Genomic DNA, 57671 nt, shown 5'->3' with positions numbered 1-57671 from the left:
AGCCATGTGGGCCTGCAGGCCCGGCTGATGTCGCAGGCGCTGCGGAAGCTCACCGGAGCGCTCGCGAACTCCGGCACCACTGCCATCTTCATCAACCAGCTCCGCGAGAAGATCGGCGTCATGTTCGGGTCACCGGAGACGACCACCGGTGGAAAGGCGCTGAAGTTCTACGCCTCGGTCCGGCTCGATGTACGTCGCATCGAGACGCTGAAGGACGGAACCGAGGCGGTCGGTAACCGCACCCGGGTCAAGGTGGTCAAGAACAAGATGGCCCCGCCGTTCCGGACAGCAGAGTTCGACATCGTCTACGGCGGCGGTATCAGCCGTGAGGGCTCCCTGATCGACATGGGCGTCGAGCACGGCATCATCCGCAAGTCTGGTGCCTGGTACACCTGCGATGGTGACCAGCTCGGTCAGGGCAAGGAGAACGCGCGGTCGTTCCTCCGCGACAATCCGGATCTGGCCAACGAGATCGAGAAGCGAATCAAGGAGAAGCTCGGCCTCTCCCCGGCGCTGGACGCCGTGGCTCCGCCGCTGGTCTCCTGACGCGGGATCAGTGCAGGTTGCCTACGGCGATGACCCGGCGTTCGTCGGTGAACTGGCTGTACTCGGCGACGGTGGGCGCAGGTGGTAGTTCCAGGCCGGGAGGGGCGTCGGGGGCGAACACCGTCTCCGCGGTCAGCGGTGTCCCGTCGTCGGCGACGAGAAGGTAGCCCGTGCTTGTGCGGGAGCCGTCCGTGCCGGCCAGCCGGATTCCGACGGAGCGGGCTGGTCGTCCCGCCCGGTCGGTGACCGGGCCGGTGGCGAAGACGGCGGGGTCACGGGCGAACAGCTCGTACAGCGCGGCGTTCTGCTGCGGGCTGGTGCCGCCGTCTTTCAGATGGGAGTAGGCCAGCCGGGTGATGTCTGTGGGGGTGGCGGTGGCGCCCTGGTTCGTCCGGTAGGAGGAGAGCAGGTGAGCGTAGAGCTGGTCGGGGTCGGTGGGAAGTAGCGCGACTTCGACCCCGGCCTCCGCGGGGGGTGCCTCGATGCGCCGGTACCCGGGTTCCTCTGGTGGTGTGGGGCCGCCGACGGCCCGCCCGGCGCGGTCCACGCCCTGGAGGGACTGTTCGGTCAGGCGGGAGCCGTCCGGTCGGCGCCACATCTGGATGATGCGTGTGACGATGACCGTCGTCGCCCTGGACCGGGCGACGCTGGTCTGGAGGCCGTAGGACTGCAGGCGTGTGAAGTGGACCCGCCCCGTCCCGGGCACGGTCATCTCTCGCTGCCGCTGTGCCGCGTCCAGGAGGATCCCCACCGCCGTCTCGTGGTCGCCGGTGGTCGCGGTCAGCAGCGGCGCGGGTAGCAGAGGCGCGGCGACGGCGCTTCCTCCACCACCGACCACGGCGGCAGTGACCAGGAGCACCGCCATGACGGTGACTGCGGCCGCCGATGCGAGCAGTGCCCGTGCTCGCGTGCTTCGCCGGCGAGGTCGGCGCGATCGGCCGCGCCTGCCATCCGGCAGCACCTGACCTGGATGGGTAAGGAAGGCCTGGACCAGCCGCTGTGCCTGTCGGTGTTCCTCCTCCGTTGCCTCCGTCCGGGGCGACGGGTTCGTTCCGGCGAGCAGCGCACGGGCGATGCGCAGGTCCTCGCCGGACAGGTCGGCGGCGTCCGGTGTCATGGGCGCCTTCCCGGGGTGGAGGACGGGGCGGGAACCAGCGGGGGCGCGGCGATGAGGTCCTGGAGATGGCGGCGGGCGCGGTGCAGACGCACTCTCGCCGCGGCCGGGGAGATCCCGAGTGTGGTGGCGAGGCCGGGCAGATCAAGCTCCTCCCAGACGGCGAGGGTGAGGATCTCCCGGTCGCGGTTCGAGAGCTGGTCCAGAGCCCACCGGGCATGGTCCCGGGCAACCGCCTCCTGCGCCACGACATCGGTGGCGGGTGCCAGCCCGGCGGCGGCGGATCCCGTGGCTGAGAGCCGCGCCGTGAGTCGTCGCACGCGAACGTCCGAACGGTGACGGTTACGTACCGCGTTGCCGGCGATCGCGTACAGCCACGGCAGGGTCTCGCTGGAGTCCATCGGCCGGCTTTCCCACGACCGCCACACCGTCAGGAACGTCTCTGACACCACGTCCCACGCGGCAGCGTCATCCGACAGACGCCGTTGCGCGAACCGCAGGACTGCCAGCTGGTGAGCTCGGAACAACGCCTCGAAGGGTTGTTCGCGGGAGCGTGGGGGCACAGGGAGCAGTCCTTCCTCGACCGTCCTCCCTTAGGTCCGGCACGCAGCCGAAAGTTACAGGCCCCTCGCCATGGACATCGGTTCTGGTGACACGACCCCCGCTGCGTCTCGATCGCTCATGTCAGAGGTCTCCCTCTCGACGGCCTCTCTCGCAGCACCGGCTTCCCGATCAACACGGCCGTGGGTGTCCCTGCTGCGGAGCATGCGCACCCGTCTCCCCCGAGGGCCGGTACCGGCAATCCGGTCGTGATCGGACAGTGCAGAGTAGTTGCCTCACGGGCATCGCAAAATCTGTTCCCATCGGGGTAGACATCTGGGTGCCGTCCTGGGTAGAGTTTCTGGTGTACCGAGAGAGTCCATGGTCGCGGCAGACAGGAACTGGCGCGAGGATGACGGCGGCCGGACGGGCCGCCGAGCACCACCACAGAAGGTGGGCAAGTACCCGACCAGGCGATGAGGAGAGGAGTAGACCCCCTCAGGATCGCCCGAGCGATGGTCTTCGACTCGCCCGGCCATCCGCAGGCCCCGGATTGGAAGGTGGTTCCCGGTCACGCATAGCGATCTCCGCACCTGCCCCGCCGGGGCTGGCCACGCGGACGCAGAAAACCTGACGTAGCTCGCCAAACGACGATCAACCCTCGGGGCCCTGGTGGCAGGTATGACACCAGGGCCCTTTGGGTGTGCCGGCTCGGGTGCGACACCGACTGCCTGCCCGCGAGGGCGATCTGGGGACCGGCCTGCCTGGCTGTTCGCGGTACCTGCCAGGAACAGCGGCTGGCCGAGAACCGCGATGACCAGCCCTTCGGCGCGACCCGCTCGCGTCGTGTGTACGACGTCCCGCAGGTTCCGCCCGCGTCGGGCCACGGCGGCCCGTCGGGCGGACGGGGTACCTGGCTCCTCGGCCGCGCAAAATCTATCTCCGCTGCAGTAGACATCCAGGCGCCACCGCAGGTAGAGTTCCTATCGTAGCCATGGGAGTCCACGGTCGCGGCAGATACGAACTGGCGCGAGCAGGGCGGCGGCCAGGGCAGGCCGCCGAGCATCATCGACGGAAGTTCGGCAGTACCCGGCAGGTGATCTATGAGGAGAGGGGAGTGGACGCCATCAGGATCGCCCGAGCGATGGTCTAGCCCGCTCGGATACCGCGCAGGCCCCGGATTGAAGGTGGTCCCCGGTCACGCATACGCGATCCCCGCAGTCCCACCATTCTGGGTGGTCGAGCGGGTTCCGTGATCCGGCGCATTCTGGCCGGTAGGTAGATGGTGTTCAACCCTCGGGGCCCTGGTGCCGTATGGCGCCAGGGCCCCTCGATGTGTCATGAGAGGCGCGATGACCCCTGAAAACGCGATAACCCCTGAGAACACGCACAAGCCAACACACAGTCTCGACGACGATGACTACCCCGCTTACACCATGGGTCGCGCGGCCGAGATGATCGGTACGACGCCCGCCTTCCTGCGGGCCCTGGGCGAGGCTCGACTGATCACGCCGCTGCGCTCCGAGGGCGGCCACCGCCGTTTCTCCCGGTACCAGCTGCGGATCGCCTCCCGCGTCCGCGAACTCGTTGATCAGGGCACCGCGATCGACGCCGCCTGTCGCATCGTCATCCTCGAAGACCAGCTCGCCGAAGCCCAGCGGCTCAACCAGCAGCTACGCCAACCGGCAACCGACCCACCGCCGCCCGCCGAGACGCCCTGACAACCTGACAGCCAGGCACAGATCGTCGGCCAACCACTTCGCCGCACCGGCGCCGTGGAGTCAGTCGAGTTCGACCCAGACGCGTTTGCCGTCGCCGTGTGTCTCGACGCCCCACCGGGCGGTGAGCTGGTCAACGATGTGCATCCCACGGCCCCGCTCGTCGGAATCGACGATCTCTCGCGCCATCGGCTGTACCGACGACCCGTCAGCGAGTTCCAGCCGCAGTACCTCACCGGTGACCCGGAGGGCCAGCCGCAGCTGGCCCCGTTCACCGGCGTGCTGCACAGCGTTCGTCACCAGCTCCGACACCACCAGCACGGCGTCGTCGGTCTGCCGATCATGCCCCCAGGCGAGAAGCAACCCTCGCAGCACCTCGCGGGCAGCGCCCGCAGCCCGCGCATCAAAGGGTAGATCCACATTGGCCGACCAGCCCCTGTCGCGCACCGCAAGCTACCCCTCACCCCGTCGATCGTGCCCATGGTGCGCGTCCTCCCCATCCGAAGACGCAACGAACAGGCGCCATCAGATGGTCCTGTCACGCTTCCCGAAAGCCGGATCTGTCCCTGATCCCCTGTGAGCGGTCTGCTGGAGAATGGCAACTTTAGCCCGAGAGCCGGTGCTGTGACGGGGCGCAGTCCGGTCAGGGCTGGGCAGGAAGCGGGCCGCCCGCGACCGGTTCGGTGCTGACAGAGGTCTTCGAGGGCGCGGTCGTGGCATGGCCAGAGGACGGGCGGCCGGACCGGCGGAGCAGCGCGGCGCCGAGGGCAAAGGGCAGCAGGGTGGTCATGAACGGCGCCGTGAGGATGTAGGCCGCGGTGGCCCCCGCCTCGCTCGCCGCGCCCAGCACGGGCACGTCGAACGCGCCGGTGACGCCGAGGGTCGCCGCCGTCGTCGTGAGGCCGACGAGCAGCGCTCCGCCGAGGAGGACACGATCGGCGGCTCGCGCCGAGATCAGTGTGGCGCGGCGCAGGCCGATCACCAGCGCGATGACGGCGAGGTGCGTCAGCATCACGTACGTCAGCTGCAGCAGATCCAGCCAGACGAGCATGACTGCCATCGGCTCCGGATCACCGGGCAGACCCCGCAGGTAGGCGTTCGCCTGCCAGGCGGTCTTCTCGACGGCTACCTGGGCCGGCGACGCCCCGGAAAGGACCACCGCGGCTCTGGCCACCAGGTTCGCGAGGTAGCCCGCACTGCCGAGTCCGAGCGCGGTGAGCGCGAGTGCGGCGGGCGCTCGGCCGGGCCCGTCCCACAGCCTGGCCGTGATCAGGACCGTGGTGGCGAGCAGGACTCCACCGACGATGAGCAGGACGGCGGTGTTGGCAAGCATCGCGCCTGGATGTTCCGCGGTGGGGATGCCGGTCAGCGACGCGAGGGCGAACACGAACACGGCGGAGGCGATCAGAGGGACGGCCAGGGCCGCGTCGTGGGCGGTGGCGGCTCTCGCCCGTCGGGTCACGAACACCGCCGCCGCGACGTAGACCGCGTCGATGACCAGAAAGATCGGGGTGGGGAACAGCGCACCACCGGCCTGCATCCCGGCCAGGGCCACACCCGCCACCCACAGCAGACCGATCCGGTAGGCGCCGGTCTTCGTGGACCCTGCCTTCCGGACGGTGCTCATCACGCCTCGTCTCGCCGCTGTGCGGCCCGGGTGGCGAGGAAGGCTGAGAGCACCTGCGGTCGGGCGAGGTAGATCTCGTGGTCGTCGGCGTCGGGAACCTGCACGAGAGGCAGACCGTGCTGGATGTTCAGGCACTCGGCGATCTGCTGGTGCAGCGGGTTGACACCCGCGCCGAGGGCGACGACGGCCTTGTCGGCCGGCAGCTCGCCGGGAGCGAAGACGTGCCTGGTGATCAGGTGCGCGTCGTCCCGCACGACGGCCTCGGCGTTCGTCGACATCCGGGCGACTTCGGGGCCGTCGAGGTCTGCCTGCCCGCCGGACAGGACGACGAGGGTGGTTCTGAACGCGCCGACCCAGTCCTGTGGGTGATCGGCGAGGTACCGCTCCCCGGTGGCGTTGATCGCGGCGTGGGTCTCGGCTCCGCCGGGCAGCACGCCGAGGGTGGCCGGCTCCCAGGCGATCACTTCGTGCACCAGGTCGGGATGGCGAGCCGCCAGCGCCAGTGCGACGACCCCACCGGAGCTGAACCCGAGCACGGTCGCCGGGCGCTCGGGGGCTGCGCCGAGTACGCGCAGCAGGTCGGCGGCGTCGTCGGCGTGCTGGTCGGCGCCCTTCCCCGGCCAGTCGTCGCGGGTGCTCGAACCGGTGCCGCGCCGGTCGTAGGCGACGGCCCGCCAGCCGCTCGCCGCCAGCGCCGCGGCCTGCGGCGCAAGCATGCCGGCGTCCTCGGCGCCGCCGTGGATCAGAAGGATTGTCGGGCCTTCCCCGAACACGTCGTAGGCCAGGTTCATCGCTGGCTCCTTTCGTCTTACTCAAGCTATATCCAATAGAGGTTAGGGTAAGGCAATGACGTCGAGCCGACAGCCGCGCCGCCGCTACGACGCCACCGGGCGGCAGGCGCAGGCACGGGAGAACCGGGTTCGGGTGATCGCCACGGCGACCCGGCTGTTCGTCGAGCAGGGGTATGCGTCGACCTCGATCGCCCAGGTGGCGGTGGCCGCGAGGGTGTCGGCGCCGACGGTGTTCGCCCACTTCGCGTCCAAGGCCAACCTGCTGAAGGTCGCTGTTGACGTCGCGATCGCGGGAGATGACGAGCAGGTGCCGCTGCACCAGCGGCCGGCGATGCTGCGCGTGCACCAGGCGACGACCGCCGATCAGGTGCTCGAGCGGTTCGCCGCGGCCGGGTCCGAGGTGGCCGCGCGGGTGAATCCGCTGCTCGAGGTCGTCCGTGCCGCGGCGGACGCCGACCCCGAGATCGCGGCGCTGGCCGAGGAGCTGGACCGGCAGCGGTTGGTCGGGACGGGGATCATCGCGGCCGCGTTCGCCGAGCGACTCGGTGTTCGGGACGACCTCCGGGCGGTCGAACGCATCCGGGACACCATCTGGACGATGTTCTCGCCGCAGGTCTACGGCCTCCTGGTCATCCAGCGCGGCTGGTCCTCCGAGGACTACCGCGCCTGGGTGGTGCGGGCCGCGTCCGCGGCCGCAGGCCACCCGGCGGTCTGACGGGGGAGTCGCCGGCGGGGAGTAGCGGCTGGCGGGGAGCGGCTGGCCGCGGACGGTCCTGGGTGGACCCAGATCTCAGATGGTGCTAATAATGCTAGCACCATGAGATGGAAGATCGATCATTCGTCGCGAGAGCTGCTGCAGCACCAGATCGCCAGGTGTGTCCGCCAGGGCGTGGCTTCGGGAGAGCTGCCGGTCGGGGAGCAGCTTCCGCCGGCGGCCGAGCTGGCGGCGGCCCTGTCGGTTGACCGCAACACGGTCCTCGCCGCCTACCGGCAGCTGCGGGACGAGGGCGTGCTGGAGTTCCGCCGGGGCCGCGGTGCGCGGGTCGCGTCCGCCGTCACGAAGCCGACCCCGGTCACCGAGGCAGCTCAGGCGCTGGTGGCCGTAGCCCGCCAGTACGGGCTCGGGCGCAGCGAACTGATCCGCCTCATCGAGGACCTGACGTGACCCACCGAAAGGACGGTGTCCCATGACGGCATCCGCGTTTCCAGGTCGGGGGCAGTACTCGATCTACACCGGGCGGGCCACGAACTGGCCTCTGGTCACCCTCAGCGCCGTGCTGGCGGTGCCGCTCCTGGTCATGGGCTGGTCGTCGGACGGAAGCAGGCGCGGCCTGGTCGTGCCGTTTCTCGTGGTCATCGTCGCCGTGCTCGTGAACGTGCTGACCGGGTCGAGTGTCAGGACGACGGCGGGGCCAGGCGGGGTCTCGATCCGGTTCGGGCTGCTCGGGTGGCCGCGCTGCACCTACGGTCTCGACCAGATCGAGCGTGCCGAGGTGATCGACCTCCACTCCTGGTATGTGGTCTACGGGTTCTGGTGGACCGGTCGCCGTACCTGCTGCACAGTCCGCTCCGGGCCGACCCTGCGGTTGACCCTCCGCACCGGCCGCACGGTAACCGTCACCGTGCCCGATCCCGGGGCGGCTGTCGCCGTCATCCGCGAGGCCATGCCCGCCTGACGAGACGGGGCCCGGCAGGCACTCTGCCCGCCTGTGGGCCTGCGGTCAGTTCTGGATCCTGACGAAGTCCCCGGGCCTGTGGCCGCGATCGAGGATCAACCCGGGGGCCGGATATTCCTTGTGGGCGTTCCCTTTTTCGCCCAGTTACTTTTCCTGGGGATCCGGCCTCCACGTCGCTGGAATGCGGTCGGTGTGCACCGCTGAGTGACCGCGCGATACGCGCTGAACACCGGTCGCCGGGCACCGGACAACACCCGCCGTATCCCGACCGAGGGGCGGTGGCCTTCCCACCGCGGGATGAATCCGGGGGTGCATGATGGACTGCATGGTTGCTGACGGGCCGGCGCGGAGCGCATGGTCGCGAGTGGACACGAGCGTTCCGCACTCCGCTCGGGTCTGGAACTACTGGCTCGGTGGGAAGGACAACTTTCCTGCCGACCGGGAGCTGGGCGACAAGGTCTACGAGGTCTACCCGGACATCGTGCGGGTCGCCCGCGCGCAGCGGGAGTTCCTCGTCCGGACCGTCACCTTCCTCGCCGGCGAGATGGGCATCCGTCAGTTCCTGGACATTGGCACCGGCCTGCCGACCGCCGACAACACCCATGAGGTCGCGCAGCGGATCGCCCCGGAATCCCGCATCGTCTACGTCGACAACGATCCGCTGGTGCTGGTGCACGCCCGGGCGTTGCTGACCAGCGCACGCGGTGGTGCCACCGCCTATGTCGACGCCGACGTGCGCGATCCCGACAGGATCCTCGCGGAGGCTGCCAAGCTCCTGGACTTCTCCGAGCCGGTCGCTCTCGTCATGTTCGGCATCATGGGGAACGTCGCCGACAACGCCGAGGCGAGTGGCATCATGAAGCGGCTGATCGACGCGGTGCGGCCGGGCAGTTGTCTCGCGCTCAACGACGGCACGCACGGCGAGGACGTGGACAAGGCCATCGAGATCACCCAGGCGGACGGGCACCCCTACAACCTGCGTACCCCCGAGCAGGTCGCGTCCTTCTTCGACGGCCTCGAACTCGTCGAGCCGGGTGTGGTCACGACACCGCTCTGGCGCCCGGCCGCCGGGTCGGAGCCGCAGCCGCTGCACATCTTCGGCGGGGTCGGCCGCAAGCCGTAACCGTCTTCAACCGTCTTCGCTCGTCCTCGGCGGGTCGGTAAGCCGAACGGACGTTCGTCGCGCTGTTGCCGGCGGGGCCGTGCCGCTGTCGCTGGCCGGATGCGGCTCCGCCGAGGAGGGGGCTCCGGGTCTCCAGAAGGCCCGAGTGCCGGAGCCGGCGCGTTCGAGACGTCTGCGCGGCGGGACGAGGCATGGCTGTCATCGCCGGGCTCAGTGAGACCCTCGGCGGGCTCGGTCTCATCCTCGGAGTCCTCACTCCGCTGGCCGCCGCCGCGGTGATCGGCACGATGATCAATGCGGCGGCGGTGAAGTGGGATGGTGGGTTCTTCGCGCCCGAGGGCGTCGAGTACGAGCTGTTCCTCGCCGTCGCCGGTGCCGCCGTCGCCCTCATCGGGGCCGGTGGTTACGCGGCGGACCGGTTCCTGCCCGTCCTGCGCTCGCACCGCCTCGTCCACGGCACCGGCGCCGTGGCGCTGGGAGTGGTCACAGCCCTGATCGTCCTGCTGATCCGCGGGTAGCCGCCCCAGGCCGCGATGGGTCGGTGGAGACCTGGCGGTGACGAACCGGGCCGAGGTCTCGATGGTCCGGCGTGGCGAGGTACTCGACCGTGGCGTCGAGGGCGGGCTGTCCCCGCAGCAGCCACGCGTCGCCCTTCCGGGTGCGGCCGTCGGCCCCTGGCCAGCCCCGCCATCCGCGTGCCTGCCAGGCCCGGAACAGGTCGTTGATCCTTTCGCCGTGCGTGCACAGGACGCTGCCGTCCGTCTCGTCGGACGCGAGCAGGTCCAGCAGCGCCTCGGTGGAACCGTTGACGCCGAGCATCGCGCTCCGGCGCAGCGGCAGCCCGCGCGCATCCGCCAGCGGCGCGACGGTCTGCTCGCACCGCAGGGTCGGGCTGGTCAGCACCTGCCGGACCGCGAGATCGCGGGTGATGACGGTGGCGAAGGCGGCGGCCTGACGGATCCCGCGGGCGGTGAGCGGGCGGGCAACGTCCTCACCCGTCCAGGTCTTCTTCGGTAGCGCCAGGGCATGTCGGACGATCACCACGGTGTGGGATGTCGCCGCACCGCGCCCGGTGGCGGTGGCGGTGTCGACATCGGCCTCGTGGCGCGTGGGTGTGCTGGTGCTGGTGCTGGTGCTGTCCGGCATCCTGCTCCTGTCCGGGGAGGCGGCTGACTGGTTCGGTGGGCGACCGCTACAGAGGTGGGCGCGGGTCCGCGCGAGAACCCCGGCCCGCGGTGGGCGACTTCCCCGCGCGCTCCGCCTGGTTGTCCCTGTCCGCGGACCGGTTGTCCCTGTCCGCGGACCGGTTGTCCCTGCGGGCGGACGGGCCGGGGCCGCCGTGGACGATCACCGAGCCGGCGCCGGGCCGGATCGGGACGAGCTCCTCGCCGGCGGGGCCGGCAGGACCTTCGGCGAGATCGGAGCTGATGTCACCGGCCCGGGGAGCGTTGCGCAGGGCCAGCCACAGCGCTGCGACCAGGGCCAGCAGCACGACGGTGACCAGGCCAGCGGCCAGCGGCTGGAGCGGGATCTGGGTGAGTGCGTACATGCCCGCCGCGCAGCCGGCAGCGAACGGGATGGTGACGATCCAGGCGACGATCAGCCGGGAGAACACCGTCCAGTTCACCGGTGCGGCTCCGTTGGCTGTACCCACCCCGGTGATGGCGCCGGCGACGGTGTGGGTGGTCGAGACCGGGGCGCCCGCGGCCGTCGACGCGAAGATGGCCGCCGCTGCCGAGGTCTCCGCGGCGAACCCGCTCACCGGGCGTAGCTCGGTGATGCTCATGCCCATCGTGCGGACCAGCCGCCAGCCGCCGGACATCGTCCCGGCGGCGATCGCGACGTGCGCCGCCAGCACCACCCACAGCGGAATGTCGATCTTGTCGCCACCCTCGAGATGCCCGGTCGTCACGAGGAGGGCGGCGATCACGCCCATGGTCTTCTGCGCGTCGTTGCCTCCGTGCCCGAGCGAGACCGCCGCCGAGGATGCCAGCTGCGCGATCCGGAAGCCTCGCTCGGTCCGTTCGACGTCACGGCGGGCGAGCAGCAGCCGCAGCACCGCCATCATGATCATACCCACCAGCAGGCCGGCGATCGGGGAGACGACCACGAACAGCAGGGTCTTCTGCACGCTGGACGCCTTGATCGCGTCGGTGCCCGCGGCCGCCAGGCCCGCTCCGACCAGCCCGCCGACCAGTGCGTGCGACGACGACGTGGGTATGCCCAGATGCCAGGACAGATAGTTCCAGGTGATCGCTCCGAGCAGCGCCGCGAAGATCACCGCCAGGCTGACGAACTCCTCCTTCACCGTCGCCGCCACCGTGTTCGCGACCAGCGTGCCGAACACCGCGAACGCGACCAGGTTGAAGAAGGCCGCCCAGGCGACAGCCCAGCGCGGGCGCAGTACCCGGGTCGCCACCACCGTGGAGATCGCGTTCGCGGCGTCGTGGAAGCCGTTCGTGTAGTCGAACAGCAGCGCGAGCGCGACGAGCCCGACCAGCGAGACGGTCGTGAGGTCCATGACGCACGGCTACCCGGTTGCAGGTCATCTACCTCTCCCGAGCGTCGGAACAACAGGACCTGTGCCGGCTGCCCGGCGGGCACGGTTCGTCCGCATGACGCGACGGCGCCTGTGTCCCCGCGATCAGCGGGCCCCGTGGTCAGCGCCGGAAGGGGCCGGTGACCTCGAAGGTGACGCCTGCCAGCAGGGAGTTCGAGGTACCGCGCTGGGAGGAGAAGTACAGCCGGTCGCCGGCTGGGGTGAACGCCGGGCCGGTGATCTCCGAGCCGCTGTGCCCGTCGACCCGGAGGAAGGGGGCGACGACTCCGCCCGGCGTGATGATGTCGATCTCCATGTTGCCGCCGTCCTCGGCGACGAACAGATCACCGGTCACCGATCCGGTGATGTTGTCGACGCCGCTCAGTGGTGCGTTCGCGCCGGCCTGCGCGGCGTCGTAGACGAGCGACAGGGACTGTGCCGCCGCGTCGTAGGCCCAGACCCGGTTGTCGCCCTTCGTGGTGAAGTAGCAGACACCGTTTGCGTAGTAGCAGCCTTCCCCGCCGTTGAAGTGCGCCGCAGCGGAGACCTGGTTGCGGGTCGCCCAGAACAGGCCGTCGGTGTAGGGGATCCGGGCCCAGCCGACGGGGCCGGTCGCGCCGGTCGTCCCGGTGAGTACCTCCAGGGTTCCTGACGACAGGTCACCCCAGGTCCTCGGGCGGAACCGGTAGAAGCACCCGTCGGTCTCGTCCTCGGTCAGGTAGACGACCCCGCGGACGGGGTCGCAGGCCGCGGCCTCGTGCTTGAAGCGGCCCATCGCCGCGCGGCCGACCGCGGACGTCCCGCCCTGCGGATAGGTCTCGAAGACGCGCCCGAGCGGGATCTCCTCGCAGGACAGCCAGGTCCCCCAGGGCGTCGGGCCGCCCGCGCAGTTCGAGCTGGAGCCGGAAAGGATCGACCCCGCCGAGGCGATCGAGCCGTCCGCGTTGAACCGCAGCGCCGAGACCCCGCCGACCAGCGGGATCTCCGAGTTGGAGACATAGGTCCAGCCGGAGCCGTTCGGGAAGCACGCACCGCCGTCCGGAGCGGCGTGCCACCGGTACGCGGTGCCGGCCACGGTCTGTCCGGAGCGGGCGACGACACGGCTGGTGAATCCGCTGGGCAGGGCCACCCCGTTCGCGTCCGCGGCGCCGAGCGCGCCGTACGGGCTCGGGCCGGGCTGGGCCGGAGCCGCGAGCGCCGTCTCCCGGATCGCCCCCGAGAACACCGCGGTGCCTGCTCCGGCGGCCGCGAGACGCAGGAGTGTGCGACGGTCCATAGCCCGCTCTCCGTTCAGCCGAGACGTCCCGAAAGGGTGCCCTTGCTCTCCGCTGCCGGAATCTACTGGCGGTCACGGGGTGGGCACGACCACGTACAGATGAACGTTCGCGGTCGGCCAGGAGAGGGTCAGCAGGTCAGCACGACCTTGCCCCGCCCGTGGCCGGTGCCGACATCGCGGTGGGCCGCGGCGGCCTGCTCGAGGGGGTAGGACTGTCGGAGATCGATCCTGAGCTTCCCCTGCCGGTACAGGGTGACCAGGTCGGAGAGCCGGGCGGCGGAACGTTGGCTGCCAAGCCAGCGGACGCCGAGCTCCCGGTAGAGGTCGAAGGCCACGATCGTGCCGATGCGGTGCCGGTCCGCGACGAGCTCGACGGCGGCCCGCAGGCCGTCGGCCCCGGCGGCGTCCAGGCTCGCCGTGACCCCGTGCGGCGCCACGGCACGGACGCGGTCGACCAGGCCGTCCCCGTAGGCGACGGGGATCACGCCGAGGGACCGCAGGTAGTCGTGGTTGGCGGGGCTGGCGGTGCCGATCACGGTGGCGCCGTCGAGCCGCGCGAGCTGGACGGCCACGGTGCCCACGGCGCCGGCGGCGGCGTGGACGAGGAAGGTGTCGTCCGGGCCGACCTTGAGTTCCTCGACCGCCGTGTGGGCGGTCTGCCCGGCGCCGGAAAGACCGCCGGCGATCCGCGCGGGCAGCGACGGGGGCCGGGCGACGACCTGGTCGGCCGGGACCACCAGGTACTCCGCGTAGCAGCCCAGCGTGCGGTAGCCGAGGACCTCGTCGCCGGGGGAGAGGCCGGTGACGCCGGGGCCGGGAAGGTCCACCGTCCCGGCGAACTCGTTGCCGAGGATCTGGGGATAGCTCACCTCGATGCCGGGAGGCCCCCAGCCCTGGCGGACGGCGAGGTCGGCCGGCTGCACGCCGGCGGCGCGCACCCGCACCCGGATCTCGCCGGGACCGGGTTCGGGCCTGGGCAGCTCGATCAGCTGGAGGACGTCGGGTGAGCCGGGGGCGAAGAACGCGGCTGCCTTCATGGGTCACGATCTCCTGTTCGTTGCGACCGGCCGAGTGTGCAACCTCAACCTCTGTTGAGGTCAACGGCGCCGCGTCAGGACTTCGCCGGCGACATCCTTGACCTCAACCCGGCTTTAGCTTCTAGCGTCCGGAACGGCGTTCGAGAAGAGCGGGTTCACCGGCCTGCGAAACAAGGAGACATCCATGCTGGACCAGCCCGTCAACGTGGCGGTAATTGTCGGAAGCACCAGGGTGGGGCGCTTCGCCCCGGTCGTCGCCCAGTGGTTCACCAAGCAGGTCGCCGCCCACGATGCGGTCGTCACGAGCATCATCGACCTCGACGACGTCAGGCTGCCGGAGCGCCTGGGCACCGCCGGCGGCCCGGAGGTCGACGAACTGGCGGACGTCACCCGGCAGCTCGCCGCGGCCGACGCCTTCGTCGTGATCACACCGGAGTACAACCACAGCTACCCGGCTGTGCTGAAGACCTTCATCGACTGGCATTTCAACGAATGGCAGGCGAAGCCGGTGGGGTTCGTCTCCTACGGCGGTCAGTCGGGCGGGCTGCGCGCGGTGGAGCACCTGCGCCAGGTGTTCGCCGAGCTGCACGCCGTCACCGTCCGCGACACGGTCAGCTTCCACGGCGCCTGGAGCCGGTTCCACCCCGACGGCACGCCGAAGGATCCCGACGGCTGCAACGGCGCCGCCCAGAAGATGATCGCGCAGTTGGCATGGTGGGCGGTCGCGCTCGCCGAGGCCAGGAACAAGCGCCCCTACGCGGCGTGAGTGAGGTGCGCGGCCCGGTGAGGTGAGTGGCGGCCCGTCGGGCGTTCCCACGGCGGCCTCGAACGAGACTCACATCTTTCTCGGATGATATGGATGCCGGACCGACGCTCACCTGCCAGCGATGGGGCGCGGCGGTCGGGATGATCCGCGCGGGGTCAGGCCACCGGATCGGAGGGCGCCGGGAACATGGGCGAAGTCGCCGGGAACGTGTATGGGGACGCGCGTGCGCCGCGGCTGCTCGTGGTCGACGACGAGCCGAACATCCTGGACATGCTGGGGATGGCACTGCGCTTCCATGGCTTCGGCGTGACCCTGGCCCGCTGCGGCCGCGAGGCCACGGCGGCCGTGGCGGCGGACTGCCCGGACCTGCTGGTCCTCGACGTCATGCTCCCGGACTGTGACGGCCTCGACCTGTGCCGCCGCTGGCGCGACCAGGGCATTGACGTCCCCGTGGTGTTCCTCACCGCGCGGGACCGCCACAGTGACAAGGTCGCCGGGCTGACCTACGGCGGGGACGACTACATCACGAAGCCGTTCTCGATCGACGAGCTCGTCGCGCGGGTCCGGGCGGTGCTGCGCCGCAGCCGGCGCCCGGAGCTGGCCGGGCCCGTGACCGCGACCGCGCTGACCTTCGCCGATGTCGTGCTGGACGAGGCGGAACACCGAGTCACCCGTGCCGGCCACCCGGTCGAGCTGGCGCCGACCGAGTTCAGGCTGCTGCGCTACCTGCTGGTGAACCCGAACCGGGTGCTCTCCCGGGAGCAGATCCTCGACGCCGTGTGGAGCCAGGACTACCGCGGCGGGGCGACCGTCGTCGACCAGTACGTGAGCTACCTGCGCCGCAAGCTCGGGGCCTTCGGCCCGCCGCTGATCCACACCCACCGCGGCTTCGGCTACGCCCTGCGAACGGCCGGCCCTGCCGGCCCCGCCGGCCCGGGCCCGGGGTGAGGGCACGGGCGCAGCTGGACGCCGCCGCCGGAGGGTCGCCGTGACGTTGCGGGTCCGCCTGATCGCCGGCCTGCTGGCGTTGCTGGCGGCCTGTCTGGCGATCGTGGGAACGGCAAGCGTGCTGGCCCTGCGCTCGCACCTGGTCAGCCAGACGGACACCCGGCTGCACAGCGCGCAGAGCCTGCTCGGCGCCCGGGGCCTGACCGCGCTCACCCGGCTCGCGCCTCTGCTCGGCGCCGCCGGCCTGGAGCGGGCGGTGGCCCCGACGGACTTCGTGATCGAGCTGCGCCAAACCGACGGTTCGGTGCTCGCGCTGGCCGGCGGGGACGGCCTGTTGCCCCAGGTCGACGACGTCGACGCCCGGATCGCGTCCGGCGGGCCGTTCACTCTGGAGACCTCCCGGGGGCCGTACCGGGTCGTCGTCGGCGCGCTGCCGGGCGGCATCGTCGACCTCGTCGCACTTCCGCTGGGACCAGTGCGGGACACCACGAGCCAGCTGATCCTCATCGAGGTCGTGGCCGGGTCGGCTGTGCTGGCGCTCGGCGGCGGCTGCGCCTGGTTCCTGCTCGGCCGCGGCCTGCGCCCGCTGCGGGACGTCACCCGCACGGCGGTCGCCATCGCGGATGGCGACCTCGCCCGGCGGGTGCCGCACGGCCCGGGCCGGACCGAGACCGACCGGCTCGCCACCGCGCTCAACGTCATGCTGGCGCAGATCCAGCGTGCCTTCGAGGAGCGGGCACGCTCGCAGGACCGGCTGCGGCGGTTCGTCGCCGATGCGTCCCACGAGCTGCGGACCCCGCTCACGTCGGTCCGCGGGTACGTCGACCTGCTGCGGCAGGGGGTCGTCCCGCCGGCCGGCAGGGACGACGCGCTGCGGCGGGTCCAGGACGAGACCCGGCGCATGGGCACGCTCGTCGACGACCTGCTCTACCTTGCGCACCTGGATGAGGAGCGGCAGCCCGAACACCGCACCGTCGACCTGGCCGCGCTCGTGCGGGACGCCGCGGCCGACGCGGCGGCGGTCGAGCCGGACCGCCCGCTGGCGGTGCACACCCCGCCGGAGTGCCAGGTCCGCGGCGACCCGGACGGGCTTCGGCAGGTCGTCGGCAACCTGCTGACCAACATCCGCGTGCACACCCCGCCGGGAACGCCGGGCGAGGTCAGCCTGGACGTCTCCGCCGGACGGGTACGGCTCCAGGTGCGTGACGAGGGGCCAGGACTGGAGCCCGCGGACCTGGAACGAATCTTCGACCGCTTCTACCGCTCGTCCGCCGGCCGGGACCGCGGCCGGGGCGGCAGCGGCCTCGGGATGTCCATCGTCGCAGCGGTGGCTGCCGCCCACGGCGGCACCGCCGAGGCGACCGGCTCCCCCGGCCAGGGCCTGACTGTGCGGATCACCCTCCCCGCGGATCCGACTGGCGCCGACGGTGCCCCGATCAGCTGGAGCAGGACCAGATGATCGACCCGGTGAGGGAGCGTCCGGCAGCGGTGGCCGCGCTGAAGTCGACGGACCCGCCGGTCTGGGTGATCTGCACCGTCGCGGGTACCGCGTCGACGGCGTACCGTTGGGAATCGGCTGCCAGCACGGACACGGTGACCAGCGCCGGGTAGCTGCCCGGCCCCTGGTAGGTAGCGACGCGAACGCTCTGCGTGACAGTTGCCCCGCTGATGGCACCGGTGGCGGACTCGATGTAGCGGCGTCCGCCATCCTGGCAGCTGACCGCAGTGTTCACGTGTCCCGCGATGGTGACCGGACTGGTGATGCTGATGGTCAGGGAACCCACGCCACCGGTTCCCGCGCCACCGGAAGCCGCCTCGGGCGTCGCGGTGGACCCGGCTGACGCCGGCGAGGCGACGGCGGGTGAAGTTGCGCCGGCTGATGGCAGCGGGTCGGCGGTGGCGCCGCCCACCTGCGCGCGGCAGCCCGCCGAGGCGAGGAGCAGGCCGCCGGCGAACACCGCCACACCGGCACGGACTCGTCGCTGCTGATGCATGGCACTCTCCTGAACTGGGTGAGCCCGTTGACCGGTGCGGCGGCCTGCTCGGTGCCTGCCCGGTGCCGGGGGTGCCGGCCTGGTCAGCGCACCAGCCACGCCTCTGAAACTCGTCCGAGGAGTGTGTACGTCACGTGTGCTCCTCACACGTTTCACACATCCGGGCCGCATTCCCCGTACATGACCACAGGGTGGGGTGGTCGTATGTGGAAACAGACACCGAGCAGTGATCCACAGGCAGCACTCTCCCTGTTCCGCACCCGGACGGGAGACCGGTGATGGCGCGGCACCGCCGTCTCGGCCGGCGGGCCCGTATCGGCGCCGCGGGCCTGGCGAGCTGCGTCGCGCTGACGGCGCTGGCCGCGCTGAGCGCCGCCGCCGCGTCCGGCGGGGCAGCGGAGGCCGGGGCCACCAGGCTGGCGGCGGCAGACACGGCGGTCGCTGGGGCGGCTGACGGCGAACGGCCCAACTTCGTGCTGATCCTCGCCGACGACCTCGACCAGACGACCTCGCCGTACTGGGAGGCGATGCCGCGGACCGCCGCCCTGATCAGGGACTCCGGGCTGACCTTCACGGACGGGTTCGCGCCGACCCCGATCTGCTGCCCGGCCCGCGGCACCATCCTGACCGGGAAGTACGGCCACAACACCGGAGTGCTCACGAACGCCGGCGACGTCGGTGGCTGGGCGACGTTCGCCCGCAACGGCAACGAGGACCACACGTTCGCCCGGTATCTCGAGGACGCCGGCTACCGGACCGGCCTGGCCGGAAAGTACATGAACGGCATCGAGGACGACCCGACGCACATTCCGCCGGGCTGGTCGGAGTGGTACGGCAGTGTTGACAACAACTTCTACACCGGCTATGATTACGCGCTGAACGAGAACGGCACACTTGTGCGGTACGGGGACGAGAGCGACCCGACAGCCTATTCCACCGACGTGGTGGCCGCGAAGTCCACCGACTTCATTCGCCGGGCGGCCGCCGACGACACCCCGTTCTTCTGGTACGCGGCCTCGACCGCGCCGCACCTGCCGCTGCCCCCCGCGCCGCGGCACGCGGACAACCCCTTCGCTGACGCCAGCGCCCCGCGCACCCCGAACTACGACGAGGCCGACGTCTCCGACAAGCCGTGGTGGCTGCAGGAAAGCGCGCAGTCCCGATCGGCCCGGGTGGCGGCGGTCAACGACCGGGACTACCAGGACAGGATGGGCTCGCTGTACGCGCTCGACGAGATGGTCGAGGGGATCGTGCGGACGCTGCGCGACACCGGCGAACTCGACAACACCTATCTGGTGTTCACCTCGGACAACGGCTACAACCTCGGCTCCCACCGGCTGACCCAGAAGATGGCCCCGTACGAGGAGTCCATGCGGATCCCGCTGGTGGTCGCGGGGCCGGGAGTGAGCCCCGGCACGGACGAGCACATGGTCGCGCTCATCGACCTCGCCCCCACCTTCCTCGAGCTGGCGGGTGTTCCCGTTCCCGCCGACATCGACGGCCAGTCGCTGGCTCCGCTCCTGCGCGGTGAGGCGCCGCAGTCCTGGCGCACCGATCTCCTCGGCCAGTACGCCGGCCCGGGTGTCGACGGCCAGGACGGGGTTGTCCAGGAGCAGGTGGAGAACGTCACCGGCGTGTTCCTGGATCTGCCCCCGTGGAGCGGTCTTCGGACCGAGGATCACCTCTATGTCCGTTGGTACGACGCCGACCGGGCTCCCCGCGTCCACGAGCGGGAGCTCTACGACCTGACCGCCGACCCCTACCAGCTCGTCAACCTGTTGGCGACGCCGCAGGGCCGGCACGAGAACGCCGCCCTCGTCGCCCAGCTCGACGCGCGCCTCGACAGGCTGGCCACCTGCTCCGGGGCATCCTGCCGGAGCTGATCGCAGGAATCAGTCGGGATCCCAGGAATCAGTCGGGGCTGACCTGGTCGGGCACGGGGGGAACGGCCGGGGGCTGGTCGGGGCCTGGCAGGCCGGGCACCGGGGGGGTGGTGCCCGGCGGCCGGCCGCGGACCGCCTCGACCAGCAGCCCGATAGCCCAGGTGACGGTGCTGGTCGCCTGGGCGGCGTCCAGCTTCCAGCCGGTGATCAGGCGCTCGAAGGTCGGCAGGTTCCAGAGCACGTCGATGGCGGCGGCGGCTTCCAGGCGCTGCTCCTGGGACCAGGAGGACGGCGCCGCCTCGGCCACGGCCCGCAGCAGCGCGGCGCGGCGGCGCTCGTCCTCGGCCACGAACGGGGGCTGCGGGTAGGCGGCCACGCCGCGCCAGACCTCGAACGTCGACAGTGACGCCAGGACACGGTCGGCCAGGGCCGGGAGGTCGTCCAGCCGCAACTGGTCGTAGGAGAGGCCCACCTCCTCCTCCAGCCGCCCCATCACCGCGTCGTGCAGCTGCCGCTCCGTCGCGAAGTGCCGGTAGACGGTCCGTTCGCTGACGCCGGCCCGGTCCGCGACGGCGCGGAAGGTCAGGCTGCTCCAGTCCCAGGTCGGAAAGCCGTGGACCAGCGCCGACCCGGCCGCGACGATGCGTTCGCGGGTCTCGGCGGCACGCCTGCGCCGCAGCGGGCTGTCGTACCGGCGCCGGTCCGGGGAAGCGCCGTCCTCTTCGCTCTCGCCCTCGGCGCGGTCGTCATCGTCACCGCCGAGGGCGCCGGCACTGTCGTCGCCGGTCGCGTGGGTGGAGGTGGAGGTGCCGGTGCCGGCGGTGTGCGTGATGCCGGCGGTGTGCGTGATGCCGGCGGTGTCATCGTCAGGGTGTGCCGACGCGGCCATGTGGAGGCAGTCTACTGACGGGATCTCCGTAGGGGTGTCTACGGACGTCGGGCCCCCGGCGCGCTCCGGGGTCGCGGGCCGCGCCTGCTTTCGTGTCAGGCGAGCGCCGCCCATGCGCACCCGCCGTGCGCCCGTGGCTGCCTGCCTGCGCGGGGAGCCGGCGCCGCGGGCCCAGGGAGTCCGACCGTGCGGCCGGGATGCGGATAGGTTGACGCGAGCAATTTCGCGTCAGTACTGTGACGCACAAGTTTCTGGTCTCGCTGCTGCGGATGTTCGCGTGCCGGGCGAGGGCAGCAAAGGCGCAGGTTTGCCCGCCGGTATCCCGACTCCGGGGAACGGTCCGACGCGGGCTCCGGGACAGAAAGGTCCGACCGGTGGCTGATGTGTACTGGGACCCGTTCGACAAGGTCATCGACGTCGACCCGTATCCGGTCTGGCGCCGGCTGCGCGACGAGCACCCGCTGTACCGCAACGACAGGTACGACTTCTTCGCGGTCTCGCGGCACGCCGACGTCGACGCCGTCCACCTGGACCCGAAGACGTACAGCTCGGCCTACGGCACCATCCTGGAGATCATGGGTGAGGAGCCGATTCCGCCCGGCTTCCTGATCTTCTCCGACCCCCCGGTGCACAACACGCTGCGGACGCTGGTCTCCCGCGCATTCACGCCCCGGCGCATCGCCGCGCTGGAGGGGCAGGTCCGCTCGGTGTGCGCCGAACTGCTCGACCCGCAGGTGGGCGGAGGCGGATTCGACTACATCCAGGACTTCGCCGCGGTGCTCCCGTCCATGGTGATCTCCGCGTTCATCGGTGTCGATCCCTCCGACCGGGAGGAGGTCCGCCGGATGATCGACACGACCTTCCACATCGAGGAGGGCGCCGGGATGATCAACGAGGTCTCCATGGCGGCCACCAGGCGGCTGCGGGAGTTCTTCGCCGCGCAGATCGAGGACCGCCGCGCCTCCCCTCGTGACGACATGATCACCGCGCTCGTCCAGGCCGAGGTGAAGGACGGTGACGGTACCCGCAGCCTCACCACCTCCGAGGCGGCGACCATCACCAACGAGATGGTCAGCGCCGGCACCGAGACCGTCGCCCGGCTGCTCGGCTGGGCCTGCGTCCTGCTCGCCGCCCATCCCGACCAGCGGGCCGATCTGGCCGCCGACTCGGCGCTGATCCCGAACGCCGTCGAGGAGACGCTGCGGTACGAGGCGCCCTCCCCGGTGCAGGCGCGCAAGGTCATGCGGGATGTCGAGCTGTACGGGACGACCGTGCCCGCCGGCTCCCGGATCCTGATGCTGACCGCCTCGGCCGGGCGGGACGAGCGCAAGTACGCCGACCCCGACCGCTACGACGTCCGCCGGAACTTCGACAGTCACGTCTCGTTCGGCCACGGCGTCCACTTCTGCCTCGGTGCCGCACTGGCCCGGCTGGAGGGGCGGATCGCGATCGAGGAGACCCTGCGCCGCTTCCCGAACTGGGCCGTCGACCACGACAACGCGGTGCGGCTGCACACCAGCACCGTGCGCGGTTACGAGAAGCTGCCGATCGCGGTCTGAGCGCGCCGTCCGCCGGCTGTCGGGCCGGTCGACCTGACCGTTGGTGTGGTCGGGTCGACCGGCCGTCTGCGTTCGAGGCCCCGTACCGGGCCGCGTCCGGGCCACTGCTGCGCCCGCCTGCCCGGGCCAGAGAGCGGGTCCGCGGTCTTGTCCTCCGGTATCCGGGTGGTGGCGTTCGAGGACCGTGACGGGTGCTCTCGGTAGCTCTTCGGCTAGCTACATCGAGCTATCGGCGCTCCCGGGACATCCTCAGTTCGGGCTGGCCCCGAGGCGCGGTGACTACGGACTGTGCGTGGCTGCCGGTCGGCTTCCCCGCGTCGTCCGGCGGAGGAACCGAAGCGGTGGTGTCAGCGCACTGGAATGTCGCGCCGAAATATTCGACAGGAACGGCAAACACCTCCAGCAATGCCACGGCGGCGGCACCCGCAGGAGAGAAGATTGCCGGGAGACGGCGCCGTGCCCAGGGCGTCGGTGATCTGTCGGCAGCCGGCTGGCGGCCGTATCGCCGGAGGCCGGCGTCCGGATGCGTGACGAGGTTCCTCACCCGGTGTGCCCGGAACAGGAAAAGGGCTGGACCAGGGCGGACCATCATCTCGAACCAGCCCTTGATTGGTTATCGGAAGTTCTTGCCGCGCCCGGGGGAGGTGCGGGAAGCTCACACCGCGCCGGACGGCGCTTGTTCAACGCGGCCGAGCTGACGCCCCGTACCGTGCGCGTTCTGCCGGCGATGCATGTCCGGCGATGTATGTCATGAAACACATCGGGGGATTTTGTCGTCGGCATGTCCGCCGCCCTGTCATGGCCGTTCCGTGGGCCTGTAATGCCGTGGGAACGGGTAACCATAACAGTTTTTTCGTCGTGTACAGACGTGAGAGACAGATGGGTGATGCACGCCATGACCGAGCCTGTGAACGTCACCACCGGAACCGATCTCGCTGATCAGCTGAGCCTGAGCACCGCGGCCGCGCGGAATCTCGCCACGACCACCAAATCCGTGCCGCAGATGCAGGAGATCACCTCCCGCTGGCTGCTGCGGGTACTGCCGTGGGTCCACACGGCCGGTGGTGTCTACCGCGTCAACCGGCGTCTCTCCTACATCGCCGGCGACGGTCTGGTCTCCTTCACGAACACCGGATCCGACATTCGCGTCGTCCCGGGGGAGCTCACCGAGCTGCCGCTGCTGCGGGGCTTCGACGGCGGTGAGCTCACGACGCTCGCCGACAGCTTCGTCCAGCGGGAGTACTCCGCCGGGGACGTCGTCGTCGAGGCCGGCAACGCCGCGGATGAGGTCATCCTCGTCGCCTACGGCAAGGTGGGCCGGTTCGGCCCCGGTGCCTACGACGAGGAGCGGTCGCTGGGCATCCTCAGCGCCGGCGAGTACTTCGGCGAGCAGGCGCTGACCGAGCCGGATGCGACCTGGGACCACACGGTCCGTGCCCTCACGGGGACGACCGTGCTCGTGCTTCCCCGCCAGCGGTTCCAGGAGATCCTCGACGCGTCCGAAACGCTGCGGGCCTGGGTGGACGACTACCGAAGCCGCCCCGTACCCGCACAGAACCGGCACGGCGAGGCGGAGATCTCGATCTCGTCCGGCCATGTCGGCGAGGAGGTCCTGCCGGGGACGTTCGTCGACTACGAGCTGGCTCCCCGGGAGTACGAGCTCAGCGTCGCGCAGACCGTGCTGAGGGTCCACAGCCGGGTCGCCGACCTGTACAACGAGCCGATCAACCAGCTGGAGCAGCAGCTGCGGCTCACCGTCGAGGCGCTGCGCGAGCGCCAGGAGCACGAGCTGGTGAACAACCGTGACTTCGGCCTGCTGCACAACGCCGACCTGCGCCAGCGCGTCCATACCCGGACCGGCCCGCCCACCCCGGACGACCTCGACGAGCTGCTGAGCCGCCGCCGCAGCACCCACGTTCTGCTCGCGCACCCGCGGGCCATCGCCGCGTTCGGGCGGGAGTGCACCGCGCGCGGCATCTACCCGGCCACCGCACTGTTCCACGACCAGCACGTACCGGCCTGGCGCGGCGTCCCGCTGCTGCCGGTGAACAAGATTCCGGTCAGCGCGGCGGGGAGCACGTCGATTCTCGCGCTGCGCACCGGCGAGGAGAACCAGGGCGTGATCGGGCTGAACCACGTCGGCCTGCCCGACGAGCTGGAGCCGGGACTTTCCGTGCGGTTCATGGGTATCAACGAGAAGGCGATCATCTCCTATCTCGTGACGACCTACTACTCCGCCGCCGTTCTCGTCCCGGACGCGCTCGGGGTGCTGGAGAACGTGGAGATCGGTCGCTAGGGCATGCAGCCCTTCACGCTGCCGCGTTTCTACGTACCCTATCCGGCCCGGTGCAGCCCGCATCTCGCGTCGGCCCGCGCCCACAGCCGGGAGTGGGCCGCCGAGATGGGAATGATCGGAGCCCCCGGCGACGGAGTGGTGGTCTGGAGCGAGGACGACTTCGACGCGCACGACTACGCCCTGCTGTGCGCCTACACCCATCCGGACGCGTCTCCCGCGCGACTGGACCTGATCACCGACTGGTACGTCTGGGTCTTCTATTTCGACGACCACTTCCTCGAACTTTTCAAGAGGACCGGCGACATGGCCGGCGCGCGCGGCTACCTCGATCGGCTTCGTGCCTTCATGCCCCTCGACGGGGCGATCGACGCGACACCGGAGAACCCGGTCGAAAAGGGCCTGGGTGATCTGTGGGCACGAACGGTGCCGGATCGGACGGCGGCCTGGCGACACCGTTTCGTACAGAGCACCCGCAACCTGCTGGATGAATCGCTGTGGGAACTCGCCAACATCAACGAGAACCGGGTGGCGAATCCGGTCGAGTACATCGAGATGCGGCGCAAGGTCGGCGGCGCGCCCTGGTCGGCGAACCTCGTCGAACACGCCGCGGATGCCGAGGTACCGGCCGGGATCGCCGGCCTGCGGCCGATGCGGGTGCTGCGTGACACGTTCGCCGACGCGATCCACCTGCGCAACGACCTGTTCTCCTACCAGCGGGAGGTTGAGTCCGAAGGCGAGCTGAGCAACGGCGTGCTGGTCACCGAGCGGTTCCTCGGCTGCCCTACGCAGACCGCGGCCGACCTCGTCAACGACCTGCTCACCTCCCGGCTGCACCAGTTCGAGCACACGGCGCTGAGCGAGGTCCCGCCGATGCTCGAGGAACGCGGGGTCGACCCGGCCGGCCGCGCGGCCGTGCTCGCCTACGTGAAGGGCCTGCAGGACTGGCAGTCGGGGGGACACGAGTGGCACCTGCGCTCCAGCCGCTACATGAACGAGGGCGCGGCCGGAACAGTGGCCCTCCCGGCCGGGGCGGGGGTGTTCCCGGCCGGGCCGGAGGGGCTCGGGACGTCCGCCGCCCGAGTACTGGAATCGATCGTGGTGACGGCGCCGCAGCGGCTGCGAGCGTTCAGCCACGTGCCCTTCGAGGTCGTCGGCAAGGTGCGCGCACCGGACCCGTACATGCCCTTCTCCGTCGGCGAGAACCGGCATCTGGCCGGCGCTCGCCGGGAGACCGTCCGCTGGTCCCGCGCGATGGGCCTGCTTGACCCGGTGCCCGGCATCTGGGACGAGCACAAGCTCACCTCCTACGACTTCCCGCTCTGCTCCGCGGGAATCGCTCCGGCGGCGGGCCGGGAAGAGCTGGATCTCTCCGCCCACTGGCTCACCTGGGGCACCTACGCCGACGACTACTACCCGGTGGTCTTCGGGCGGACGCGGGACCTCGCCGGTGCGAAGGTGTGCACCGAGCGGCTGAAGGAGTTCCTGCCGGTGGAGTTCGAGGCGGTGACCGACGCGATGCCGCCGCCGGTCATTCCGCTGGAACGGGCGCTGGCCGATCTGTGGGTACGCACCGCGTCGCCGCTGAGCCCGCGCGGGCGCCGTGTCTTCCGGGCCGCGGTCGAGACAATGATCGACAGCTGGCTCTGGGAGCTGGACAACCACACCGCGAACCGGATACCCGACCCGATCGACTATCTGGAGATGCGGCGCGCGACCTTCGGCTCGGACCTCACCATGAGCCTGGCCCGGCTGAGCCTCGCCCGCGTGGGCCAGGCGGGGTCGGGCCAGACCGGGTCGGACGAGGAGCCGGCCGTGCCGGCCGAGGTGTTCGCGGCGCGGCCGGTCCGAGCGCTGGAGAACTCCGCCGCGGACTACGCCGCGCTGCTCAACGACATCTTCTCCCTGCAGAAGGAGATCCAGTTCGAGGGGGAGCTCAACAACGGCGTGCTGGTGATGCGTACCTTTCTCGACTGCTCGACGGAACGTGCCGTGGCGGTTGTCAACGACCTCATGACGGCACGTATGCGCCAGTTCGAGCACATTGTCGATCGTGAGCTTCCGGCCCTGTTCGCCGCGTACGGCCTGACCGACCAGGCCCGGGACGGGCTGCTGCGGTATGTCGCCGACCTGAAGAACTGGCTGGCCGCGGTACTGCGGTGGCATCAGCGCACCCGTCGGTACGACGAGGGCGAGCTCCGGGCGCATCCGGCGGCCGGCGTTCCGCCCTTCGGCTCCCCGACCGGGCTGGGCACCTCCGCCGCCCGTCTCGCCAGCACGGCCCGCCTCACCACCCGCGCGGGCTTCTGAGCACGCTCCTCGAGCCAACCCCTGCCTCTTCGTTACCCAGGGGCACCACCTCGACGCTGTCTGTCGACAGATTCTTTCGGTGTCGGGTCGACAGCATGCTCTGGAATGGTGTCACCGGGTAATGGAAGAGCGTGGCTTGGCAGTGGACGGGCGCAGGCCCGGGAACGGGAAACGGCCCTCGCGGCCGCAACCGCGACAACGGCCAAGGCGTTCGCCCGGGGCGGAGCGCGCCGGACGAACCCCCGCCGAAGGGGGGCGGCACCGCGCCGAGGGCAAGGGCCGGCGGGGCGCTCCGCGACGTGCTCGCCGGTGACCGCGGCTTCTTTCTCATGCCACCGCTGATCGGCAGTGTGTTCCTGCTGGTGCTGCTGGTCGTTCCCGGCTCGCCGGGCTATCTGTGCCCGCCCCTCGCCGTGGCGGCCGGGCTGGGCGGGGCGACGGTGGCCGCGACCGTCGCCGTTCCCGGCGAGAACCTGCGGGTGTTCCGTGCCCTCGCCCTTGCCTCGTCGGTGACGATGACGGCTGCCATCGCGTTCACGCTGCTCCGGGAGGGCTCCGCGGAGCTGGCGTTGACCCTGCTGTTCTGGTTTCCCTGGGTGGGCGGCCAGATCGGGCTGGTCTGGTCCCGGCTCAGCGTCGCCCTGGCACACGCGGCGCTGGTGGCGGTCGTCGTGCTGGGCGCTCTCAGCGGCTACGGGCGGCTGGCCGCGTTCCCGCTCGCGAAGGCCGCCTGTGGCCTGAGCGTCCTCGCCGCCGCCTACTTCACCTACACGTTGTTCCAACGGGGGCGCGGACGTTCCTTCACCGACCCGCTGACCGCGCTGTCGAGCCGGGCAGGGCTGATCCAGGCGGGTGATCCCGTCGTCGCCGAGATCCTGGTGACCGGGCGGCGGGCCGTGCTGATGGTCGTCGACCTCGACCACTTCAAGGAGATCAACACCGCGTTCGGGTACGAGGCGGGCGACGAGGTGCTCCGAGGGTTCGCCCGCTGTCTGCGGCTGGTGAAACCAGCCCCGCTGGTCGCCGCCCGGCTCGGCGGAGACAAGTTCGCGCTGCTGCTGCCCGGAGGGCCGATGGAGAACGGCGGGGCGTGCCCCCCGGCGACAGCGGACCCCGCTCTCACCGCCTTCGGCCGCGGCATCCTCGAGCAGCTCGACGGGCGGCTGCGAATCGGCGGCGTGGACGTCGAGGTGGAGGCCACCATCGGTGTCACCGCCGCGCCAGCCTGCGGGGACCGGATCACCTCGCTGTTGTCCTGCGCCGACGCCGCGCTGGCCGACGCCAGGCGCGGTGGCGAGCGGGTCGGCGTGTGGACGACGGGAATGGCCGCCGTCCAGCCCTGGGAACTCGCCCTGCACGCACAGCTGCGGTCCGCGATCAACGAGGGCGAGCTGGAGCTGTTCTACCAGCCGATGCGGGAGACGGCGACCGGGCGGCTGGTCGGTGTCGAGGCGCTGATGCGCTGGCGGCACCCCGTTCGCGGGCTGCTGCCGCCAGGCTCGTTCCTTCCAATGGCCGAACGCTCCTCGCTGATCGTCGAACTGACCTGGTGGGAGCTGGACGAGGCGTTGCGCCAGTGTGCCCGCTGGCGAGCGCAGGGCATCCGGGTGGATGTCTCGGCGAACCTTTCGCCGCGCATGCTCGTCGTGGACGAGCTCCCCGCCGTCGTCGCGGAGCGGCTGGCGGCCTATGATCTCCCGCCCGACATCCTCACCCTCGAGATCACCGAGAACGCGCTCGTCTCCCAGCCGGCGCGGGCCGCGTCGATGCTCGGCGAGCTGCGGATCTCCGGGGTCAAACTGTCCATGGACGACTTCGGGACCGGCTACAACTCCATGGAGATCCTCAAGGCGCTGACCTTCGACGAGATCAAGATTGACAGGAGCTTCGTCGCGGACGCCCAGGGCAGCCTGCCGGACATCGCGATCGTGCGTTCGGTCGTCGACCTGGGGCACCGCCTCGGGCTGCGTGTCGTCGGCGAGGGGATCGAGGACGAGCCCAGCGAACGGATCCTGACCGAGCTCGGCTGTGACCTCCTCCAGGGCGACGCCCTGTCGCCTCCGCTGCCGGCGCGGGACCTCGCCCCGCTGCTCGCCGGACCACAGCGCGACACCCGCCACGGGTCACCCATCGCCGGCTACGCGCCAGCGGCCTGCCGGAGCCGGCCCGAGCGGCCGACCACGGACCGACCGACCACCACGGACCGACCGACCACCACGGACCGACCGACCACCACGGACCGGCCGACCACCACGGACCGGCCGACCGTGGCGCGGGAGGCTGCCGAGGCACGAAGCGGCGTCGCGGGTACAGCGCTGCCCCCCGCGGCGGAGGCAGGGACACCGACCGCGTCATGGTCAGCCGCGGCGCAGGAGGACGAGCGGGCGGACGTCGAGGTCACCGGGCGGACCAAGCGGTGCTGGACCGAGGGCGGCCTGGCCGCGCCCCTCCCCGCGGACGAGGACGCCCGGCTGGCCGCGCTGCACAGCCAGCGGCTGCTCGGCACCCCGCCGGAGATCGAGTTCGACCAGATGGCGACCCTCGCAGCCCAGATCGCCGAATGCACCTACGCCCACGTCGTGCTCGTCGACACCGACCGGGAGTGGTTCAAGTCCTGGCACGGCCTGAAGATCGATGCTCTGGTCGGCCGGGTGGGCGTGGCCTCCCACGCGGTCTCGTCGGGTGACTATCTCGAGGTCGCGGACGCCAGGAAGGACATGCGTTTCGCCCACGTCGTCCAGGGCGACCCGGATGTCCCGGTGCGTTTCTTCGCCGGGGCGCCACTGCGGACGTCCGAAGGGCACATCCTGGGCGCGCTGTGCGTGTCTGACCGGATGCCGCGCAGGCTTGCTCCAGGCCAGCGCCGCGCGCTGCACCGCCTCGCGGACCAGACGGTGCGGCTGTGCGACGCACGCCGCGAACGTCTGATGGGGGAGGAGATCACCGAGGCGCTGCACCGCCTTGACCAGTTGTGGCATCCGGAGGACCTGCCCGCCGCGGCCACTCTGATCGCGGATGTCGTGCGCTCGCTGAGCGGCGCGGACGCCGTCGGGGTGATGCTCGCGAAACTGCCGGGCGCGACGGTGTTCGAGGCCGCCGGTTCGTCCGTGTCGCCGGGAACCGAGCCGCTGACGCGGGTGGGCGCCCGGGTGAACCCCGACGACGACGCCGCCCTGCGCGCGTTGTCCCAGCTGCGGGATCCGCTGTTCATCGCGGATCCGACCGGGACGCCGCTCATCCCGGCTGAGCGGGTCGAGAAGCTGAAGATCGGCTCCGCGCTGGTGATCCCGTTTCCCGGCGAGGGCGGTCTGCTCGGTTTCGTCGCTGTCCGGTGGACGTATCCGTTGAAACGGGTGGAGCCCTCGGTCATGCGTGCGGTGACCCTGTTCACCACGTCCGCGCGGTACACCCTGCACCGCCTGTGGGTGACACAGTACGGCAAAGGGGCATGAAAAGAAAGGCCGAAAGGCGTATGAAGCCCGCTCGCCGGCAGGCTTCGTTCGAAAATTCCATGTCCGGCGGCTACCGATTCCGATGCAGTGCTGCGGGCTGCGGGTGAACATGCCGATGCCGCTGCTCGTTTAGCGCTCCCCGAACCCCCTGGGGTAGCGTTCGCCTCGCGTCTTCACCACCTCCTGAAACATTCATGGTGAAAGGAATCACTAAATGACCCAGCAGCAGGAGCAGCAGCGTCAGCAGGTGGAGCAGCAGCTTCGTCAGAACTGGCGTCAGCTGCGCTACCGCCTCCTCGACCAGTTCGGTCAGGTCAGCACGGCGGACCTGGACGCTGCCACCGGCATCAACGACCTTGTCGCGCGGATCGCGGACAAGACGCACCACAGCGAGCGGTACGTCGAGAACCGCCTGCGCGAGCTGGTCGGCGTCGGCGGCGCCCAGGGCGGGCTCTCCGGCGAGCGTTTCGGCGGCGGTGACCAGGGCCAGCAGGGCCAGCAGAACCAGCCGTTCGGCAACCAGTAGTCAGCTCTTGCGTAGTTAGCACTTCCACCGGGCAGGCGCGGCGAGGAACACGACTCCACCCGCCGCGCCAGCCCGGTCCCGCCCGGCCCGGGCAGCACTCAGCCCGGGCCGGGCATCCTGTGCGCGTCTGATTCCGCGCTACTACGGGCCGGCGACCGTCTCGACGCGACGCTCCGCGAGCAGCGACCGGAACTCAAGCAGGTCGTCGATCAGCGCCTGGTTGTCATTCGTGCGGGGAAGTCGGCGCAGCTCGTCGAGCATAGCGTCGGTTTCCGTCATGGTGGGAACACCGTCGATCGAGGCAGCTATCGTGACGATATCGGCCATGGGAACACCGCCTGTCAGAGCTCTCGGCCACGTCACCTGGTCCGTCCAGGCGCGCTGAACTTTTCCAGAATTACACTCGGCTATGTACCCGGTGTTAAGCCGGGCCACCTTCCGCGTTACGGCGGCAGTTGCTCCTGATGCGTTGCGTGACTTTTCGTCCCGGTTCGGTGGGTCGGTCTGCCACGGTGGCCCGCGCCGCCTCCGTCCCCGCGATCCCGGCGGTCCCAGTGATCCCGGCATGGGTGTGTATGCGGTTTCGGTGCGGGTTCGTGATACTAGTTCGGACCTCGAACCAGTTGCTAGTGTCGAACCGTGTTGTCTGACGTCCCCGTCCCTGTCGACGCGGTCCGGGCTGTGGTGCGGCTGTCCCGTCTGTTCGAGCGGTCGCTGGACGGCCTGAGCCTGGCCCAGTACCGGGTGCTCGCCCAGATCGCGGCGGGTGACGAGCGGGCGTCCCGGATCGCCCGCCGGCTCGCGCTCGGCAAGCCGGCTGTGAGCGCGACCGTCGAGTCGCTGCGCCAGCGAGGCCTGCTGGTCCGGGGTGGCCTCGACGAGGACAGGCGGGTCACGCCGCTGAGCCTGACGCCGCAGGGCCGCTCCGTCCTCGACGCCGCCGAGCGGGTGATGGCCGAGGCGCTGGGCGAGGTTCTCGCCCACACCCCCGACTCCGATGCCGCCGGCACCGTGCTCCTGCAGCTTGGTGACGCCCTCGAGCAGATCCTGAGCGCACGCGCCAGGCGGCAGGACCGATGAGCGCCTCCACTCCCCCGCCCGCACCCGCACCCGCACCCGCACTCGTGCCCGTGCCCGCGCAGGCCGGCTGGCTGCGTGGGCTGTGGCATTACCTGATGCGCCATCGCCGCGATCTCGTCCTGGCGCTGCTGGCGGCGCTGCTCGGCAGTGCCTGTCAGGCGGTGGTCCCGCTGATCGCGCGCCACATCGTCGACGAGGTGATCGTGCGGCGGGCATCCCCGCTGTGGCCGTGGCTGCTCGTGCTGTTCCTCGCCGCGGCCGGCGCGTTCGGCTTCGCCTACGTGCGCCGGTACCGCGGCGGACGGGTGGCGCTCGGCGTGCAGTTCGACCTGCGCAACGCGATGCACGAGCATCTGCAGACCCTGGACCAGGACAGCCTGTCCCGGATGCCCACCGGGCAGCTGGTGGCGAGGGCGAACTCGGACTCGGCGCTCGTGCAGGGCCTGCTCAGCCTGCTACCGATCATGATGGGCAACGTCATCATGATGATCACCGCGCTGATCGTCATGATTGTTCTCTCGCCGCCCCTCGCGCTCATCAGCCTCGTCGTCATCCCGGTGCTGTTCGCGCTCTCCTACCGGCTGCGGTCGCGGGTCTTTCCGGCGACCTGGGACGGCCAGCAGCGTGAAGGCGCCGTCGCCCAGATCGTCGACGAGGACGTCAACGGCGTGCGGGTGGTCAAGGCGTTCGGCCAGGAGGATCGCGAGGTGGGTCGCGTCGTCGAGGCGGCCGCCGACCTCTACGGGTCCCGGATGCGGGCGGTGCGGCTGCGGGCCCGCTACCAGCCGCTGCTGGAATCCGTCCCCGCGCTGGCCCAGGTGGCGATCCTGGCCGTGGGCGGCTGGATGGCCCTGAACGGTCAGCTGACGATCGGCACCTTCCTTGTCTTCTCCACCTATGTCGGGCAGTTCGCGGCCCCGACCCGCCAACTGGCCGGAGTGCTCACGGTCGGGCAGCAGGCCAGGGCGGGCGTCGAACGGATCTTCCAGCTGCTGCGCCTCGCCCCAGCCATCGCTGACGGCCCCGAAGCTGTGGAGCTCCCGCCGACGCGCGGCGAGATCCGCTTCGAGGGGGTGGAGTTCGCCTACCCGGACGGCCCGCCGGTGCTGCGCGGTTTCGACCTCCACATCGCAGCCGGGGAGCGGGTGGCACTCATCGGGGCCAGCGGCAGCGGCAAGTCCACGGTGGCCGCGCTGCTGAGTCGCTTCCACGATCCCGATGCCGGCCGGGTGACGATCGACGGCCAGGACCTGCGGTCCGTCCGGCTGCGGTCGCTGCGCTCGCAGGTCGGCGTGGCCTTCGAGGAGAGCTTCCTGTTCTCCGACTCGGTGCGGGCCAACATCGCGTACGGCCGGCCCGACGCCACTGACGAGCAGGTCGAGACGGCGGCGCGGGCGGCGGCCGCGCACGAGTTCGTCCTCGCCCTGCCCCGCGGCTACGACACGATCGTCGGCGAGCGCGGCCTGTCGCTGTCCGGCGGGCAGCGTCAGCGGATAGCACTGGCCCGGGCGCTGCTCACCGACCCCCGCATTCTCGTCCTGGACGACGCGACGAGTGCCGTGGACGCCCACACCGAGGAACACATCCACACCGCGCTGCGGGAGCTCCTGCCCGGGCGCACCACGATCCTCATCGCCCACCGGGTCTCGACACTGCACCTGGCCGACCGGATCGTCGTGGTCGAGAACGGACAGGTCATCGATGTGGGGGCCCACGAGGAACTGACGAGGCGCAGCGCCGCCTACCGGACACTCCTCGCCGGCCTCGACTCCGATCCGGCGGACGGCCCGGCCGACCAGGGGGAAGCGCTGGCTGCCCGGACCTCCGAGACCGCCGAGCGGGACCGGGGGGCCGGACCGAGCCCGGTGTCCTCCACAGCTTCAGCGGCGGCGCCCGGACCCGGTTCGGCGCCGCGGCGCGGGCATGGTGGCGCCGGGGTCGGCGCCCCGAGCCTCGGCGCCGGTCTCGGTGGCGGGGGCAGCTGGCGGCTGAACCTGGCGCCGACGCCGGAGCTGCTGGCCCGGGTCGCGGCCCTGCCGCCGGTGCGGGACGTCGCCGACATCGACGTCGCGGTCGAGAGCCGGCCGGACCCCCAGTTCAGCCTCCTGAGGGTGCTACGCCGGTTCCGCCGCCCGCTGCTGCTCGGGCTGCTGCTGGTGATCGGCGACGCGGCGGCCAGCCTGGCCGGGCCGGTGCTGGTGAAGACGGGTGTCGACAACGGCGTCGCACGCGGCTCCTCGGGCGTGCTGTGGGCGGCGTCCGCCGCGTTCCTGGTGGTGACGCTCGCCGACCTGCTCGACCAGATCGGCGAGACCTTCGTGACGGGCCGCGCCGCCGAAAGGATCATGCTCTCGCTGCGGATCAGGATCTTCGCGCAGCTGCAGCGCCTCTCCCTGGACTACTACGAGCGCGAGATGTCCGGCCGGATCATGACCCGGATGACCACCGACATCGACCAGTTCGAGTCGCTGATCGAGAACGGGCTGCTGGCGGCCCTGGTCTCGTTCGTCACGTTCGCCGGAGTCGGCGTTGCCCTGCTGACCATCAACCCGGAGCTCGGCGGTCTGACACTGCTGGTCATCGTCCCGCTGGCCGCCGCGACCGTGGTCTTCCGGCGCCGGGCCGCCGGGTACTACGACCTCTCCCGGGAACGCATCGCGATCGTCAACGCCGACTTCCAGGAGAGCCTGTCCGGCATCCGCGAGGCGCAGGCGTTCGTGCACGAGGCGGCGACTGTCGAGCACTTCCGCGGGCTGGGGCGTGACTACCTGAGCTCGCGGCTCGCGGCACAGCGGCTCGTCGCCATCTACTTCCCGTTCGTCCAGTTCCTCTCCGCGGTGGCCGACGCGATCGTGCTCGGCGTCGGGTCCGCGCTCGTCGTGCACGGGCAGCTGAGCGTCGGCGTGCTGATCGCCTTCATCCTCTATATCGATCTGTTCTTCTCGCCGATCCAGCAGCTGTCCCAGGTCTTCGACGCCTGGCAGCAGACCCGGGTATCGGTGGCGCGCATCGCCGAGCTGATGCGGTTGCGGACCCTCACCCCACCGGCGGAGAACCCGCTGGTACCCGGGCGGCCGCGTGGCGAGCTGGTGCTGGACGGGGTGCGCTTCGCCTACCCGGCCACGCCCGCGGCGCTGCAGGATCGGCCGCTGCAGGCCACGCCGCCGCAACGTTCCGCCGGCGGCGGCCTCGCCACCGGCGCCGGCACCCGTGCGGTCGGGCCCGCCGACCCCCGTTTCGCCCGGTTGGAGACCGCCGCCGCGGCCCGGGTCCCCGAGGCGCTGCGCGGCGTCGACCTGCGCGTCGCCGCCGGGGAGACCGTGGCGCTCGTGGGCGAGACCGGCGCCGGCAAGTCGACGGTGATGAAGCTGATCGCCCGTTTCTACGACCCGGACGACGGCGCCGTCCGCCTCGACGGGTGGGATCTGCGGACCCTCGACCTCCGCACCTTCCGCAGCTGGCTCGGCTATGTGCCGCAGGAGGCGTTCCTGTTCAGCGGGGCGATCCGGGACAACATCGCCTACGGGCGGCCCGAGGCCACCGATGCCGAGGTGGAGGCGGCCGCCCGCGCGGTCGGCGCGCACGAGTTCATCGCCGCGCTGCCCGGGGGCTACCAGCACGAGGTCGCCGAGCGGGGCCGCTCGCTGTCAGCGGGGCAGCGCCAGCTCATCGCGCTCGCCCGGGCCGAGCTCGTCGATCCGGTGCTGCTCCTGCTCGACGAGGCGACCTCCAACCTGGACCTGGCGACCGAGCGCCGGGTCGCCGCCGCCACGGCGCGTCTCGCCCGGCGGCGGACGACGATCGTGATCGCGCACCGGCTGCAGACAGCCCGCACCGCCGACCGGATCGTCGTCCTCGACGGCGGTACCGTCGCCGAGATCGGCTCGCATGACGAACTGATCGCCGCCGACGGACACTACGCCTCGATGTGGCGCGCCTTCGAGCTCGTCGGCTCACCCGCCACCTGAGCACCCCCGCGCCTGCATCGGCCGGCTCCTGCGGGCGGCGGTCGCGGCACCGCCCGCCGGTCCGCTCCTACGACGTCATGCCGATGGCGTCAAGGGTCACGGGGTGCTGCCGGAGGCTCCGGTCATGGCCGTGGTGACGGCCTTCTCGGCCTCGGCGGACGGACTGGTGTCGTCGACGTCGATCGGCTCCTCGGCCGTGGGTGTCTCCGGTGTGGAAGAGGATGCGTCCGACTCGGAAGACGTGGCCGCCACCGCTACCGGCTCGGCTTCCGCCACCGGCCCCAGCTCGGGCTCCGCCACCGGTTCCGGCTCGAGTTTCGCTACCGCCACGGGTTCCGCCACCGGTTCCGGCTCGGCTACCGGTTCCGCCACCGCCACCGGTTCCGCTGCCGGCTCGGCTACCGGTTCCGGCTCGGCTACCGCCACCGCCACCGCCACCGGTTCCGCTGCCGGCTCGGGCTCGGGCTCCGCCACCGGCTCGGGTTCCGCCACCGGCTCCGGCTCGGCCGTCGCGGCCGGTTCCGCCACCGCCGCCGCCGCCGCGCCCGCCGCCGCCGCCGGCGCGGCCACTGCCACCGGCTCCTTCGCCAGCAGTGGCTCCTGTACCGCGGGTGGAACCTGTGCCGCGGGTGGAACCTGTGCCGGCGACGAGTTCTGCGCCGGGGCGGCACCGCCACCGGCGGCCGCGGCGGCCGCGGCGGCCGCGGCGGGCCGGCGGGGCAGGAACAGGCCGGCGAGCAGGCCGGCCGCGGTCAGCCCGACCACCCACCAGAACGTCGCGCCGAACGCGCTGCCGATCTCGTCGGCGACCGCCGGCGGCAGCTCGGTCTGCCGGGCGGCCTCCAGCCCGCCGCCGCCCGCACCCGGCACGCGGGTGGAGATGGCGTGCTGCAGCTCGACGGCGACCAGGGCCGTCGCCAGCGACCCGCCGACCCGCTGCAGGATGTTGAGCGTCGTCGTGGCCCGGGGCACCGCCGCCGGGGAGAGGGTCTGGTAGGCCGCGCTCATCGCGGGCATCATCGAGGCGCCGAATCCGAGCCCGCGTACGAACAGGAAGGCCGCGAGCGCCACCTCGTTGGTGTGGGCGTCGATCTGGGTGAGGGCGAGGGTGCCCAGCAGGCTGACGGCCATGCCGATCGGAACGACGTACCCGGCGCCGCGCCGGTCGGCCAGCCGGCCTGCCAGTGGCATCGCGACCATCGCACCGAGCCCCTGGGGGACGAGGGACAGGCCGGCGGCCAGCGCGCTCTGGCCTCGTGCGATCTGGAAGTAGAGCGGGAGCAGGAACATCGCGCCGAACAGGGTGGCGCCCACCATGAAGGTGGCGACACCGGCGAAGCTGAAGGTGCGGTCGCGGAACAGTCGCAGATCGAGCAGGGCGTCGGCCCGCCGCAGGGCGTGCACGACGAAGCCGACCAGCGCGACCACGCCGACGGCGACGCTGACCTGGACCTCCACCGATCCGAAACCGCCGTCGGAGCCCGCCTGGGAGAGACCGTAGACGAGTGCGGCGAGGCCGGGGGAGATCAGCAGCAGGCCGGGGACGTCGAGCCGGTGGTGCGCCTGCCCGTGATCGTCCCGCGGGAGCACCCGCCAGGCGGCTACCAGCGCGACCGCGCCGAGCGGCAGGTTGACGAAGAAGATCCAGCGCCAGTCGAGGTTGTCGACGATCAGCCCGCCGATGACCGGACCGAGGATCGGCGCGATCAGGGTGGGAATGCCGACGACGTTCATGATGCGGTTCATCCGGGTCGGCCCGGCGGCCCGGGCCAGCAGGGTCATGCAGATCGGCAGGATCATCCCCCCGCCGAGGCCCTGCACGACCCGGAAGGCCACCAGGCTCTCCGCCGACCAGGCCGCGCCGCACAGCGCGCTGCCGGCGAGGAACAGGACCAGCGAGATGTTCCACATGCGGGTCGCGCCGAAGCGCTCGATGGCCCACCCGGTGAGCGGGATGACGATGGCGAGCGCCAGGAGATAGCCGGTCGTGATCCAGGAGACCGTGGACAGGGAGGCGTCGAAGTCCCGGCCGAGGGTGTCGATGGCGACGGCTACGATCGTCGTGTCCAGGATCGCCATGATCGCGCCGAGGGTGACCGTGAGCGCCAGGCGGCGCAGCGCCGGGTCGATCTCCGTGCTCGGGCCGGCTGGCGGCTGGCTCCTACCCGCGCCGTCGGTCATCGCGGCCCGGGCGGGCTCGCCTGCCTCGCTGGACGGTTCTTTTCCCGGTGCGTGCTCGGGCACGGGCTCTCCGATGCATCCGCCGATGGTCGCCGGTGCAGCCGGCGGCTCTGACGTCGACCAGCATCCGCCGTTCGTTGAGGAACGTCAAATATTTAGTCATGTCCATGATGTGGGGGGTGCGCGAGGCCCCGGGAAGGTACCGTCGAGGCGTGATCAGTCCAGTCGCCGGGGAGGCGTGGCTTGCGGTGCAGGCACTGGTCCTCGGCGGGGCGGGGCACCGGCAGCTGCACCGTGCCTGCCAGGAGGCGGACATCCCGCCCGGGGCCCTGAAGGTGCTGATGATGCTGCCCGACGGGTCACGCCCGATGCGCGAGCTGGTCAGCGCCTTCCGCCTGGACCCCTCCTACCTGACGAGCATGGTCGACGCGCTGGAGCGGCGTGGGTTCGCCCGGCGCGAGCCGCACCCGACCGACAGGCGGGCCAAGACGGTCGTCATGACCGAGGAGGGGCGGCAGATGGTGGCCCGGGCACGGGAGCAGATGGCGGTCGCGCCGGCCTCGTTCGAGGTGCTCTCCCCGGCGGAACAGGAGCAGCTGCTGTCGCTGCTGCTGCGGGTGCTCGATGCGGAGCCGGACATCCCGGCGGTGATACGTCCCAGCACGCGGTCCTGACCGCCGCTGCTTCGAGCCCGCGTCGAGGGCCGCGGCCGCGGCCGCGGCTCGCGACCGGGGCGCACGGTGTCAGGAAACGGTCGTGCTGGCCGCGTGTGTGGCCTGACTGTCGGCGCTGACGAGAATGGCGTCGAGGGCCGGGGCGAGCCGGTCAAAGGCCCGCCCGGTGAGCTCGAGCAGATCGAGCTGGCCGTCGGCGGACTCCCAGTGGGTGAGCACGGCATCCAGGGTGGCGAGCGCCCAGTTGGTGAGCAGCCGGGGGAGGAGCGGGTCGTGCGCGGCCCCCAGCCGGGTGGTGATCGAGGTGGTCAGCACGGCGGTGCACTCCCGCTGCGCCTCGGCGAGGCGGGTGCGCAGCGCCGGCTGGCTGGCGACCATGCGCAGCACGGCGAGGGTGGGCACGGGGTTCTCGGCGCATTCCCCGAGCACGGTCATGGCCGCGGCGCGTAACGACGCGATGACCGGCTCGTCGGACGGGCGGGCCGCCACCATGGTCTCGAAGCCGCCCATCCGGAAGATCTCGGTGACGACGTCGTCCTTCGTCGGGTAGTAGCGGAAGAACGTGCGCGGCGAGACCTCGGCCGCGGCGGCGATGTCCTCGATCGTCGTCGCCTCGTAGCCACGTTCCGTGAACAGCCGGGTGGCGGCGGCGGCGAGTGCCTCGCGTGTGCGTTCCTTCTTCGCTTCTCGAAGACCCATCGCCGGCACCCCCTTTCAGGCGGTCATCCTAGCAATCGTGGCAGTCGAATGTTAAATGGCACACGGTTGCCACTTTCCTGTCGGGGTGTGAGGCTTGACGAGCCCCCTTCGAACTGAGTGGAGAGCTTGATGACCGCACCCTCTTCCGCGCCTGCCCGGCGGCGGTCTGCCGGCAGGGCGGGGACGCCGACCGGCGCGGGGAAGCAGCCCGGCAGGCTGGAACAGCTGCGGTCCAACCCGTGGCTGACCCTGGTCAGTGTCGCCCTCGGCGTGATCATGGTGGGTCTTGACGGCACCGTCGTGTCGATCGCGAACCCGTTCATCGCCCGCGACCTGGATGCCAGCCTGCAGAGCCTGCAGTGGGTGACCAACTCCTACCTGCTGGCGCTGGCCGTCCTGCTGATCGTCGGCGGCAAGCTCGGTGACCGTTTCGGCCGCAAGAAGGTCTTCCTCGTCGGCATCGCCGGGTTCGCGGCGACCTCGCTGATGGTCGGCCTGTCCGGCAGCATCGGTGAGGTCATCGTGTGGCGCGCGCTGCAGGGCGTGTTCGGCGCGCTGCTGATGCCGAACACGCTGGCGCTGCTGCGTTCGGTCTTCCCCGCCGAGCGGCTGAACTCCGCGATCGGCATCTGGAGCGCGAGCTCCGCGATCTCCATCGCGGCCGGGCCGATCGTCGGTGGCCTGCTGATCGAGAACGTCTCCTGGGAGTCAGTGTTCTACCTGAACGTCCCGGTCGGCGTGATCGCGCTGGTCGTCGGCATCGCGGTGGTGCGGGAGAGCCGCAACGAGGAGCCCGGCCAGAAGTTCGACCCGGCCGGCCTGGTGTTGCTCTCCGGTGGTCTGTTCGCGCTCGTCTATGGCGTGGTCAAGGCGCAGTCGTGGGGCTGGGGCAGTCTGAACACGATCGGTTTCCTCGGCGGTGCCGCGGTGCTGCTGGTGCTCTTCGTCCTCGTCGAGCTGCGCGTGTCCCAGCCACTGCTGTCGATGTCGCTGTTCCGCGACAGGTCGGTCTCCCTCGGCAGCGTGCTGGTGATGGTCAATTTCTTCGCGATGTTCGGCGTGCTGTTCTTCCTCACGCTCTACCTGCAGAACGTCCACGGATACTCGGCTGTGGAGACCGGTGTGCGGCTGCTCCCGCTCACGGTGGTCTTCATGTTCGGCAGCCCCGTCGCAGCCTCGCTCACCACCCGCTACGGCCCGCGGGTGCCGATCGGGATCGGCATGCTGCTGACGTCCGCCGCCCTGTTCTGGATGACGGGCCTCGCCACGGACTCGTCCTACATGCTGCTGTGGCCGCCGCTGCTCGGCATCGGCATCGGCATCGCGTTCGTGGCGGTCGCCTCGGCCGAGGCGATCGTGGGGAACGCGCCGCTGGAGCTCTCCGGCGTGGCCGGCGGTCTGCAGAGCACCGCCATGCAGCTCGGCGGCGCGATCGGCACGTCCGTGCTCGGCTCGATCCTGGCCGCGCGGGTCGACGGTGTGCTCGCCCAGAAGACGGTGAACGCCGGAGCTCCCGCGGACGTCGCCGCCCAGGTCGCCCAGAGCGGCGAAGCTGTCACCCAGGGTCTCGCGCCTGTGCCGCCGGGTGCCTCCGCGCAGCTCGCCGACGCGGTGACCGCGGGCGCCCACGCCGCCTTCATGTCCGGCCTGCACGTCGCCCTGCTGGTGGGGGCCGTGATCGCCCTGCTCGGCGCGCTGGCGGCCCCGCTGATCCGGTCCAGCGGACGTCCGATGGACGGCCCTGTGGTCATGCACTGACGCGATCCAGGTACCGGCCCGGCCCGGCTGGCGTCGTGAGGCGCCGGGCCGGGCCGTACGCGTTCCGGAGCCGTCGCACTGCCTGGACAGTGCGGTCTCCGAACGCGCGGGCTGTCAGATGTTGGTGACGGGTGGATGCGTGAGCGGGGCGCCCCCGGGGCGCAGCGCCGCCAGCAGCAGATCCATGTAGCGCTGGACGGCCGCCGGGCTGGTGTCGGCGGACATGTCGATCACGCCGCGGAGCGACCAGAGAATCATGACGACGTCCAGCGTGGTGACGTCCGGGCGGATCGCGCCGGCGGCCTGGGCCGCGGTGAGCAGTTCGCCGAGCGTCGCGCGGAACGCGGTGCGCAGCTCGTCGGGCATCGCCGTGTCGAACGCCCGCATCATGTAGCCGCGCTTGCTGACCTGCAGAAGCGCGCACTGGCGCAGCGTCCGCTCCAGGCCCGCGCCGTCGGCGGCACCGAGCTCGGCGCGGGCACCGTCCAACAGCTCGCGCAGCAGATCCTCGGCGATCTGGCGGAGCAGATGCTCCTTGGTGGGGAACCGGCGGTAGAGCGTGCCGACCCCCACCCCGGCCCGGCGGGCGATGTCCTCCACGCAGGCGTCGAGGCCGCGCTCGGCGAAGACGGCGCAGGCGGCGCTGATGATCCGGTCGCGGTTGCGCGCCGCGTCCTGCCGCAGGCGAGGCGGCCGGGCGCCGGCCCCGCCCACCGGCTGGTCGCCGGACCCACCCGCCGGGCTGCCGTCGGCCGGTGCCGGTGCCGGTGCCGGTGCGCTCAGGCTGCTCATGCGTCCCCTCCTGCTGGCTGGTCGACCGGCCTCGGCCGCGGGGCCGTCGGAGCCTCCGCTAGTCGACCAGCTCGGCCCCGGCGACGAGCGCCGTCTCCGGATGCTCGTGGGCGCCCGAGCGCCTCAGAATGACAGTCTCGTTCCTGACGCGGGGAATGAGCAACGCCACCAGGGCGGCGACAGCGCTCGCCACGGCGAGGAACAGGAACCCGTGGCTGTAGCCGCTCGCCTGGGGCAGCCCGCCCGCGCTCGCGCCGCCGGCGACCAGCACCGCCATCACGGCGGCGCCGATCGAGCCGCCGATGGTCCGGATGTTCGCGTTCATGCCGCTCGCCACCGCGGTCTGCGTCGGCGGGACGGACTCGACGATGATGTTCGCCATCGCGGCGAAGACGAACCCCATCCCCACGCCGAACAACGAGGACGCGAGCACGATCTGCCAGGCGTGGTCGTTGACGTAGGCGAACATGACCAGCGGGAGAACGCTGAGCAGTGACCCGCCGACCACCGCGACCCGCGACCCGACCGCCGCCGTCACCCGCCCGCTGACCATGCTCATGAGGAACATCGTGAGCGTCATGGGCAGGGCGTAGAGACCGGACTCGGTGACGCTTGCTCCCAGGCCGTAGCCGGTGCTGGTCGGCGTCTGCAGGAACGCCGGCAGGAACGACATCGTCCCGTACAGGCCCATGCCGAACAGCAGAGCCACGAGGTTCGCCGTCCACACCGGGCGCAGCCGCATCATCTTCAGGTCGATCAGCGGCTCGCGGGCACGGTCCTCGGAGATCAGCCACAGGGCGCCCAGCACGAGCGCCGCGGCGAACAGCCCCAGGACCGCCGGCGACGTCCAGCCCCAGTTCCTGCCTTCGCTGACGCCGAGCAGCAGGGCGATGAGCCAGCCCGCGAGCAGGACGCCGCCGAACCAGCTGACCCGCCCGGGCCTGCGGTTGCGCGACTCCGGGACGAACTTCGCGGCGGCGGCCGCGGCGAGCAGAATGACGATCATCGGCGCCCAGAACAGCCAGTGATAGCCGAAGGCCGACTCGATCGGACCGGCGAGCACCAGACCGACCCCGCCGCCGACGGCGGTCAGCGCGGCCACGACGCCGACGGCGGAGCCGAGCTTCTCCGCGGGCAGCTCGTCGCGCAGGATCCCGAAGGAGAGCGGCAGGATCGCACCGCCGCACCCCTGGATCACCCGACCGACGATCATCAGCCCGATGCCCGTGGCCAGCGCCGACACGAGCGCACCCAGGCCGAGGAGCAGCAGGGCGAAGACGAAGACCTTCTTCTTGCCGATCATGTCGCCGACGCGGCCGAGGATCGGCGTGGCCACCGAGGCCGCGAGGAGATAGGAGGTCATCACCCAGGTGACCGTGTTCTGGTCGGTGTGCAGCTCCCGCTGGATCGTCGGCAGCACCGGACCGACGAGCGACTGCAGCAGCGCGAACGCCGCCGTCCCCGCCATGACGACCCCGAAGGTCAACCGGTAGGTACCGGGTCCCATTCATTACCCCTTCCGCGCCGCCCCGGAGCACCAGGCGGCCGCCCTGGCCGGCGGGCATCCGCCTCGACCACCGAGAAGTGGAATCCATATTCCGCTACCTGTCAAGGTGGACACCTGGCGGCCGGACTTCTCCTTACCGGGTTCAGGTACGATCCGAGGCAAATAAATGACTCGGTAAAGATTTTTTCGACGGGCCGTGGATTGATCGCGGGTCGGTCGTGATCGGTGGAGGTGCCAGGGATGCGCCCAGGTGTGGGCCGGGAGGCCGGCCGTGGAAGAGGTAGCGGAAGAGGTCGTGGAACCGGTCACGGGCCAGGTCGGAGAGCCCGTCGGCTGACGGGTGGGCGAAGGGCGGCACCGGTGGGCGGGATGTGACCCGGCGCCCGCGGTGACCCGGGAGCCGGTAGGGCTGCGGGAGCGGAAGAAGCAGCGCACCCACGACGCACTGTCGGCGGCGGCCATCGCGCTGTTCCTTGAGCGCGGGTTCGACAACGTGTCCGTCGCCGAGGTGGCAGCCGCGGCGGAGGTCTCGAAACCGACGCTGTTCGCGTACTTCCCCACCAAGGAGGACCTCGTCCTCCATCGCATCGCCGACCATGACGGCGAGGCCGCCCGGGTGGTACGGGCCCGGCCGCCAGGCACCGCGCCGCTGCCCGCGCTGGAGGAGCACCTCCTCGCCGGCCTGGCGCGGCATGACCCGGTGACCGGTCTCAACGACCACCCGGAGGTCCTCGCCTTCCACGGGATGGTCTTTGCCACCCCGAGCCTGGCCGGGCGGGTGGCGCAGTACGCGGCGCGGGACGAGGAGGCACTGGCGGCCGCCCTCGGCGAGGCCGTGCCGACCGCTGGTGATCTCGCCGCGGCCCTGGCAGCGAGCCAGATCCTGGCCGTCCGCCGCGTGCTCGCCCGGGAGAACTGGCGCCGGCTCTCCGAGCCCCGGGCCGTCGCCGCCGACGTTCTCCCCGACGCCGTCACGGAGGCCCGGCTGGCCTTCGGGGCGCTGCGGAAGGGGCTGTCCGAGTTCGCGTGAACCCGCGGGACGCAGCTGCCCGGACGGAGGTCAGGAGTTCCGATGAACGCCGAGAACGCGGAGAACGCCGAGAGCGCCGAGAACGCCGAGAGCTCCGAGAACGCCGAGAACACCGAGAACACCGAGGAGCTGTCGGCGGAGCGCGCGTACCTGCGACGTGGCCTGCGTGCACTGCGCGGGATGCACGAGCAGGCACGGGACACCGACATCCCCGGCGGAGACCCGGTCGTGGACAAGGTGACGATCGCGTACCTGCGGGCCGACAAGGCACGCCGGCTGGCCACCTTCACCGCGCACGACGGCGCGGTGCCGCTGTTCTTCGGACGTCTCGACTACCGGACCGGCGAATCCTCCGCGGTGCCGGCCCAGCCGGTGTACCTCGGGCGCCGCCATGTCCGGGAGGACGCGGGCGACGATCCCCTGGTGGTCGACTGGCGGGCCGGTGTGGCCCGCCCGTTCTACCGCGCGCACCGGGCCGACCCGATGGACGTCCGCGCGCGGCGCCGCTTCGGTTTTGTGGACGGAGAGCTCACCGCCTTCGAGGACGAGGTGCTCCAGCCCGATGGCCCCGATGGCCCCGGAGCGGCGGACGGGGCGGGCGAGGGGGCCGGTGGGAGCCTGCTGGAGCGGGAGATCCAGCGGCCCCGGTCCGGGCCGATGCGGGACATCGTCGCGACGATCCAGCCGGAGCAGGACGAGATCGTCCGGGCGGACCTCGAGGTGAGCATCTGCGTCCAGGGTGCTCCGGGGACGGGCAAGACCGCCGTGGGCCTGCACCGGGCCGCGTACCTGCTGTACACGTACCGCGAGCGACTGCGGCGCTCGGGCGTCCTCGTCGTCGGTCCCAACCGCGCCTTCCTCGGGTACATCGCGGCGGTGCTGCCGACGCTGGGGGAGTTCACCGTCGAGCAGCGCAGCGTGGGCGACCTTCTGGACGGCACACCCGTGCGGGCCACGGACCCGGACGACGTCGCGGCGCTGAAGGGCGACGCGCGGATGGCCGTCGTGATCCACCGCGCCCTCCACGGCGCCATCGGCGACGTGACCGGGCCCGTCACGGTGGCCGCGCGGGAGGGCCGCTGGACGGTCGGCGCGGACGATGTCGCGGACCTGCTCCGCGCGACCCGCTCGGGCGCCTTCGGGTACGGCGCCGGCCGGGCCATGTTCGCCCGGCGGATCGCCGCCGCGGCGGCGCGGCGGGCGGAGCTTGCCGGAACGCACATCAGCGACGGCGGGATCGAGACACTCGCCCGCGGGCGGGCGGTCCGCGAGGCCGTCGAGGCGATCTGGCCGAAGGCCGACGGCGCGAAGCTCGTCCGCCGGCTGCTGACGGACCCGCCCTTCCTGGCCGCGGCGGCCGACGGCGTGCTGACGCGGGCCGAGCAGGCTCTTCTGCTCGACGCCCACGCCGCCTCCCGTGCCCGCACCACCCGGTGGTCGCTGGCGGACGCCTACTGCGTCGACGAGGCGCGGAACCTGATCGAGCGCGTCCCCGGCTACGGCCATGTGATCGTCGACGAGGCCCAGGACCTGTCGGCGATGCAGTGCCGGGCGATCGGGCGCCGGTGCGCGGACGGGTCGCTGACCGTCCTGGGCGACCTGGCGCAGGGGACCACCGCCTGGGCCGCGGGCTCCTGGGCGACCACGCTGGGCCACCTCGGCAAACCAGCCGCGCATCTTGAGGTGCTCGAACGCAGTCACCGGGTGCCCGCGCAGGTCCTGGAGTTCGCGAACCGGCTGCTGCCGCACATCGCGGCGAGCGTGCCGGCGGCGACCTCGGTCCGGAGCGTGGCGGGTGCGCTGACGGTGGTGCGGGCAGCCTCGGGCACGCTCGCGGCGGAGGTGGCGGCGTACGCCCGCCGGGTGCTGGCGCACGAGGGCTCGACGGCGGTGGTGGTGCCCGACGGGCAGACGGCCGTGATCGGTGCGGCGCTGCGCGCCGCCGGGCTGCCCTTCGTCGAGCTGACGGGCGACACCGCTCCCCATCGGGTGTCACTGGTACCGGCCTCCCTGGCGAAGGGGCTGGAGTTCGACCACGTGGTGCTGGCCGACCCGGCCGCCGTCATCGAGGGCGAGCCATTGCGGACGCACGGGCTGCGTCGTCTCTACGTCGCGCTCACCCGCACGGTGACCTCACTGGTCGTCGTCGCCGTCGGTGACCCTCCCGCGGAGCTGGCGGAGCCCGGCGGCGGGCGGCCCCTCTAGCCAGGGGAGCGGGCCGGGGGTGGGGAGAACCCCACCGGCAGGACGCGGTCTGGGCCCATCGACCGGGAGGAGCATGATCCATAACGTCGTGGGTGCAGGTTCACACCGGCCTTCCACCCCTGGGAGCACACGTTGAACGCCTCCACCGCCGTCCTCGAAGTACATGATCTGGCGCGCACCTACGGCGAGGGGACCGGCTCGGTCGCCGCGCTGGCCGGGGTGTCCGCGGCCTTCGCCCGCGGCACCTTCACCGCGGTCATGGGACCCTCGGGCTCGGGCAAGTCCACCTTCCTGACCTGTGCCGCGGGGCTGGAGCCGCCGACGTCCGGCCGGGTGGTGCTCGACGGCGCGGACATCACCGACTGGGACGAGGAGCGCCGCACCCGGCTGCGTCGGGAGCGGATCGGCTTCGTCTTCCAGGGCTTCCACCTGATGCCCTACCTGACGGCCGCGCAGAACGTCGGCCTGCCGCTGCGCCTCGCCGGGCGGCGTCCGGACCGGGTGCGGGTGGGCGCCCTGCTGGAGCGGGTCGGGCTCGGCGAGCGGGCCGGGCACCTGCCGGCCGCGATGTCGGGCGGGCAGCGGCAGCGGGTCGCGATCGCGCGGGCGCTGGTCGCGGACCCGGCGGTGATCCTCGCCGACGAGCCGACCGGCGCGCTGGACTCGGCCACGGCCGCGTCCGTGCTGGAGCTGCTGCGCGGCTGTGTCGACGAGCTGGGCCAGACCGTCGTCATGGTCACCCACGACCCGGTCGCCGCGGCGTACGCCGACACGGTGCTGTTCCTGGTGGACGGGCGGGTCGCGGGCCGGATGGACCGCCCCACCGCCACCGCGGTCGCCGGCCAGCTGGCCCGTCTCGACGAGTGGGTGGCGTGATGGGCGTGGTCTGGCTTGCGGTGCGCTCGCTGCGGCACCGCTACGCGGCGTTCACCGCCACGTTCGTCGCCGTACTGCTCGGCACGGCGCTCGTCGGGTCGTTCGCGACGCTGGTGGAGACGGCCGCCGGCCCGGTGCCGGCGCAGGACGCGGAGTCCCTCACCGTGATGGGCGCCGTCGTCGGTGGCTGGGGTGCGGTGATCGTGCTGTTCTCGGTCGCGTCCACGGTCGGGCTGACGGTCGGCCAGCGCGACGTCGAGATCGGCCTGCTGCGCACGATCGGTGCCACCCCGCGGCAGGCTCGCCGGCTGGTGCGGGCGGAGACGCTGGGGGTCTGCCTGATGGCCGCGGCGCTCGGGGCGCTGCTCGCCGCCGCCGGCGGGCGGGCGCTGCTCGCCGCGCTGGTCGCGGGCGACGTGGTGAGCGATGTCGAGTTCGGCGGCGGCGCGGTGTCGCTGCCGCTCACGGTGGCGGGGATTCTGGCTGTCTGCCTGGTCGCGGCGGCGATCGCCGGCCGCCGGGCGACCCGCGGGCCCGCCTCGGTCACCGCCGCCGACGACCTCGCCGGGGCACGTCCGACCCGCCGGTGGCGGGTGGCGCTGGCGCTCGTCCTGATCGCGTACGGGCTGGGCATGGGTGTCGTCACGGTGACGGTGAGCGGCAACTCCGACGACCCGTACGACGCGATGGCGACGTCCGGCTCGAGCTCGTTGTTGGTCGGTGTCGGGCTGGCCCTGCTCGGGCCGCTGCTGCTGCCGGTCGGCGCCCGGCTGGCCCGCCCCTTCCTCGGCGGTGGCGACGGCGCCGGTTACCTGGCCGGCTACACCGCGTCGCGGCGCGCGCACCTGCTCGGCGGGGTGCTCGGCCCGGTGGTGGTGCTGACGTCCGGTGCGGTCGGCACGCTGATGCTGGTCGGCGCGGACGGGCGCACGCTCGTCGGGGAGCCACCGGAAGGCACCGAGACGATCAACCTGCTCAACAACGTGGTGGTCGGCATGATCAGCCTGTTCGCGGCGATCATGGTGGTCAACTCGTTCGCCGCGGTGGTCGCGCACCGGCGGGCGGAGCTGCGCCAGCTGTGGCTGGTCGGCGGCACCCGCGCGCAGATCGAGCGGTCGGTGGTGGCCGAGGCCGCGCTGGTGGCGGCGGTCGGAGTCGTGCTCGGGCTGGTCGGGTCGCTGGCCACGATCATCCCGTTCGGGTTGGCGCGGGGCGAGGGTGTGCTGCCGGACGGGCAGCTGTGGCTACCGCCCCTGCTCGTCGCCGGTGTGGCCGCGCTGACCATGCTCACCGCGCGCACACTCGTCCGCCGCGCCACCCGCTCCGCCGCGATACTGGTTCCGTGAGCACCGGTCCTGTGAGCACCGGTCCCGTCAGCGCTGGTCCCGTCAGCGCTGGTCGGGCGAGTGCTGGTCCGGCGAACCGCGAGGTGGTCGGCGGCGGGGCCGAGGGCCGTCGCGGGTTGCTCGCGCCGATCGGTGGCATCGGCCTGGCACCGGTCACCACTGCCGCACTGCGCGAGCGGCTCCGCCTGACCGCCGTCTCGCTCGGCTACGCCCTGTCGATGGCGCCGTCGCTGGCCCTGGCGATCCTGTCCGTTCTCGCCGTCGCGTCGGGGCCGCTGACCGTCGGCCTCGTCCTCGCCCTCGGGGTGGTGCCGGCGACCGCCGCGCTCACCGCCGCCCATCGGCGCGTCAGCGGCGCACTGCTCGGCCATCGACTCACCGCCGAGTACGCAGACACCTCCGGTCTCGTCCTGCTGGCCCGTCCGTTGCACTGGCTGCGGGATGGGGCCCGCTGGCGCGACGTGGCCTTCCTGTGGTTCTCCGCGAGCGGTGGCTTCGCCATGTCGCTCGTTCCGCCGGCTCTGCTGACGGGGCCGGTCATGTACCTGCTGCTGCTCGTGCTCGATCCCGGCTGGGTGTGGCTGCTGCTGGCGCTGCTCTCCGGGCCCGCGCTCTACGTGTGGTGGCTGGTCACCCCGGTGCTGGTCCGGGCCCGGGCGCTCACGGAGCGGGGCATCCTCGGCGGCTCCCGGGTCGCCGAGCTGGAACGGCGGGTCGAACAGGTGACGGAGACGCGCAGTGCGGCGCTCGACCACTCGTCCGCCGAGATCCGGCGGATCGAACGCGACCTGCACGACGGGGCGCAGGCCCGGATCGCGGCCGTCGGCATGAGCGTCGGCCTCGCCGAGAAGCTCGTCGGCAGCGACCCGGAGGCGGCGGTCGAACTGCTGCGTGAGGCCCGCGCGACGACCGTCTCCGCGCTGGAGGACCTGCGGGCGGTGGTGCGCGGCATCCATCCGCCGGTGCTCGCCGACCGCGGGCTCGCCGGCGCCGTCGAGGCACTCGCGCTGACGCTCCCGCTGCCGGTCACGGTCTCCCTCACCATCGACCGGCGGCTGCCCGACCCGGTGGAGTCCGCCGCGTACTTCGCGGTGGTGGAGTGCCTCGCCAACACGATCAAGCATGCCGGCGCGACGTTCGCCCAGGTCGCCGGCAGCTACGACGGCACGCTGCTGCGGCTCGTCGTCGGTGACGACGGCGTCGGCGGCGCGGACGCCACCGGTGCCGGCCTGACCGGGGTGGCTCGCCGCCTCGCCGCGTTCGACGGGACGTTCCGCGTCGACAGCCCCGTCGGGGGGCCGACCACCGCCACCCTGGAGATCCCGTGCCGGACCTGAGCCCGGGGAGTCCGCCGGGTCCGGCAGTTCCGGCGGGCCCGGCAGTTCCGCCGGGTCCGCTGACAGCCGTCGTCGCCGAGGACCAGGCCCTGCTGAGGGTCGGGATCGTCCGCATCCTCGCGGCGGGTGGCGTCGACGTTGTCGAGGCGGTCGAGGACGGGCCCGCGCTCACCGCGGCGCTGACCCGCGACGACGTCGACATCGCGATCGTGGACGTCCGGCTGCCCCCGACGCGGACGACCGAGGGGCTTCAGGCGGCGATCGACGCCCGGCGGGCCCGCGGCCAGGCCCACCGCCGCCCGCGTGCCGGCCCCGGCTCCGGCTCCGGACCTTTGCCGGTGCTGGTACTGAGCCAGTGGGTCGAGCCGCTCTATGCGCGGGACCTGCTCGCCTCCGGTGACGGGGCGGTCGGCTACCTGCTGAAGGACCGGGTCGCCGACGTCGACGAGTTCCTCGCCGCGGTGCGCCAGGTGGCGTCCGGCGGGACGGTGCTGGACCACGAGGTCGTCGCCCGGCTCGTCACCCGGCGCGAGCAGCCGCTCGACCGGCTCACCGCCCGCGAGCGCGAGGTCCTGACACTGATGGCCGAGGGGCGGTCCAACACGGCCATCGCGGCCCGGCTCGTCATCACCGAGAAGGCGGTCGGCAAGCACACCAACAGCATCTTCACCAAGCTCGACCTGCCGCCGGCCGCCGACGACAACCGCCGCGTGCTCGCCGTGCTCGCCTGGCTCAACGGGACGGACCTGCCCCGCCGGCCGCCCCCTGGGTGACACGGGCCGGGAGCAGCTCCGGGTCGGTGACCCCGCCTGGGGAGGCGTAGCGGTCGATGTCCCAGCCGGCGAGGACCGCACCGGCCTGATAGGCGTCACCGAGGAAGGCCAGGACGGCGGAGCGCCGCTGGGCCGCCGAGCCGTCCGTCAGCGCGGACAGCGGGAGCACGGCCAGATGGCTGCCGCCGCGTTCCATCCACCGCGCGCCCGACGGGTGCAGGCGCGTCTCGGCGAGGCCGGGCGGCTCCGGGCTGGTGTACGAGTAGAACGCCGGTTCGGGCAGCATCTCGTCGCCGAACCAGAAGCCCGAGCTGATCAGTTCCCGCGAGTAGGCCTCACGGGTCACCGCGTCCGTGCCAGGCGCCGGCGCGACGGCACGGTCACGGAACCGGGTGTGCGCCACGTCGAAGGTGTGCCAGAAGTGGTGCACCGGGCTGACCTTGCCGGAGAACCCGGCGGCGAACTCCTCCAGCAGCAGGAAGACCTGGCTGAGCGTCTGCCAGTACCGCAGGGCCATCGCCGGGTCGTAGGCGGCGTGCTCGGTGTCCTTGGCGAACGGGCGCCCGGAGTCGGCCAGGTCGAAGGGGTGCGGATGATCAAGGTGCACAGTGATATCAAGATCGCGCAGGGCCCGCGTCAGGTGCGCGTAGAACGAGGCGACGGACCCGCCGGCGAGGGGAAAGGTGACCCGCTCGCCGTCGATGCGGTGGACGTCCAGCTCGTGCGAGACGAGATCGACGTCGATGGTGAAGATCGGGTTGCCGTCGACCTGGCCCATCGGCCGCGAGGTGATGCCCCGTCCGGTGAGGTGCAGCGGAACGTTCCACCAGTGGTTGCGGCGCTGGCTGGCGGCCAGCCGGACCTTCCCGATCACCTGTAGATAGCGGTGCAGCGTCTCCTTCGTGCCTGCCCAGGCCGACAGCGGGATCGCCGGCAGCATCTCGACCCTGTCCATCCCGTCCACCCCCGAATCGACTACCGTAGGTAGCTACGGTGCTACGTCCTTGGAATCGGGGCAACCTGAGGGCCGGCGGGCTGGCGGGCTGGCGGAGGCCAGGGGAGGCTTCGCCAGGATGGTCTCGTGACGGTGACCTTCCTGATGATCGCCCGAATTCCCGAGGGTGGGCTGGGCGCCTTCGACGCATACGAGAAGTCCGTGCTGCCCCTTCTCGCCTGCCATGGCGGGTGGCTTGACCGCCGGGTGCGATCGGTGGACGGGCGGACCGAAGTGCACCTGATCTCGTTCGAGAGCCGGGACGGGTTCCTTGCCTACCGCGATGATCCGCGTCGGAGGGCCGCAGCACCGGATTTCGCGGCCTCCGGTGTCCAGACGGAGCTGCTGGACGTCGTCGACCTTCTCAAGGACGGCAGCGACGGGGCAGACAGCGGCTGAAGGGGCCCCCGGCGGCGCGGTCGCGGGTGGGAGGCGGGGGCAGGCGCGGGCGGAGGTGCCGGCTCGGCCGACTACATCGTGGTCCCAAAGGCCATGAGGCCGAGCATGACCAGCGCGAGGGCGATCACGGCGACGGCCACGGTGGTGGCGACCCGCACCGACCGCTGCTCGGCGAGATCGGCCCGCGCTGCCTCGGATTCGTACTCGTACGGGCACCGGGTGGAGTAGCGGGTGCTGTTCCGGGCGGGCGCGCTTCGGCCAGGCGGCGGGGTGGACGGTACGGCCACGCCGTTCGGCCCGCCGTAACCATGGACGGCGGCCGGGCGTGGCCCCACGCCGAGCGCGCCCGGGTCGCAGATCGTGTACCAGCGGCGCATGTCCGGCCGCACCGACGTCACGAACGTGCGCAGGACATCGCCCTGCCCGGTGCCCGTGGCCCTGCGCAGCCCCGGCGGCACGCTTCCACGCAGCGTCGGCTCCGCGGTGCCGCGCGTGCCTGCACCTGCGCCCCCGCCTGGGCCGGTGCCCGCGCCCGCGCCCGCGCGCGGGCCCGTGCCGGTGGCGGTGCCTGTCGCGCCGGGGCGCGATCCGATGCCGGCGGCGCCGCGCCGGGCGTCGCCGCTCAGGGGCGGCACCGGGGCGCCGGTGGCCGGGACGGCCCCGCCGACCTGAGGGGCACCCGTGACGTTCTCGAGGCCGCTGCTCCCGCCTGGCCCGCTGTGTCCACTGTGCCCGGCGGGCCGGGCGAGGCCGGGACCGAGACGGAGGAGATCGGGGTCCATGAGATCCCGGGGGCGCGGGATGTGCACAGTACGGTCCATCGGCGAGTCGGGCGGGGGGACCGGGCCGGTGGCGGGACGGCCCGGTCGCGGCTGGAAGGGCATCGGCTGGAAGGGCACCGGCCGCGTGGCGGGGCCCATCGGAAGTTCACCGGTTCCGCTTTCTCCACCCATGGGTGACCGCTCCGTTCTGTAGGTGACCCGGCACACGTCGACGGGTGGTCCCACCTGGGTAGCGCCCCCGGCTGGATGTCCACCGCGGGCGTCGTCAGGATCCGCCGCCTCCACTGTTCGCCACCCCCGTCGGGGGTAGTGAGAACGTAGATGTGTGCGTGTGATCAGGGGAGACATCTGCCAGGTGGGCATGGAAGCATGCTGAAAGCGAGTGCGAACGGCACAACCTTTTTCATTTGGGGAGTCAACGAACACACCCCGGACCGTCTATCGAGGAATGATTCGGCGACCCCGCAGTGACAGTGCTCACGTGCCTTCGGGGAACCGAGGAAACCCTGATGCCCCGGCCCCGGCCCCGGAGCCGGCTCCGGCTCCGGGGCCGGGGAGATCCGTCCGGATCGGTATGCTCTGCGGGCCATGCCTGAAGGTCACACCGTGCGCAGACTCGCCGACGCCCATCAGCGGGTGTTCGGTGGCCAGCCGGTGCGGGTGGCGAGCCCGCAGGGCCGGTTCGCCGCCGGGGCGGCCCTGCTGGACGGGCGGGTGCTCACCGAGGCTGAGGCGTACGGCAAGCACCTGCTGCTCCGCTTCGACGACGACCGGGTGCTGCACATCCACCTCGGGATCTATGGCAAGTGCCAGCTGGGCGCGGGGCTGCCACCGGAACCGACCGGAGCCGTCCGGCTGCGGCTGATTTCCGGCAACGGGTGGGCTGACCTGCGTGGGCCGAACGCCTGTGAGCTGCTCGAACCCGGCGAGGTGAAGGCGCTGCTGGACCGGCTGGGCCCGGATCCGCTGCGTGCCGACGCCGACCCGGAGCCGGCCCGGCGGAAGATCGCCCGCAGCCGGACCGCGATCGCCCAGCTGCTGATGGACCAGGCGGTGGTGGCGGGGCCGGGCAACATCTACCGGGCCGAGGTGCTGTTCCGCGCGGGGGTGGACCCGTTCGTGGCGGGCCGGGATGTCACCCCGCCGCAGTGGGAGCAGGTCTGGGGCGACCTCGTCCTGCTGATGGCGGACGGGGTCCGGTCGGGGCGGATCGACACGGTGCGGCCGGAGCACATGCCGGAGGCGATGGGACGGCCACCGCGGGTCGACGAGCACGGCGGCGAGGTGTATGTCTACCGCCGGTCGGGGCAGGCCTGCCTGATCTGCGGGACGGACGTGCGGGGCACCCGGCTGGCGGGGCGCAACCTGTTCTGGTGCCCGCGCTGCCAGCCGCCCGCCGGGGCCGTCCCCGGCTGAGCCGCGCGCCCGCGAGCCTGCGCGCCCGTGCGGGAGGGCGGGTCAGGGGCGCAGGGCGCGCAGGAACAGCCGGACGATCTCACGGGTGTGCCGTTCCTGCTCCTCGGGGGGGCGGATGATCCCAAACGACGCGAGCCGCGCGGGCGTGCTGGAGACCATGCCGAGAAAGTGCTCGGCGAGGGCGCTCGGATCCTCGGCGGCGATCGCGCCGGTGGCGGCGTGCCTGCGCAGCAGGTCCGCGACGAGCTGTTGGCGGGGCCAGAACGCCACGGTCTGGCCGTGCCGGGCCAGCGCGGGGAAGCGGGAGGCCTGGGCGATGGCGATCCGACTGAATTTGATCATGGTTGGATCGAGGGCGCGCCGGACCGCGGCGTCGGCGACTGCGTTGAGGGCGCCCTCCAGATCACCGAGGCCGGGAGCCTCCGGGTCGGGGACGGGCCAGTCCCGTCGCGCCATCGCCCACTCGAACACCGCGTTGAACACGGCTTCCTTGCTCGGGTAGCGGGCGTAGAGAGACGCCTTGGTGGTGCCCGCGGCGCGCGCGATCGCGTCCATCGAGGTGCCCTCGTAGCCGAGGTCGAGAAAGAGCCGCAGCGCGTGCTGGCGGACGTCCCGGTCGAGCCGCTCGGTCTCCTCCCTGCTGGGCCGCCCGCTTCGGCGGGTCCGCGGCTGCGGCGGACGCGAAGACACCATTCCTGCAGTGTGGCAGACCGTGACCACCGTCTCGGGGTCCGCTCACCGCCGCCGGACGTCCAACGGGAGCTTGTTCAGGCTGACCATTGTCCAGGGGTCGCGCTGCTCGACGGGGGCGTCGGTGGCCACCTGGATGTCGCGAAAGCGCGCCAGCAGGAGGCCGAGTGCGATCCGTGCCTCCAGCCTGGCCAGGGGTGCGCCGAGGCAGAAGTGGATGCCGTGCCCGAAGGCCAGGTGTGGATTCGGTGAGCGGTGCGGGTCGAACCGGTCGGGGTCGGGGAAGACCCGCTCGTCCCGGTTGGCCGCCGCGAGCCAGACGGCGACCATCGAACCGGCGGGGATGTCCGCGCCGCCGAGCTGGGCTGGGCGGGACGTCTGGCGCAGCAGGCGCGGAAACGGGGTCCGCAGCCGCAGGGACTCCTCGATGACGGCGGGCAGCAGATCGGCGTCGGCCCGCACCTCGGCGGCAGCCCGGGGGTGCTGGTCGAGGGTCAGGACGGTGTTGCCGAGCGTGGCGGTGGTGGTGATGTGCCCGGCGAGCAGCAGCAGGCCGACAAAACCGACGATCTCCTCGTCGACGAGCCGCTGGCCGTCGATCTCCGCCTGGACCAGCCGGGTGGTGAGGTCATTCCCCGGGTGGGCCCGGGCGCGGCGGATGTGTTCGAGCAGGTAGGCGTTCATGTCCCGCACCACCGGCGCGATAGCGCGGGTGTTCGCCTCGGCGAGTCTGGTCAGCGATTCGTCCGGGTTGGTCGCGGCGCGATCGAACATGAGGTCGGCCCAGCGCCGGAACATCGGCCGGTCGTTCGCGGGCAGGCCGAGGAGCTCGGCGATCACGATCACCGGCAGCGGGTAGGCGAGCTCGTCGATGAGGTCGATACGGCCGCGATCACCGGTGGCGTCGAGTAGCTCGCTGGTGATGTCAGCGATGTGCGGGGCCAGTCCGGCGACGGTTCTCGGGGTGAACGCGTGGCTGGCCAGGCCACGCAGCCGCCGGTGCTCGGGCGGGTCGCTGCGCAGGAAGTTGCCCCGCCGGAACAGCTCGATCTCGGCCGACCGCGGTGCCAGACCGCCGACATCGGAGGAGAAGGTGGTGTGCTCGGCCAGGACGGTGCTGGCCTCGGGATGGCCGAGGACCTGCCAGCACTGCTGGCTGTCGTCGTGGTGAACGGCGCCGCGCTGGCGCAGCCGTTCCATCCAGGCGAGAAGGTCGGGCAGCGAGCGCCGGGTGGCGGCGGCCGTCATCGCCCGTCCCAGCCGGGCTCGTTCCACGGAGATTCGTTCCAGGCGGCGCTGAGGATGCACACGCAGTGCTGCTTCCCCGTAATGCGGAGGCGGTATTCCCCGCGGGGCCCGGCTGCCCGTTATGGCCGCTGCCAAACGAGTTCCGAAGCTCTCGGGCCCGCGACGGGATATCTCGGAACTGTCGGTAATCCGCCGCTTCCCTGGCGCGGCGCGGGGTGACGTTTCGGGTCACCCGGAACAGGTGAAGCAGAGACCACGGGTACCCATACCTTCGCACGATCGTCATTCGGTGAGAGTTTCGGTGGCATCGCCATGGTGACAACGCCATTCGGGGTGACATCGCCATCTGGATCGGACGGGTAGAAATGAGACGGTATTTCGCCGAGGGGCTGGGGACCTTCGCGCTGATCCTGGCCGGGCTGGGCACAGCCGTGCTGGGTGGGACCGGTGTGGGCGTGCTGGAGGTGGCCCTGGCGTTCGGCCTGACGCTCCTGGCCCTCGTCTACACGATCGGCCCCATCTCCGGGTGCCATGTGAATCCGGCGGTGACGGTGGGGCTGCTGGCATCGCACCGGATCGGGCCGCGGCTCGCGGTCGGCTACATCATCGCGCAGTGCCTGGGTGGTGTTCTCGCGGCCGCGGTCGTGTGGTTCATCGCCGACACCAATGCCGTCGGATACTCGGCCTCGGCGCAGGGTTTGGGAGCCAACGGCTTTGGTGTGCATTCACCCGGCGGTTTCGGCTGGGCGGGCGCATTCGTCATCGAGATCATCGTCACCGCGCTGCTGGTTCTCACCGTTCTCGTGGCCACCGATCTCTGGGCGCCGCTCGGCGTCGCCGGGCTGGCGATCGGTGTGGCGCTGGGCGTCGCCAACCTGGTCGCCATTCCCGTCGACGGCGCGTCCGTCAACCCCGCACGCAGCATCGGGCCGGCGCTGCTCAGCGGCGGCTGGGCCCTCAGCCAGCTCTGGCTGTTCATCGTCGCCCCGCTGATCGGCGCGCTGCTGGCTGCCGGCGTGCATGCCGTACTGCGGCCGCGCGGGCCGGTCAGCCCGAAACTGGCCACTCCGCTGCCGGACGAGTCTCTGCAGAAGATCGCGCGGGAGACCGCGCGGCTCATCGGCGGTCGGTCCTGAAGGAGGGGCCGGTAACCGGGCAGGCGCCGGACTGTGCGTGGCGCCTGCCCGCTGCGTGGCTGTGTCGGCCGTCCTGGTCTGGTTCAGGTGCCGTTGATGCAGAGGCTTTCGTCTCTGAGCTGGAAGGCCGTGCCGTCCTGGCTGATCTGGACGAAGGCGTTGCAGGCCATTTT

48 protein-coding genes and 1 pseudogene (1 of these 49 running past the window's edge) are annotated in these 57671 nt (G+C 71.6%); 29 read left to right on the top strand and 20 right to left on the bottom strand.

What is annotated here, in order from left to right; translation table 11 throughout:
• Window positions 1-546: the 3' portion of a recombinase RecA gene (gene recA / locus AB1460_RS13025; RefSeq protein WP_368961381.1), read on the top strand. Its footprint begins 483 nt before the window's first position; 546 of the gene's 1029 nt are visible here — the last part of the coding sequence; its start codon lies beyond the left edge, outside the window; its stop codon occupies window positions 544-546.
• A 7-nt stretch (window positions 547-553) separates the two neighbouring features.
• Here recA and AB1460_RS13020 read toward each other — a convergent pair whose 3' ends face one another.
• The gene (locus AB1460_RS13020) at window positions 554-1663 is read right to left on the bottom strand and encodes a CU044_5270 family protein (protein WP_368961380.1); all 1110 of its coding nucleotides are present in this window, start codon (window positions 1661-1663) and stop codon (window positions 554-556) included.
• Window positions 1660-2223 (bottom strand): RNA polymerase sigma factor, encoded by a 564-nt coding sequence (locus tag AB1460_RS13015; RefSeq protein WP_368961378.1) that lies wholly within the window; start codon window positions 2221-2223, stop codon window positions 1660-1662. Before AB1460_RS13015 ends, AB1460_RS13020 begins: the two co-directional genes overlap by 4 nt.
• A 1329-nt stretch (window positions 2224-3552) precedes the next feature.
• On the opposite strand from AB1460_RS13015, the gene AB1460_RS13010 reads away from it, so the two are divergent.
• Complete coding sequence (locus tag AB1460_RS13010) at window positions 3553-3921, top strand: MerR family transcriptional regulator (RefSeq protein WP_420497263.1); 369 nt, start codon at window positions 3553-3555, stop codon at window positions 3919-3921.
• 60 nt (window positions 3922-3981) lie between these two features.
• On the opposite strand, the gene AB1460_RS13005 is transcribed toward AB1460_RS13010, so the two are convergent.
• The 3 genes from AB1460_RS13005 to AB1460_RS12995 all read right to left on the bottom strand — a co-directional run bounded on the left by AB1460_RS13005 (window position 3982) and on the right by AB1460_RS12995 (window position 6336).
• Window positions 3982-4338, bottom strand: coding sequence for an ATP-binding protein (locus AB1460_RS13005; protein WP_368961376.1), 357 nt, complete (start codon window positions 4336-4338; stop codon window positions 3982-3984).
• 223 nt (window positions 4339-4561) lie between these two features.
• A complete protein-coding gene (locus tag AB1460_RS13000) occupies window positions 4562-5545 on the bottom strand; it encodes a hypothetical protein (protein WP_368961375.1) in 984 nt (327 codons plus the stop codon).
• Window positions 5545-6336 carry an alpha/beta fold hydrolase gene (locus AB1460_RS12995; RefSeq protein ID WP_368961374.1) on the bottom strand — a complete coding sequence of 264 codons (792 nt, stop codon included), beginning with the start codon at window positions 6334-6336 and terminating at the stop codon, window positions 5545-5547. Before AB1460_RS12995 ends, AB1460_RS13000 begins: the two co-directional genes overlap by 1 nt.
• A gap of 55 nt (window positions 6337-6391) precedes the next feature.
• On the opposite strand from AB1460_RS12995, the gene AB1460_RS12990 reads away from it, so the two are divergent.
• The 5 genes and pseudogenes from AB1460_RS12990 to AB1460_RS12970 all read left to right on the top strand — a co-directional run.
• Window positions 6392-7051 (top strand): TetR/AcrR family transcriptional regulator, encoded by a 660-nt coding sequence (locus tag AB1460_RS12990; protein WP_368961373.1) that lies wholly within the window; start codon window positions 6392-6394, stop codon window positions 7049-7051.
• Between the two features lie 102 nt (window positions 7052-7153).
• Window positions 7154-7501 carry a GntR family transcriptional regulator gene (locus AB1460_RS12985; protein ID WP_368961372.1) on the top strand — a complete coding sequence of 116 codons (348 nt, stop codon included), beginning with the start codon at window positions 7154-7156 and terminating at the stop codon, window positions 7499-7501.
• A gap of 22 nt (window positions 7502-7523) precedes the next feature.
• Window positions 7524-8012 carry a hypothetical protein gene (locus AB1460_RS12980; protein WP_368961370.1) on the top strand — a complete coding sequence of 163 codons (489 nt, stop codon included), beginning with the start codon at window positions 7524-7526 and terminating at the stop codon, window positions 8010-8012.
• A gap of 313 nt (window positions 8013-8325) precedes the next feature.
• A complete protein-coding gene (locus AB1460_RS12975; protein WP_368961369.1) occupies window positions 8326-9135 on the top strand; it encodes an SAM-dependent methyltransferase in 810 nt (269 codons plus the stop codon).
• Between the two features lie 179 nt (window positions 9136-9314).
• Window positions 9315-9653, top strand: a pseudogene (locus tag AB1460_RS12970) (DoxX family membrane protein); the annotation flags it as partial.
• On the opposite strand, the gene AB1460_RS12965 reads toward AB1460_RS12970, so the two are convergent.
• From AB1460_RS12965 to AB1460_RS12950, 4 genes are all read right to left on the bottom strand, one after another.
• Window positions 9619-10281 carry a SixA phosphatase family protein gene (locus tag AB1460_RS12965; protein ID WP_368961368.1) on the bottom strand — a complete coding sequence of 221 codons (663 nt, stop codon included), beginning with the start codon at window positions 10279-10281 and terminating at the stop codon, window positions 9619-9621. The pseudogene AB1460_RS12970 and the gene AB1460_RS12965 sit on opposite strands and share 35 nt — an antisense overlap.
• 46 nt (window positions 10282-10327) lie before the next feature.
• Window positions 10328-11656: an inorganic phosphate transporter gene (locus AB1460_RS12960; RefSeq protein ID WP_368961367.1), complete on the bottom strand. Its 1329-nt coding sequence runs from the start codon at window positions 11654-11656 to the stop codon at window positions 10328-10330.
• 139 nt (window positions 11657-11795) lie between these two features.
• Window positions 11796-12950, bottom strand: coding sequence for an alkaline phosphatase PhoX (locus tag AB1460_RS12955; RefSeq protein ID WP_368961366.1), 1155 nt, complete (start codon window positions 12948-12950; stop codon window positions 11796-11798).
• Between the two features lie 128 nt (window positions 12951-13078).
• A complete protein-coding gene (locus AB1460_RS12950; protein WP_368961365.1) occupies window positions 13079-13987 on the bottom strand; it encodes an NADP-dependent oxidoreductase in 909 nt (302 codons plus the stop codon).
• Between the two features lie 184 nt (window positions 13988-14171).
• Between AB1460_RS12950 and AB1460_RS12945 the strand changes: the two genes are divergently transcribed.
• The 3 genes from AB1460_RS12945 to AB1460_RS12935 all read left to right on the top strand — a co-directional run bounded on the left by AB1460_RS12945 (window position 14172) and on the right by AB1460_RS12935 (window position 17160).
• Window positions 14172-14753 carry an NADPH-dependent FMN reductase gene (locus AB1460_RS12945; RefSeq protein WP_368961363.1) on the top strand — a complete coding sequence of 194 codons (582 nt, stop codon included), beginning with the start codon at window positions 14172-14174 and terminating at the stop codon, window positions 14751-14753.
• Window positions 14754-14939: 186 nt separating this feature from the next.
• Window positions 14940-15701, top strand: coding sequence for a response regulator transcription factor (locus tag AB1460_RS12940; protein ID WP_368961362.1), 762 nt, complete (start codon window positions 14940-14942; stop codon window positions 15699-15701).
• A 40-nt stretch (window positions 15702-15741) separates the two neighbouring features.
• Complete coding sequence (locus AB1460_RS12935; protein ID WP_368961361.1) at window positions 15742-17160, top strand: sensor histidine kinase; 1419 nt, start codon at window positions 15742-15744, stop codon at window positions 17158-17160.
• On the opposite strand, the gene AB1460_RS12930 is transcribed toward AB1460_RS12935, so the two are convergent.
• On the bottom strand, window positions 17138-17695 hold the full coding sequence (locus tag AB1460_RS12930) for a hypothetical protein (protein ID WP_368961359.1): 558 nt from the start codon (window positions 17693-17695) through the stop codon (window positions 17138-17140). The two genes, AB1460_RS12935 and AB1460_RS12930, sit on opposite strands and share 23 nt — an antisense overlap.
• A 278-nt stretch (window positions 17696-17973) precedes the next feature.
• On the opposite strand from AB1460_RS12930, the gene AB1460_RS12925 reads away from it, so the two are divergent.
• Complete coding sequence (locus AB1460_RS12925) at window positions 17974-19578, top strand: sulfatase (protein ID WP_368961358.1); 1605 nt, start codon at window positions 17974-17976, stop codon at window positions 19576-19578.
• 28 nt (window positions 19579-19606) lie between these two features.
• Here the strand turns inward: AB1460_RS12925 and AB1460_RS12920 are convergent, their stop codons facing one another.
• Complete coding sequence (locus AB1460_RS12920) at window positions 19607-20467, bottom strand: TetR/AcrR family transcriptional regulator (RefSeq protein WP_368961356.1); 861 nt, start codon at window positions 20465-20467, stop codon at window positions 19607-19609.
• Between the two features lie 374 nt (window positions 20468-20841).
• Between AB1460_RS12920 and AB1460_RS12915 the strand changes: the two genes are divergently transcribed.
• The 5 genes from AB1460_RS12915 (at window position 20842) to AB1460_RS12895 (ending at window position 30607) form a co-directional block, all read left to right on the top strand.
• Window positions 20842-22026 (top strand): cytochrome P450, encoded by a 1185-nt coding sequence (locus AB1460_RS12915; RefSeq protein ID WP_368961355.1) that lies wholly within the window; start codon window positions 20842-20844, stop codon window positions 22024-22026.
• 895 nt (window positions 22027-22921) lie between these two features.
• Complete coding sequence (locus tag AB1460_RS12910) at window positions 22922-24322, top strand: family 2B encapsulin nanocompartment shell protein (protein ID WP_368961354.1); 1401 nt, start codon at window positions 22922-22924, stop codon at window positions 24320-24322.
• A 3-nt stretch (window positions 24323-24325) separates the two neighbouring features.
• Complete coding sequence (locus AB1460_RS12905) at window positions 24326-26629, top strand: terpene synthase family protein (RefSeq protein WP_368961353.1); 2304 nt, start codon at window positions 24326-24328, stop codon at window positions 26627-26629.
• A gap of 299 nt (window positions 26630-26928) precedes the next feature.
• Window positions 26929-30081 (top strand): EAL domain-containing protein, encoded by a 3153-nt coding sequence (locus tag AB1460_RS12900; protein WP_368961352.1) that lies wholly within the window; start codon window positions 26929-26931, stop codon window positions 30079-30081.
• 214 nt (window positions 30082-30295) lie between these two features.
• A complete protein-coding gene (locus AB1460_RS12895) occupies window positions 30296-30607 on the top strand; it encodes a hypothetical protein (protein WP_368961351.1) in 312 nt (103 codons plus the stop codon).
• Between the two features lie 141 nt (window positions 30608-30748).
• Here AB1460_RS12895 and AB1460_RS12890 read toward each other — a convergent pair whose 3' ends face one another.
• A complete protein-coding gene (locus AB1460_RS12890) occupies window positions 30749-30934 on the bottom strand; it encodes a hypothetical protein (RefSeq protein WP_368961349.1) in 186 nt (61 codons plus the stop codon).
• 312 nt (window positions 30935-31246) lie between these two features.
• Between AB1460_RS12890 and AB1460_RS12885 the strand changes: the two genes are divergently transcribed.
• Together AB1460_RS12885 and AB1460_RS12880 are read left to right on the top strand one after the other, a co-directional pair.
• Window positions 31247-31687, top strand: coding sequence for a MarR family winged helix-turn-helix transcriptional regulator (locus AB1460_RS12885; protein WP_368961347.1), 441 nt, complete (start codon window positions 31247-31249; stop codon window positions 31685-31687).
• Window positions 31684-35655: an ABC transporter ATP-binding protein gene (locus AB1460_RS12880; protein ID WP_368961346.1), complete on the top strand. Its 3972-nt coding sequence runs from the start codon at window positions 31684-31686 to the stop codon at window positions 35653-35655. Before AB1460_RS12885 ends, AB1460_RS12880 begins: the two co-directional genes overlap by 4 nt.
• A 96-nt stretch (window positions 35656-35751) precedes the next feature.
• On the opposite strand, the gene AB1460_RS12875 is transcribed toward AB1460_RS12880, so the two are convergent.
• Window positions 35752-37836, bottom strand: coding sequence for a DHA2 family efflux MFS transporter permease subunit (locus tag AB1460_RS12875; RefSeq protein WP_368961401.1), 2085 nt, complete (start codon window positions 37834-37836; stop codon window positions 35752-35754).
• Window positions 37837-38048: 212 nt separating this feature from the next.
• Here AB1460_RS12875 and AB1460_RS12870 point away from each other — a divergent pair, with 212 nt between their 5' ends.
• Window positions 38049-38510 (top strand): MarR family winged helix-turn-helix transcriptional regulator, encoded by a 462-nt coding sequence (locus AB1460_RS12870; protein ID WP_368961345.1) that lies wholly within the window; start codon window positions 38049-38051, stop codon window positions 38508-38510.
• Window positions 38511-38579: 69 nt separating this feature from the next.
• On the opposite strand, the gene AB1460_RS12865 is transcribed toward AB1460_RS12870, so the two are convergent.
• Window positions 38580-39209 (bottom strand): TetR family transcriptional regulator, encoded by a 630-nt coding sequence (locus tag AB1460_RS12865; RefSeq protein ID WP_368961343.1) that lies wholly within the window; start codon window positions 39207-39209, stop codon window positions 38580-38582.
• Between the two features lie 129 nt (window positions 39210-39338).
• Here AB1460_RS12865 and AB1460_RS12860 point away from each other — a divergent pair, with 129 nt between their 5' ends.
• Window positions 39339-40967, top strand: coding sequence for an MFS transporter (locus AB1460_RS12860; protein ID WP_368961342.1), 1629 nt, complete (start codon window positions 39339-39341; stop codon window positions 40965-40967).
• Between the two features lie 114 nt (window positions 40968-41081).
• Here AB1460_RS12860 and AB1460_RS12855 read toward each other — a convergent pair whose 3' ends face one another.
• On the bottom strand, window positions 41082-41759 hold the full coding sequence (locus tag AB1460_RS12855) for a TetR/AcrR family transcriptional regulator (protein ID WP_368961341.1): 678 nt from the start codon (window positions 41757-41759) through the stop codon (window positions 41082-41084).
• Between the two features lie 58 nt (window positions 41760-41817).
• On the bottom strand, window positions 41818-43266 hold the full coding sequence (locus AB1460_RS12850; RefSeq protein WP_368961339.1) for an MFS transporter: 1449 nt from the start codon (window positions 43264-43266) through the stop codon (window positions 41818-41820).
• A gap of 388 nt (window positions 43267-43654) precedes the next feature.
• On the opposite strand from AB1460_RS12850, the gene AB1460_RS12845 reads away from it, so the two are divergent.
• The 6 genes from AB1460_RS12845 (at window position 43655) to AB1460_RS12820 (ending at window position 50833) form a co-directional block, all read left to right on the top strand.
• On the top strand, window positions 43655-44296 hold the full coding sequence (locus AB1460_RS12845) for a TetR/AcrR family transcriptional regulator (protein ID WP_368961338.1): 642 nt from the start codon (window positions 43655-43657) through the stop codon (window positions 44294-44296).
• 42 nt (window positions 44297-44338) lie between these two features.
• Window positions 44339-46501: a HelD family protein gene (locus AB1460_RS12840; RefSeq protein WP_368961336.1), complete on the top strand. Its 2163-nt coding sequence runs from the start codon at window positions 44339-44341 to the stop codon at window positions 46499-46501.
• A gap of 132 nt (window positions 46502-46633) precedes the next feature.
• Complete coding sequence (locus AB1460_RS12835) at window positions 46634-47377, top strand: ABC transporter ATP-binding protein (RefSeq protein ID WP_368961334.1); 744 nt, start codon at window positions 46634-46636, stop codon at window positions 47375-47377.
• Window positions 47377-48723, top strand: a complete 1347-nt coding sequence (locus tag AB1460_RS12830) for an FtsX-like permease family protein (protein WP_368961399.1) — start codon at window positions 47377-47379, stop codon at window positions 48721-48723. The genes AB1460_RS12835 and AB1460_RS12830 overlap by 1 nt, the downstream gene beginning before the upstream one ends.
• An 11-nt stretch (window positions 48724-48734) precedes the next feature.
• Window positions 48735-50060, top strand: coding sequence for a sensor histidine kinase (locus AB1460_RS12825; RefSeq protein ID WP_368961333.1), 1326 nt, complete (start codon window positions 48735-48737; stop codon window positions 50058-50060).
• 59 nt (window positions 50061-50119) lie between these two features.
• Window positions 50120-50833, top strand: a complete 714-nt coding sequence (locus tag AB1460_RS12820) for a LuxR C-terminal-related transcriptional regulator (RefSeq protein WP_368961398.1) — start codon at window positions 50120-50122, stop codon at window positions 50831-50833.
• Here the strand turns inward: AB1460_RS12820 and AB1460_RS12815 are convergent.
• Window positions 50793-51788 carry a DUF5996 family protein gene (locus tag AB1460_RS12815; protein WP_368961331.1) on the bottom strand — a complete coding sequence of 332 codons (996 nt, stop codon included), beginning with the start codon at window positions 51786-51788 and terminating at the stop codon, window positions 50793-50795. The two genes, AB1460_RS12820 and AB1460_RS12815, sit on opposite strands and share 41 nt — an antisense overlap.
• Window positions 51789-51914: 126 nt before the next feature.
• Here AB1460_RS12815 and AB1460_RS12810 point away from each other — a divergent pair, with 126 nt between their 5' ends.
• Window positions 51915-52226, top strand: a complete 312-nt coding sequence (locus AB1460_RS12810) for a hypothetical protein (protein ID WP_368961330.1) — start codon at window positions 51915-51917, stop codon at window positions 52224-52226.
• A 71-nt stretch (window positions 52227-52297) separates the two neighbouring features.
• On the opposite strand, the gene AB1460_RS12805 is transcribed toward AB1460_RS12810, so the two are convergent.
• Window positions 52298-53008 (bottom strand): hypothetical protein, encoded by a 711-nt coding sequence (locus tag AB1460_RS12805; RefSeq protein ID WP_368961329.1) that lies wholly within the window; start codon window positions 53006-53008, stop codon window positions 52298-52300.
• Between the two features lie 588 nt (window positions 53009-53596).
• Here AB1460_RS12805 and AB1460_RS12800 point away from each other — a divergent pair.
• Window positions 53597-54424 (top strand): Fpg/Nei family DNA glycosylase, encoded by an 828-nt coding sequence (locus tag AB1460_RS12800; protein WP_368961328.1) that lies wholly within the window; start codon window positions 53597-53599, stop codon window positions 54422-54424.
• 42 nt (window positions 54425-54466) lie between these two features.
• On the opposite strand, the gene AB1460_RS12795 is transcribed toward AB1460_RS12800, so the two are convergent.
• A complete protein-coding gene (locus AB1460_RS12795; RefSeq protein WP_368961326.1) occupies window positions 54467-55117 on the bottom strand; it encodes a TetR/AcrR family transcriptional regulator in 651 nt (216 codons plus the stop codon).
• A 42-nt stretch (window positions 55118-55159) separates the two neighbouring features.
• The gene (locus tag AB1460_RS12790; protein WP_368961396.1) at window positions 55160-56362 is read right to left on the bottom strand and encodes a cytochrome P450; all 1203 of its coding nucleotides are present in this window, start codon (window positions 56360-56362) and stop codon (window positions 55160-55162) included.
• Between the two features lie 365 nt (window positions 56363-56727).
• On the opposite strand from AB1460_RS12790, the gene AB1460_RS12785 reads away from it, so the two are divergent.
• Entirely contained in the window at window positions 56728-57498 is a 771-nt protein-coding gene (locus tag AB1460_RS12785; protein WP_368961325.1) for an aquaporin, read from the top strand.
• The last annotated feature ends 173 nt before the right edge of the window (window positions 57499-57671 follow it).

This window comes from Parafrankia sp. FMc2, assembly GCF_041008525.1.
Lineage (GTDB): Bacteria > Actinomycetota > Actinomycetes > Frankiales > Frankiaceae > Parafrankia.
This window is presented reverse-complemented; position numbering and strand designations above follow the sequence as displayed.

Bases quoted from the DNA above. Each gene is read 5' to 3' on its own strand.
- AB1460_RS13020 (WP_368961380.1), bottom strand. From the start codon at position 1,663: ATGACACCGGACGCCGCCGACCTGTCCGGCGAGGACCTGCGCATCGCC.
- AB1460_RS13010 (WP_420497263.1), top strand. From the start codon at position 3,553: ATGACCCCTGAAAACGCGATAACCCCTGAGAACACGCACAAGCCAACA.
- AB1460_RS13000 (WP_368961375.1), bottom strand. From the start codon at position 5,545: ATGAGCACCGTCCGGAAGGCAGGGTCCACGAAGACCGGCGCCTACCGG.
- AB1460_RS12995 (WP_368961374.1), bottom strand. From the start codon at position 6,336: ATGAACCTGGCCTACGACGTGTTCGGGGAAGGCCCGACAATCCTTCTG.
- AB1460_RS12990 (WP_368961373.1), top strand. From the start codon at position 6,392: ATGACGTCGAGCCGACAGCCGCGCCGCCGCTACGACGCCACCGGGCGG.
- AB1460_RS12985 (WP_368961372.1), top strand. From the start codon at position 7,154: ATGAGATGGAAGATCGATCATTCGTCGCGAGAGCTGCTGCAGCACCAG.
- AB1460_RS12980 (WP_368961370.1), top strand. From the start codon at position 7,524: ATGACGGCATCCGCGTTTCCAGGTCGGGGGCAGTACTCGATCTACACC.
- AB1460_RS12975 (WP_368961369.1), top strand. From the start codon at position 8,326: ATGATGGACTGCATGGTTGCTGACGGGCCGGCGCGGAGCGCATGGTCG.
- AB1460_RS12965 (WP_368961368.1), bottom strand. From the start codon at position 10,281: ATGCCGGACAGCACCAGCACCAGCACCAGCACACCCACGCGCCACGAG.
- AB1460_RS12960 (WP_368961367.1), bottom strand. From the start codon at position 11,656: ATGGACCTCACGACCGTCTCGCTGGTCGGGCTCGTCGCGCTCGCGCTG.
- AB1460_RS12955 (WP_368961366.1), bottom strand. From the start codon at position 12,950: ATGGACCGTCGCACACTCCTGCGTCTCGCGGCCGCCGGAGCAGGCACC.
- AB1460_RS12950 (WP_368961365.1), bottom strand. From the start codon at position 13,987: ATGAAGGCAGCCGCGTTCTTCGCCCCCGGCTCACCCGACGTCCTCCAG.
- AB1460_RS12945 (WP_368961363.1), top strand. From the start codon at position 14,172: ATGCTGGACCAGCCCGTCAACGTGGCGGTAATTGTCGGAAGCACCAGG.
- AB1460_RS12940 (WP_368961362.1), top strand. From the start codon at position 14,940: ATGGGCGAAGTCGCCGGGAACGTGTATGGGGACGCGCGTGCGCCGCGG.
- AB1460_RS12930 (WP_368961359.1), bottom strand. From the start codon at position 17,695: ATGCATCAGCAGCGACGAGTCCGTGCCGGTGTGGCGGTGTTCGCCGGC.
- AB1460_RS12925 (WP_368961358.1), top strand. From the start codon at position 17,974: ATGGCGCGGCACCGCCGTCTCGGCCGGCGGGCCCGTATCGGCGCCGCG.
- AB1460_RS12920 (WP_368961356.1), bottom strand. From the start codon at position 20,467: ATGGCCGCGTCGGCACACCCTGACGATGACACCGCCGGCATCACGCAC.
- AB1460_RS12910 (WP_368961354.1), top strand. From the start codon at position 22,922: ATGACCGAGCCTGTGAACGTCACCACCGGAACCGATCTCGCTGATCAG.
- AB1460_RS12905 (WP_368961353.1), top strand. From the start codon at position 24,326: ATGCAGCCCTTCACGCTGCCGCGTTTCTACGTACCCTATCCGGCCCGG.
- AB1460_RS12895 (WP_368961351.1), top strand. From the start codon at position 30,296: ATGACCCAGCAGCAGGAGCAGCAGCGTCAGCAGGTGGAGCAGCAGCTT.
- AB1460_RS12890 (WP_368961349.1), bottom strand. From the start codon at position 30,934: ATGGCCGATATCGTCACGATAGCTGCCTCGATCGACGGTGTTCCCACC.
- AB1460_RS12880 (WP_368961346.1), top strand. From the start codon at position 31,684: ATGAGCGCCTCCACTCCCCCGCCCGCACCCGCACCCGCACCCGCACTC.
- AB1460_RS12875 (WP_368961401.1), bottom strand. From the start codon at position 37,836: ATGACCGACGGCGCGGGTAGGAGCCAGCCGCCAGCCGGCCCGAGCACG.
- AB1460_RS12865 (WP_368961343.1), bottom strand. From the start codon at position 39,209: ATGGGTCTTCGAGAAGCGAAGAAGGAACGCACACGCGAGGCACTCGCC.
- AB1460_RS12860 (WP_368961342.1), top strand. From the start codon at position 39,339: ATGACCGCACCCTCTTCCGCGCCTGCCCGGCGGCGGTCTGCCGGCAGG.
- AB1460_RS12855 (WP_368961341.1), bottom strand. From the start codon at position 41,759: ATGAGCAGCCTGAGCGCACCGGCACCGGCACCGGCACCGGCCGACGGC.
- AB1460_RS12850 (WP_368961339.1), bottom strand. From the start codon at position 43,266: ATGGGACCCGGTACCTACCGGTTGACCTTCGGGGTCGTCATGGCGGGG.
- AB1460_RS12840 (WP_368961336.1), top strand. From the start codon at position 44,339: ATGAACGCCGAGAACGCGGAGAACGCCGAGAGCGCCGAGAACGCCGAG.
- AB1460_RS12830 (WP_368961399.1), top strand. From the start codon at position 47,377: ATGGGCGTGGTCTGGCTTGCGGTGCGCTCGCTGCGGCACCGCTACGCG.
- AB1460_RS12815 (WP_368961331.1), bottom strand. From the start codon at position 51,788: ATGGACAGGGTCGAGATGCTGCCGGCGATCCCGCTGTCGGCCTGGGCA.
- AB1460_RS12805 (WP_368961329.1), bottom strand. From the start codon at position 53,008: ATGGACCCCGATCTCCTCCGTCTCGGTCCCGGCCTCGCCCGGCCCGCC.
- AB1460_RS12800 (WP_368961328.1), top strand. From the start codon at position 53,597: ATGCCTGAAGGTCACACCGTGCGCAGACTCGCCGACGCCCATCAGCGG.
- AB1460_RS12795 (WP_368961326.1), bottom strand. From the start codon at position 55,117: ATGGTGTCTTCGCGTCCGCCGCAGCCGCGGACCCGCCGAAGCGGGCGG.
- AB1460_RS12790 (WP_368961396.1), bottom strand. From the start codon at position 56,362: ATGACGGCCGCCGCCACCCGGCGCTCGCTGCCCGACCTTCTCGCCTGG.
- AB1460_RS12785 (WP_368961325.1), top strand. From the start codon at position 56,728: ATGAGACGGTATTTCGCCGAGGGGCTGGGGACCTTCGCGCTGATCCTG.